This window comes from Pseudomonas rubra (assembly GCF_028656935.1).
Lineage (GTDB): Bacteria > Pseudomonadota > Gammaproteobacteria > Pseudomonadales > Pseudomonadaceae > Aquipseudomonas > Aquipseudomonas rubra.
Genome location: NZ_JAMDGZ010000014.1, coordinates 1 through 56,992, shown reverse-complemented (window position 1 = coordinate 56,992; position 56,992 = coordinate 1). Strand labels below are relative to the sequence as shown.

Below are 56,992 nucleotides of genomic sequence, written 5' to 3'. Positions count from 1 at the left end.
GGTTTCACTGGAGTGTTTGCGACATATCTATTCGTACAGAGCCTAATGCGAAATTCGGCGGGACCTTTGCTCTGCCGGGAGCGACGAAGCAATTCGGCTTGTTCTTCGTCGCTCAACTCAATCCGAGCAGCAGGTCGGCCAGTTTTCATATCGCTGCTCCAGCGCATTTTTGATGCTGAAAGCCCAGACCAATATATGAGTGTTACTTGCGAAACACCACACCAGACCATCGCCTCAGTTGCGCGGCGTTGCCACCGGCCCGCTGCGCGACCAATCCAGTAGCAGGCTGTAGGCCACCGCCAGCAAAGTCGGGCCAATGAACAGGCCGATAAAGCCAAAGGCCAGCAGACCACCAAACACCCCAAGCAGGACGATCACCAGCGGCAAGTTGCCGCCACGGCTGATCAAGTAGGGTTTGAGTACGTTGTCGACGCCACTGATGATGAAGGTCCCCCAGAGACCAAGGAACACCGCCATGCCGTACTCGCCCTGCCAGGCCAGCCAGGCGGTGGCCGGTATCCAGGCCAGTGGCGGGCCCATGGGGATCAGGCTGAGCATGAAGGTGACTATCCCCAGCACCAGTGCTCCCGGCACACCGGCAATCAGGAAGCCGATCAGTGCCAGCACAGCTTGCGCCGCCGCCGTGCCGATCACCCCGTTGACCACCCGTTGCACGGTGCCGGCCACCAGTTCCAGGTAATACTCGCCACGCTCACCCACCAGCCGGTCCAGCAAACGCAGGACAAACGCCGCAAGCCTCGGCCCGTCGCGGTAGAAGAAGAACACGAAGACCAGGCTCAGGGTCAGCTCAAGAATGCCGCTGCCGATCTGCGCGCTGCGCGCCAGCAGCCAGTTGCCGACCTGGCCCAGGTAAGGCTTGATCGTCATCAGCAAGGCCGCACCCTGCTGATCGATGGTGTCCCACATGCCCACCAGGCGTTCACCCACGAACGGCACGCCGCCCAGCCAGCCCGGTGCATCGGGCAGGCCGTCGACCTGCACGTCACGCACGAACGCCGTGGCGTCGCGGATGTGATCAGCCAGGTTGAAGCCCAGCCACACCAACGGCAATGCCACCAGCAAGATCCACAAGCTGGTCAGCAAGCCTGCGGCCAGGGTTTCGCGACCGCCGAGCAAGCGGGTCAACAGGCGCATCAGTGGCCAGCTGGCATAGGCCAGGATGGCGCCCCACAACAGCGCCGAAATGAACGGTGCCATCACCCACAGGCCGGCACCCAGCAGCGCCAGCAAGATGATCTGCACCAACAGGCGGTCGTTATTGGCCATCATGCTTCTCGATCAACGAATCAGTTCGACGTGGAAACCGTCAGTCTTGGCCTCGCCCACATCCAGCCGCGACGAACGCACCCCAGCCGTGACCAGTTGCTCGCGCCAGGCCTCGGCCTGGTCACCGCTCAGGGTCACGCGTAAGGTGCTGTCCAAGTTCAGGCTGCGGCCCAGCAACGTGACCCAGGCCGCTTGTGGCTCACCCAGATCAGGGTAGTCGAGCTTTCCGGTGTCACGCAGTTCGCGCAGCACCGTGGCCGGGGTTGGCAGCACTTCACCCAGGGGGGCGTCGGCAACAAATTCCTCTACGTGAAGGTAGGCGCGTTTGTTGCCGCGGGTGATGCTGTAGAGAGCCACCAGCGTGTTGCTCTGCTCCGCGGAGCGGCGCAGCAGAATGAAGGCTTGTTGATCGTCCGCGCCACCGAGGCGGGAATTCTTGAATACCTCGTTGGCCCACAGGCTGTTCTCCCCACAGTCGCGGGCCTGGCACCAGAACAGCGGATAACCACCGTCCTTCTGCAGGGCTTCCCGGGCGGCGGCGAAGGCGTCGTTGGCAGTACGCTCGGGCGGCAGCTCATAGGTAACCGAACTGACCCGACCGCGGCTATCTATCTTGCCTTCGGCGCGCAACTGGTTACTGATCTTGCGTAAGCTGCCCAACGGATAGATGCGTTCCTGTAGCGCTGCCGGGCGCTGATCGACCACTTTGGCGTCAAGCGGTACTGGCAGCCCCTCGGCCAGCAACGGTGCACTGGCGAGGACGCCGAGCCCGACCAGCGCGGCCTGGATAAAAGGTTTGAGCCTCATAGGCACGCCACCGAACACGGAGCTTCAAGGTGGTCAACGGATGTGGCAGTGTCTTGCTGGTTCATGGTTGTCTCCCTGTTCAACCCGCCAAGCCTCGACAGTTGCCCGCCACAAGTCAAGAAATGCCAAAGAAGCGATTGAAACAGTCTGCAACAAGGGTTGCACCCGCATCGTCATTCAGATGCAGGTGATGCCCGCCCGGCAGTTGCTCACAGGCAAAGGGGAGTTGCTCCAGCAGCTCGCCGTGACGCGCCAGCATGCCATCCGCAGCCACCACCAGTTTCGCCGGGCAGGCGATGCGCTGCACGAAGCTCATGGCCTGGTCTTGATTGAGACGGGTGGGCGATGGCAAGGTCAGGCGGCTGTCGCTGCGCCAGCTAAAGCCTCCAGGCACTGGCATCAACCCGCGCTGGGCCAGCAGCTCGGCAGCCTCACGGCTGACCGCAACCATACCCTTGATGCGTGCCTCGATGGCCTGCTCAAGGGTCGAGTGCACCGCCTTGCGTTTGCTGTCCAGGCGCAACTGCGCCTGCAGGGCCATGCTCATGCGCTCGGCGGCATCCTGCGGGCCACTGGTAGGCGGGATCACCCCGTCAATCAAGGCCAGGTGGCTGATCCGCTCGGGCATCGCGCCGGCCAGCAGCACCGAGATGATCGCACCCAACGAGTGCCCGAGCAGGGCAAAACGCGTCCAGCCCATCTGCTCGGCGACCCGCAGTACATCGTGGACGTAATCGGCCAGGGCATAGCTGGCGCCGGCCGGACGATGCTCGGAGTGACCATGGCCGGCCAGGTCCAGGGCCAGAATACGCAAGCCCTTTAATTGCGGCGCCAGGCGGGCAAAACTGTTGGCGTTGTCGAGCCAGCCGTGCAAGGCGATGACCGGCAGGCCATCGGCGGGGCCGAACAGGTGCGCGGCCAGTTCGATATGCCCAAGGTTCAGGCGGATTTCTTCTATTTCGCTACTCATGCCGGGGTGTCCTGCCAGCGATCGAACAGGCCCTTGATCAGGCTCGCGGTGTCGGTGGGGTGCTCCAATGGGAACATGTGCCCGCCCGGCAAACTGTGGTACTCGCCCCGGGGCATGCCGCGCACGGCCAAGGCATGATGGCGCTTGACCACCCGGCTGTGGCTGCCCCTGACCATGGCCAGGGGCAGCTTCAACTGCCTGGCCGGGCTTGGGCTGGTATGCGGCAAGCTGCGGTAGATGCTGATTTCGGTGGCCGGGTCAAAGCGCAGGCGCAAACCGCTCTCGTCTGCTTGCAGGCCATGTTCAAGGTAGGCATCCAGGCACTCCGGGTCAAAATGCCGGAACAGGCTCTTGCCGGTAAAGTAGGCCCGGGCGCTGTCGCGGTCGGCAAAGGCTTCGCGCCGCCCCAGGGTGCGCCCGGCCGGGGTGATGCGATCGATGAAGCCCATGCGCTTGGCCGCCTGGATCAGCCACTGGTCGACCCGGGTCAGCACCGGCGAATCGAGCATCACCACGCCACGGTAATACTGCGGGCAGCGCAACGCCGCATGCAGGTGCAACACCCCGCCCAAAGAATGACCGACACCCCAGACCGGGCCCGGTTGCTGCTGCAGGTGATGAATCAGCTCATCAACCAGGCTCTGCCAGTTGTCATTGACCGGAAAGCGCGGATCGTGGGCGTGCTGAGGCAGGTGAGTCACCTGGTAGTCTGGCGCCAGCGCAGCGAAGAGCTTGCCGTAGGTGGCCGAAGGAAAACCATTGGCATGGGCGAAAAAGATCTGCTGCGACATGGCCGCCAATCCGAAAGCGAGGGATGGCTCATTGTCGGCAACCCTAGCCACGGCAGCAATGTCCGGAAAAGCCATCGGCAACGGCAATCAGGTCAATACTCGCCAAAACTGGCCATCGAGCGCCGCAGGCAGGCCTGCATATAGGCCAGTTGCTGCTCCAGGGCCTCGCGGGCGCGGCGTTTGTCTTCGGCATCGAGGTCCAGCCGGCGCAGGGCCAGGCAACTGGTCTGCAGCAGGTGGGATGTGCGGATGCAGGCCTGGCGCAGCTGTTCCAGCTCGTACTGGCCTTCGAACTTGCGCAACAGATAGTCAAGCTTGGCGTCGGCGCTGTCCTGCAGCAGGCGGTACTCGGCAAAATCCAGCGCCTGGTGCCGTTGTACCTTGTCCAGCGCTGGCCGCACGTCGGCCGAGTACACCAGATCCAGATGTCTACCACTCATTGTCGAATTCCCTGGGACACCCTGCCCCGCAACCTGATCGCACGCTATCAAGGCAGGCAGTGCCCGACAACTGGTAAAAATATCAGGTCGATCAGCGGCTCGGTGCATCCTGGCCGAGGGGAATCACGGCGATGGTCAGGCGCGAAATGCAACTGGCCTTGCCCTCCTCGCCGCTCAGGCGAATATCCCAGACGTGGGTGCTGCGGCCGATGTGCACGGCTTTGGCCGTTGCCGTCACCCGCCCGCTGCGGATACCACGCAAGTGGTTGGCATTGATTTCCAGGCCTACACAATAGAATTTCTGCAGGTCGATGCACAGGCAGCTGGCCATGGAACCGACGGTTTCAGCCAACACCACCGAAGCGCCGCCATGCAGCAGGCCGTAAGGCTGATGGGTACGGTGATCAACCACCATGCTGGCGCTGAGCGAATCGTCGCTGAAGGATTCAAAGCGGATATCCAGCACCTCGCCGATGGTGTTCTTCTGCAGGGCGTTGAGGTGCTCGATATCCGGTTGGGTATGCCACAGGCTCATTGACTCGATCCTTGTTGTCATTGTTGTTAAGGGTGACTCATGGGTGATGCAGGTTACGCAGGGTCATCAGCCCAGCCAGCGGCCAGTCGCCTTCGAGCTGCGCCAGGCTGGCGGTGCTCATAGATGCCGGATGCTTACCACCCTCCAGCAGGCTGACCAGGTTACCCACCAGCGGTTGGTGGCTGACCAGAAGCACTTGCTCCAAGCCCAATTTGTCCAGCTCGGCGATGACCATTTGCGAGTCGCTGTCAGGGGTCAACCACGACACGGTCTGCACCGGCTTGGTGAAACCGAGGGCCTCATGGACCAGCGCGGCCGTCTGCTGGGCGCGCACGTAGGGGCTGGCAAGAATCACCTGCAGCGGTTGGCCAAGCAGCACCGCCGCGCTGCGCAGTACTTGCTCGCGCCCGTGGGCGGTGAGCCGGCGCTCGGCGTCGGTGTTGGCTCGCTGCTCGGCCTCACCGTGGCGCAAAACCCAGAGCTTCACAGCTTCGGCTCTTCGTCGCGCACCGGGTGTGGTGCAGGCGGCACGCTGTGGGCGGCTTCGCCTTCCGGCGCGCGCGGGGTTGGCCAGTCGGCGAACGGCCAGGGCTTCTGGTCGCTGTGGAAGCTGCCAAAACGGCCGATCTGGGCCAGAAACTGGCTCAGGCTATCGCCGAAACTCATCAGGCTGGCGCTCGGCGCACCATAGATCAATCGGTACACAAGCTGCACCAGCACCAGGCCGCCCAGCAGCAGTTCGGCCAGTTGCCAGACCACCAGGAACACCAGCATCCACAACACGCGCAAAACGATCGATTCGCGCTGGGTCTGCTTCGGGGATTCGTTCATGTCCTGCTCCTGCTTAGTTGAAACCGCTGGTGGAGATAAAGTCGACATCGGTTTTCGGCTCGCCGCGCATCAACAGCTCGATTACCTGGGTCAGGGTCCGGCCTTCGAACAGAATCGCGTGAAGCCCGGCCACCAGAGGCATGTACACCTGCACCTCCTGGGCTTTGACCTTGAGCACCTTGAGGGTGTTCACCCCTTCGGCCACTTCGCCCAGGCGGCTGACCGCCTCCTCCAGGCTCAGGCCCTGACCAAGGGCATGGCCGACCTGGTAATTGCGGCTCTTGGGCGAGGAGCAGGTGACGATCAGGTCGCCGACCCCGGCCAGGCCCAGGAACGTCATCGGGTTGGCTCCTTGGCTTACGGCAAAGCGGGTCATCTCGGCCAAAGCACGAGTGATCAGCATGCTCTTGGTGTTCTCGCCCATCCCCAAGGCCACGGCCATGCCGGCGATGATCGCGTAGACGTTCTTCAGTGCCCCGCCCAGCTCGACGCCAAAGCGGTCGCTGCTGGCGTACACGCGAAAGGTGCGCCCGTGCAGTACCGCCTGGACGCGCTGGCACAATGCTTCGTCTTCACTGGCGACCACGGTGGCGGTCAGCGCGTGCTCGGCCACCTCGCGGGCAAGGTTGGGGCCCGACAGCACGCCGATGCGCGCCTGAGGGGCAATTTCTTCGAGGATCTGGCTCATCAGCTTGAAGCTTTGCGCCTCGATGCCCTTGGTCAGGCTGACCAGCATCTTGCCGCCGAGCAGTTGCGCATGCTCGGCCAGCACACTGCGCAGGGCACTGGAAGGCAGCGCGACGAAGATCAGCTCACTGGACTGCAGGGTTGCCAGCAGGTCATTGACCGGCTCGACCCCGGCATGCAGTTTGATGCCCTTGAGGTAGCGCGGGTTTTCGCGGTTGGTGCGCATGGCTTCGGCCTGCTCGGGGTCGCGCATCCATTGCCGCACCCGGACACCGTTTTCCGCCAGCAGATTCGCCACGGCGGTGCCGAAACTTCCGCCTCCCAGAACTGCAACAGGCTGCTGTTCAGTCATATCCAATCCGTTAAAACCAATTTAAGTGGCGACCTGCGCATTATACGGAGCGCCAGTGCCAGAGCCAGTGGCAGATGACCGAATCAGCCTTGGGAACTGTCGCGGCGTGACTGGAAAATGCTCACCACTCGGTTAACATGCCCGACTTGAACCTGTTACCAAGGCCGCACCGTGTCTTTTGGCCCGCGCCCCAAACGCCCTTTATTACTGCTGACGGCCCTGCTCAGCGGCCCCGGCCTGGCTGACGACCTGTTTGTCGACAGCCAGGCCCTGCCGCAAGTGCTCACCGCCACCCGGCTCAAGCAATCACCCGCTGCCGTGCCGGGCAGCATGACCGTGCTCGACAACGAACTGATTCGCTCCAGCGGCGCCCGCGACATTCCCGAACTGCTGCGTCTGGTGCCGGGAATGATGATCGGCTATGGCGCCGGCAACCAGCCGACGGTCAACTACCACGGCAGCAACGTCAACGACGCACGGCGCATGCAGGTGCTGGTCGACGGCCGCTCGGTGTACCGAGCGGGCCTGGCCACCGTGGACTGGAGCGATATTCCGCTGGCCATGGAGGACATCGAGCGCATCGAGGTGTTTCGCGGCCCCAACACCGTCAGCTACGGCGCCAACGCACTGATGGCAGTGGTCAACATCCTCACCCGCAGCCCGGCCGACAGCCATGGCACACGCCTGAAGGTCACCCGGGGCCAGCGTGGCATCAATGACTGGTACGCAAGCCAGGGGCTGGGCTGGGACGGCGGCGACCTGCGCCTGTCGCTGTCGGGCATGCAGGACGATGGCTTCGACGAGAACCACCGGGGCCAGGACTACCGTGACAGCCGCCGCCTCAACCGCCTGGGCCTGAGCGCCAGCCACACCCTGGCCAACAATCAGAGCCTGGAATGGCAGTTCTCGGCCAAGGAAGGCAGCGATCAGCGGCCTTACACCTATAAACCGGTATTCCCCTACGTCACTGCCGCCGGCAACAACGCCGACGTCAACGCCAAGGACTACGCCGGCTCGCTGCGCTGGAACATCGATTTCAATCCCGAGCACAGCCTTTATGTACAAGGCTCGGCCCAGCACTGGGAGCGCGAACAGGAATGGCGCGCCTGCGACGCTGCGCTGTCGTTCAGCCCGCAGTTGACCCAGCTGTGGCGCCTGAATCCTAACTACGCAGAACAGGTGGCGCGCAACATCACCTCGCCCTTGCCCGCCGGCAACAGCGAGGAGCGCGCCCTGGCCGAGCAGGTCCAGCAGCAATGGCGCAATGGTGGATCGCAACAGGTCTGCGGCGACATTGACCAAAGCACCCGGGAAACCCGTTACGACATTGAAGTGCAGGACACCCTGAGCCTGGCCGACAACCTGCGCCTGGTCAGCGGCGCCAACTTACGCTACGACCGTGCCGACTCCCAGACCTATTTCAATGGCAGCCTGGACGACAGCACCTGGCGCCTGTTCGGCCACCTGGAATGGCGCGCCAGCGAGCACTGGATCCTGCAGGGCGGAGCCATGTATGAAGATGCCCGCCTGTCAGGCAACTCGCTGACCCCACGGGTCGCAGTCAACTACCTGATCACCCCGCGCCATGGTTTGCGTGCGGTGTACTCGGAAGCTGTGCGCTCGCCGGACATGTTCGAGAACAACGTCAACTGGAGTTACCGGGTCAACAACCTGGAGCCTGGCGCCTTTGGCCAACGCAATGCCGAGTACTTCGTCAAGACCCGCGGCCCGGGTGATCTGGAACAGGAACGTATGCGCTCGCGGGAACTGGGCTATAACGGTTATTTCGCTGATGCCGAGCTGAGCGTCGACTTCAAGCTGTTCTACGACGAAATCACCGGCATGATCAGCGAGCCACTGCGCAACAACCAGTACATTGCCAGCAACAGCAACAAGGCCCGCTTCAGCGGCAGCGAAGCACAACTGGACTGGCGCCTGACTCCGGCCGATCGCCTGCGCCTGACCTACGCCTACGTCGATGCCTGGGCCAGCAACCCGGCTGACCGCCGCCTGAGCGCGACCAACAGTGGCTCGGCCGGCTGGCTGCGCGAGTGGGGCGACGGCTGGTCCAGTACACTCTTCTATTATGGTGACGACGCGCTCAACCAATACCGTTTCGAACGCCTCGACCTGCGCGTGGCCAAACGCCTGCGCTGGAACCGTACCAGCCTGGATCTGGCCGGCATGCTCCAGCAGCGCCTGGATGATGAACCGACGACCATCTACGACAACCGTTATGACAGCCGCCATGTGCTGTCTTTCAGTGCAGAGCTTGCGTTCTGATGCGTCGCCTGCGGCACTGGCTGCTGCTGGTCTGCCTGTGGCCCCTGGGCCCCCTGTCGGCCAGTGAGATCCTGCTCACCGGCAGCCAGGACAACCCCGGCGTGCGCAGCTTCGTCGACGCCTTGCGCGAACAGCGCACGGCTGACCAGGTGCGTTTCATCCCTGTGGCCGAGCTGCCACGCCCGAGCCAGATCAAGGCCGCCACCCGCCTGATCCTGCTCGACAGCGCCAGCCTGGAGTGGCGCCTGAGCGAAACGGCCGGGCCAGCGGCGCTGGCCCTGCGCGTCAGTCGGGTCCAGGTCCAGCAACGCCTGGGCAACTTGCGCCCGGCCTACCTGAGCCTGCTCTGGAGCGACCCGCCGCTGGCGCGCCAGCTGCGCCTGACCCACTACCTGCTACCGCAGGCCCGTCGGGTCGGCGTGCTGTACACCGAGCACAGCCAGTTTCTCCTCGATGAACTGCGCGCGGCGGCGCGACCGCTGGGTCTGGAGATCGTCACCGAGGCCTGGCCCGACCTGCGCGACAGCCGCCCACTGCAAACACTGCTGCAAAACAGTGATGTGCTGCTAGGCATCGACGACCCGCAGCTGTACAACTCGAAAACAGCAAAGAACGTACTGCTCAGCAGCTATGGCCGGCAGATGGCACTGATCGGCCCAAATGCCGGGTTCGTCAAGGCCGGCGCCCTGGCCAGCACCCTGAGCGATCAGGACGACTGGCTGGCGGTGCTTGGGCAACTGCTCGACCAGCAGCCCAGCCGCTGGCCGCGTACGCTCTACCCGGCGCAGTTCAGCGTACTCGGCAACCAGCAGGTGGCCCGTGCCCTAGGCATCGAAGCGATTGACCCGTCCGCCGCCGCCATCGCCCTGGCCGAAGGAGAAAGCACACCATGAGACGGCGCCTGAGCTGGGACATCCATACCCGTACGCAAATCATCAGCCTTGGCCCGGCGCTGCTGCTGACCCTGTTGCTGATCAGCTTTTTTACCTTCGTGCGGATCCAGGACTTGCGCCAGGAGCTCAACCACACCGGCCAGCTGATCGCCAACCAACTGGCTCCGGCCTCCGAGTACGGGGTGATCGCCGGCAACAACGAAGTGCTCGAAAGCCTGATGCGCGCCACCCTGAGCATCCCCCACGTACGCTTTCTCGAGGTTCAGGACAGCAGCAACCACATCCTGGTCTACGTCGAGCAGCCGGACGAAAGCAACAATCGCGCGCAACAGGTCGAAGTATTCCAGGCCCCAATCCGCCTGCAGCAGATCCGTCTGGACAACGACTTCCTGCACGGCAACGCCCCCACCCGCAGTATCGGTGACGACTATCTGGGACGGGTAATCGTCGGCATGTCGGATGACGCCTTCAGCGAGCGGCAACAGGAGATCGTGGTCAAGGCCGGGATCCTTGCTCTGTTCGCCCTGCTGTTCACCTTCATCCTCGCCCGACGCCTGGCACTGAGTCTGGCCAAGCCGATCAGCGACATGGGCCATGCGGTGAAGGCCATCCAGCAGGGCGATTTCAACGCGCCGTTGCCGGTGGTCGACGACAGCGAGCTAGGCCACCTGGCACGGCACATCAACAACCTGGCCAGTGCCCTGAGCAAAGCCAGTCACGAGCAACAGCAAGCCATGTCGCAGTTGATCCAGACCCGGGAAGAGGCGGAACAGGCGAACAAGGCCAAATCCGACTTCCTGGCGATGATGAGCCATGAGCTGCGCACACCGATGAACGGCGTGCTGGGAATGCTGCAACTTCTTGAAACAACCTCGCTGAGCGAAGAACAGGCCGAATACACCGCCGTGGCCAGTGAATCCACCGGGCACCTGCTCAAAGTGATCAATGACATTCTCGATTTCTCGCGTATCGAGCGCACCACGGTGGAGCTTGAGCACATTGACTTCAACCTCGGCGATCTGATCGGCAGTTGCGTGCAGTCGTTCCTGCACCTGGCCCAACAGCGTGAGCTGGACCTGCAACTGCGCCTGCCGCCGGGTATCGAGCACCTGCAGGTGGTCGGCGACCCGACACGGATTCGCCAGGTGCTGCTCAACCTGATCGGCAACGCCCTGAAGTTCACCGAACGCGGCAGTGTGCAGGTCGAACCGCGCTGGCAAGTGCTCGACCGCCAGCTGATCTGGTTCACCTGCGCGGTGCGCGATACCGGCATCGGCATCGACAGCACGCGCCTAGAGATGATGTTCGTCGCCTTCCAGCAAGCCGACAGTTCGATTTCCCGCCGCTATGGTGGGACCGGCCTGGGCTTGTCGATTGCCCGCACCCTGACCGAACGGATGGGCGGTACCCTGCGCGGGGAAAGCCATGAAGGCCAGGGCTCGACCTTTACCCTGGAGATGCCCCTGGCCCTGTCGACCCTGCAGACCCCACGCCTGCCTGGCGGCTTGACCCGGGTCGAGGATGACGGCCAGGGCCGGCGCATTCTGCTGGTTGAGGACAACCCGGTGAACCAGACCGTCATTGAAGCCATGCTGCGCAGCCTGGGTTTTGAGGTATGCGTGGCGGTCGATGGCGCTCAGGCCGTGGCCCAGGCCGGACGCCAGCGCTTTGCCGCCGCCCTGATGGACTGCCGCCTGCCGATCATCGATGGCTATGAAGCCACCCGGCGCATCCGCCAACTGCCGCAAGCGGCGACGATGCCGATCATCGCCTTGACCGCCAATGCCTTACAGGGTGATCGCGAGCGCTGCTTGAACGCGGGCATGAACGACTACCTGGCCAAGCCGTTCAAACGCACTGATCTGCAGCAAATTCTGCAACGCTGGCTGCCCGGTCAGTCAGCTGCGACTGGCGATAAATGCTAAATTGCGGCAGTCTAAGAGACTGGACAAGCGCCGCGAAGGGCTTGAAAATAAAATTTCAGTGCACAAGTGTACTTCTTTGTCCCGTGCGCTGTGACTTTCACTACAACGCAATAGTCTATGTGTAGGCTGCCGGCTCAAACCTGTGGGTTTTGAGACGGCCGGGAAGATTTGCCCCCTGCCGCACGGGGACTATTGAGGAGCTCGCATGACCAAACAAAACGCCTTTACTCGGGAAGACCTGCTGCGCTGCAGTCGCGGTGAGCTGTTCGGCCCAGGTAACGCGCAACTGCCCGCCCCGAACATGCTGATGGTTGATCGCATCACCCATATCAGCGAAGAGGGTGGCAAGTACGGCAAAGGTGAATTGGTCGCCGAGCTGGATATCACCCCGGACCTGTGGTTCTTCGCCTGCCACTTCGAAGGCGATCCGGTAATGCCGGGCTGCCTGGGCCTGGATGCCATGTGGCAGCTGGTCGGCTTCTTCCTGGGCTGGCAAGGCCTGCCAGGCCGTGGCCGGGCCCTGGGTTCGGGTGAAGTGAAATTTTTCGGTCAGGTCTTGCCGACCGCCAAGAAAGTCACCTACAACATTCATATCAAGCGCGTCCTCAAGGGCAAGCTGAACATGGCCATCGCCGATGGCTCGGTGACTGTCGACGGTCGCGAAATCTACACCGCCGAAGGCCTCCGGGTCGGCGTATTCACCTCCACTGACAACTTCTAAGGGTTATCCGCATGCGCCGCGTCGTTATCACTGGTCTGGGCATCGTTTCGTGCCTGGGCAATGACAAAGAGACCGTCTCCGCCAACCTGCGTGCAAGCCGCCCTGGCATCCGATTCAACCCGGAATATGCCGAAATGGGTCTGCGTAGCCAGGTTTCCGGCTCCATCGACCTCAACCTCGAAGAACTGATCGATCGCAAGATCTACCGTTTCGTTGGTCACGCCGCCGCCTACGCCTACCTGGCGATGGCCGACGCGATCAAGGACTCGGGCCTGACCGAAGAGCAAGTTTCCAACCCGCGTACCGGCCTGATCGCCGGTTCCGGTGGCGCCTCGACCCTGAACCAGATGGAAGCGCTGGACATCCTGCGCGAGAAGGGCGTCAAGCGCGTTGGCCCGTACCGCGTCACCCGGACCATGAGCAGCACCGTCTCGGCGTGCCTGGCTACCCCGTTCAAGATCAAGGGTCTGAACTACTCCATCGCCTCGGCCTGCGCCACCAGTGCACATTGCATCGGTACCGCGATGGAACAGATCCAGATGGGCAAGCAGGACATCGTCTTCGCCGGTGGTGGTGAAGAAGAGCACTGGAGCCAGTCGTTCCTGTTCGACGCCATGGGCGCCCTGTCCAGCAAGCGCAACGACACGCCGGAAAAAGCTTCCCGCGCCTACGACGCTGACCGTGACGGCTTCGTCATCGCCGGCGGTGGTGGCATGGTCGTGGTTGAAGAGCTCGAACACGCCCTGGCCCGTGGCGCCAAGATCTATGCCGAAATCGTTGGCTACGGTGCAACGTCCGACGGCTACGACATGGTTGCACCAAGCGGCGAAGGCGCCATCCGCTGCATGCAGATGGCCATGTCCACCGTCGACACCCCGATCGACTACCTGAACACCCACGGCACCTCGACTCCGGTCGGTGACGTTGCAGAAATGAAAGGTGTGCGTGAAGTGTTCGCCGGCAAGGCCCCAGCCATCAGCTCGACCAAGAGCCTGTCGGGTCACTCCCTGGGCGCCGCTGGCGTTCACGAAGCGATCTACTGCATGCTGATGATGGAAGGCAACTTCATTGCCGGCTCCGCCAACATCGACGAGCTGGACCCGGAAGTGGCCGACCTGCCGGTGCTGACCAAGACCCAGGAAAACGCCAAGATCGATACCGTGATGAGCAACAGCTTCGGTTTCGGCGGCACCAATGCCACCCTGGTGCTCAAGCGCTGGGCAGGCAAGTAAGGGCTAGCCCCTTACCCTGAAAACGCCCCGACTTGTCGGGGCGTTTTTTTAGCATCGCGGGGCAAGCCCGCTCCCACATTTATTTATTGTGGGAGCGGGCTTGCCCCGCGATGACTTACACCGAAAACCGCCCAACCAGGCCATTGAGCTCAATCGCCAGCTGCGACAACGCCTGGCTCGCCGCGTTGGTCTGATTGGCCCCCGCCGAGGTCTGCATGGCCAGGTCACGGATGTTGGTCAGGTTGCGGTCCACCTCCCGGGCCACTTGCGCCTGCTGCTCCGAGGCACTGGCAATCACCAGGTTGCGCTCATTGATCAGGCTGATCGCCGCAGCAATCTCCTCCAGCGCCGCGCCGGCTGCATGAGCCCCTTCCAGGGTGCCGCGCGCCCGCTCATTGGTGTGCTGCATGCCCTCGACCGCACGATGGGTACCCTGCTGGATGCCGTCGATCATCTGCTCGATTTCACGGGTTGACTGCTGAGTGCGATGGGCCAAGGCCCGCACCTCGTCAGCAACCACAGCAAAACCGCGCCCGGCATCACCAGCGCGGGCCGCCTCGATCGCGGCGTTGAGGGCCAACAGATTGGTCTGCTCGGCAATCGCGCCAATCACATCCAGCACCTTGGTAATGCCATGAACCTGCTGGGCCAGTTGCCCCACTTCTTCAGCGTTGGCGGTAACACCCGCCGCCAGGTCTTCGATCGACGTCACGGTGAGGCGCACCTGCTCACGCCCCTGACGGGCGATGCGGTCCGATTCCTGAGAGGCCTCGGAAGTGGCCACGGCATTGCTCGCCACCTCCTCCACCGCCGCGGTCATCTGGTTGACCGCGGTCGCTGCCTGCTCGATTTCCTGGCTTTGCTGCATCAGCCCACGGGTAGCGTCTTCAGTCACCGCGCTGAGCTCTTCGGAGGCCGAGGCCAACTGGCTGGAAGAGTCGGAGATACGCCCGATGGTCTCGCGCAGGCTCTGCTGCATTTGCTTCATCGCTGCGAGCAAGCGGGCCGGCTCGTCCTTGCCCTGCACCGTGATCTGCGGGGTCAGGTCGCCGGTGGCCACTACCTCGGCAACTTGTAGCGATTGCGTCAGCGGCCGGACGATACTGCGGGTCAAGGTCAGGGCCAGCACCACCGTCAGCACCACGGCGGCAATCAGCAGGCCAATCACCCAGACCCGCGCCTGCTTGTAGACGGCTTCGGCAAGATCGGTAGCCGTGTTGGCATGCTGGTTGTTGAGTGCAATCAGCTCATTGAGACTGGCAGTCATCTGGTCCGCCAGCTGGTTCATGTCGCCATTGACCAGGGTCACGGCCTCTTCGAGCCGATGCGCGGAAGACAATTCCACCACCTGAGCCTGCAGCTTGAGGTAGCGTTGCTCCAACCCAAGGTAGCGGTCGAACAGGGTTTGCTCTTCGGGCAGTACGATCAGGGCCTGATACTTCTGCTGGGCCTTGCCCAGGCCGGCCTTGATCTCTTCGATACGCGACTTGTTCTGCTCAAGCGCCGCAGCGTCACGATTGACCAGCAAGCGCAGGGTCAAGGCGCGAATGCGCAACATGTCCTGGGTCATCTGCCCGACCGAAATGACGCTGGGCAACCAGTTGCTGTCGACCTGCTCGGACTGCTGGCGCATGCTGGTCATCTGCATCAGGGCAAAAGCGCCCAAGGCAAACACCAGCGCCGCCACCAGGCCGAAACCCAGGCCAGCCCTGGGCGCGATATTCATGCTTCTCAAGCTCATTTTCTGGCTCCCTCCAAAAGCGCTGCAACAGCGCGCAGCAGTCCTTGCTTCTAGACGGTATCGGCCCGGCGAAAATTTGCGTAAGACAAAAACGTGATATCAAAAGGCCTTGTGATCGCGACGCCAGTGACGCAAGGGCTCAATGCACGGTAAAGCGCTGCTCGGCAAGCAGGCGGTCGCCCTGAAAGACCATGAAATGCCACTGCCCGGGCACCACTTCATGGTGCTCGGTGAACTCGTAGGCCATCACATCCTGGGCGGCCCCCGGTACCAGTTTCTGTACCACTTCGAACTTGTCATGGCGCTTGCCATCGGGGGTGATCACCCCTGGCGTGAGGTACAGCAGGGTCAACGGGGTGTCTTCGGCGACCTTGCCTTCCAGGCGGTAGCGCAGGCCAAACTTGCTGCCCAGTCGTGCCGGAATGTCATCGGTGGGGTGCAGTGTCTGGTTGCTCTGGGTCAGTACTCGCTCACCGGGCTGAAAGTTCTCGTGGCGAGTTTCGAACAACCCGTACTCCACCGGGCCTGCTACGCGAACCTCGGCACTGGCCAGGCCACTGACCAGCAACAGCCCGCACAGGGCGCTGAAACGATGTGAAAACATGGTGCACTCCATCAGGTTGATGGCGGCAGGCTATGACGCAGGCATGACAAGCTGATGACAGTGCTGTCACGGGCGCACCTTGGGTAGCACGGCCAGGAAGTTGTCGCGGGCGACCTTCTGCGCGATATCGGCCGGCAAGGCATCAAGAAACACATCGAAACCCTGCATCTGCTCACCCAGGCTGGCGAAGCGCCCAACCACATCGGAGCCGAGCATGAAGCGCTCAGGGAAGCGCTTCACCAGTTCCAGCCACTGCGCCCTGGGTTTGCCCTGATCGTCCAGCAGGTAAGGCCGCAGGACGCTCCAGGACAGGTCCACGTACAGATTGGGGTAGTCTTCCAGCAGCCGTGACAGCGTCGGCAGCAGAAAGTCGAGCCGGGTCTGGTGGCGATGGATTTCCATGCTGGTGCCGGCATGAGCCCAGATGAAGCGGGTGTGCGGGTGGTTGCGCAAGGGCTCTTCGATCTCCGCCAGGTACAACGGGTTACGCTCGCGCTTTGAGGTGATATTGGAGTGAATCAGCACCGGCAGGTCCTGTTCGGCGGCCAGGTGATAGATACGGGTCATGGCCTCGTTGTTGGCCCGTGGCGTGTCGCCGCTGGTCAGTGCGGTGAGGTCGTCATGGCGGGTGAACACTTCACCAATGCCCTGCCATAGACCCGGATACAGCTCGAGCATGCGCTCGATGTGCGCTACGGCATTCTTGTCCACCGGGTTGAAGCCACTGAGAAACGGATGAAAGCGTTGGCGCTGCGCGGGGCCGAGCTTCTCCAGCGCCGCCGCGACATAGATATCGGTGGCGCTGTACCAGTAGGCATCGGCATCGTCGCCTGCGTAGTAACGCGGGCGCTTGGGCTCATCCTCATGCCACTTCTTGGCCACGGGAATACCGGAAATCATCGACTGGTCGATACGCGCCGCATCCATGGCTTTGATCAGTGCATCCATGCCGGCGGTTTCCTGAAAGAAATCCACATAATGCAAGTGGGCGTCGCTGTAGCGATACTCACGCGCCTGCGCCGCCGGCAGCGACAGCGTCATCAACAGCACCCAGGCCAGATACCTGACAATCATCATGCGTTCCTTGTTGGCTGCTTCAGACAAGGTAGACCGACCTCAACAGGTTGCAGTTCAGCAGGTTATGCTAGAAGAACCTTCCCCCAGGCCTGGAGCACACCGTGAGCCGTCCCTTGGTCATCCGCCCTCGCGCCGAATCGGTCGAAGGCCAACCCATCCTGCGCCCCCTGCCTTCGGCCCAGTGTCGCAGCGTCGGGCCCTTCGTGTTCTTCGATCACATGCTCGAAACCGATTACCCGGCCGGGCGCGGCATGAACATTCGCCAGCACCCGCACATCGGCCTGTCCACCCTCACCTACCTGTTCGAAGGCGAAATCCAGCACAAGGACAGCCTGGGTTCGGACCAGAGGGTCAAGGCCGGTGAAGTCAGCTGGATGACCGCTGGCAGCGCCATTGCCCATGTCGAGCGCACCCCGTCTGACGTGCTGGCAGAGCGCTCGCGCCTGCATGGCCTGCAGGTGTGGCTGGCCTCTCCAAAAGCCCAGGAGCAAGGACCGGGGCACTACAGCCACCACCCAGCGGCGAGCTTGCCGGTCAGTGACAACCTCGGGGTCAGCATTCGCATGATTGCCGGCAACGGTTTTTGCCTGCAATCGCCGGTACCGGTGCTATCACCGACCCTGTATGCACTGGTGCAGATGCAGGCTGCCACCACCCTGACGGTGCCCACCGAGCATATCGAGCGTGCGCTGTATGTGCTCGATGGAGAAGTCAGTCTGAACGATGAGACCGTCGAGCCGTGCAGCCTGGTGCTGTTGCCGCCCGGCGAAGAGATGAGCCTGTATGCCGACAGCGAGAGCCAGCTGGTGCTGTTTGGCGGTGCGCCGTTGGATGGGCCGCGGCGAATGAACTGGAATTTCGTTGCCAGTGATCCGGCCCTGATCGAACAGGCACGAGCACGCTGGGCGGCCGGGGACTGGCCGACGGTGCCGGGGGAAAGTGAAAGGATCGAATTGCCTTGATTGCTTTATCGCGGGGCAAGCCCTCTCCCACCAGGCGGTGTGGGAGCGGGCTTGCCCCGCGATGGATTCAGCGCTGGAACACTTCTTCGAGCAAGTTGAACATCGCCCGGAACGCGCGCTTGGACGTGCGTGCGTCGTACTTCATCTTGCCGGGGATGTTGGCCGCGGTGTCGGTAAACGAGTGCACCGCACCGCCATAGCTGATCAGTTGCCAATCGACCTTGGCCGCATCCATCTCAGCCTCGAAGGCCGGCAGTTGCTCCTTGGGTACGAACGGATCGGCTGCGCCATGCAGCACTAGCATCGAGGCTCTTGTCCTGCCTACCTGGGCCGGCGACGACGTGTCGAGGGTGCCATGGAACGAGACTGCCGCTTGCAAGCGCTCATCCACACGCGCCAACTCCAGTGCGCAGCAACCACCAAAACAGAAACCGAATGCTGCAAGCTTGCCAGGCTCCAGCGGCGCCCGGGCCTGCCCCAACAATTGATCCAGGGCTTCTTTCATTCGCTTGCGCAACAACTCCCGGTCATTCTTCAGCGGGGTCATTGCCGCACCGGCTTCATCCATGTTCGACGGACGCAGTGTCTGGCCATAGATATCAGCCAGCAACACCACATACCCCTGGGCGGCAACCTCACGGGCGATGCGTTCAGCGCCCTCGCCCACCCCCATCCAGTTCGGCGCCATCAGCAGCCCGGGCTGCTCGCGGGCACCCTGGGTATAGAACAAGCGGCTCTCATAGGCTTTGCCGGCAACATGATAGACCAGCGATTCGACGGTAACCTTGCTCATGCACTCCTCCTTGCACCATGAAAAAAGCCCGCCGAGGCGGGCTTTCCTGCAACTACTTAAGCCGATAATTCGACCAGTAGCTTGTTCAAGCGACGAACGTACGCCGCCGGGTCCTTGAGGCTATCGCCTGCGGCCAGCGCGGCCTGGTCGAAGAGGATGTGCGAGAAGTCGGCGAAACGGTCTTCGCTCTGCTCGTTGTCCAGCTTCTCGATCAGCGGGTGACCGGGGTTGAACTCGAAGATCGGCTTGGAGTCCGGCACCTTTTGCCCACTGGCTTCGAGGATTTGGCGCATCTGCAGGCCAAGGTCCTGCTCACCGATGGCCAGGATTGCCGGCGAATCGGTCAGGCGGTGGGAAACCCGCACTTCGCTGACGCTTTCGCCCAGAGCGGCTTTGAGACGCTCGACCAGGCCTTCTTTGTCCTTGGCGACTTCTTCCTGGGCCTTCTTGTCCTCGTCGGAGTCCAGCTTGCCCAAGTCCAGGTCACCGCGAGCAACGTCGACAAAGCTCTTGCCGTCGAACTCGCTCAGGTAGCTCATCAGCCACTCGTCGATGCGGTCGGTGAGCAGCAGCACTTCGATGCCTTTCTTGCGGAAGACTTCCAGGTGCGGGCTGTTCTTGACCTGCGCGTAGGATTCGCCGGTGAGGAAGTAGATCTTGTCCTGACCTTCCTTGGCGCGCGCCAGGTAGTCGGCCAGGGCAACGCTCTGTTCACCGCTTTCGTCATGGGTGGAGGCAAAACGCAGTAAACCTGCGATCTTTTCCTTGTTGGCGAAGTCTTCAGCCGGGCCTTCTTTCATCACCTGGCCGAAGTTCTTCCAGAAGCCCTTGTACTGCTCAGGGTCGTTCTTGGCCAGCTTCTCGAGCATGTCCAGCACGCGCTTGGTCAGGGCCGACTTCATCGAATCGATGATCGGGTCTTTCTGCAGGATTTCGCGCGAGACGTTCAGCGACAGGTCGTTGGAATCGACCACGCCCTTAATGAAGCGCAGGTACAGCGGCAGGAAGGACTCGGCCTGGTCCATGATGAACACGCGCTGCACATACAGCTTCAGGCCACGCGGCGCTTCACGCTGGTACAGGTCGAACGGGGCACGGGCCGGCACGTACAGCAGCGAGTTGTACTCCAGCTTGCCTTCGACCTTGTTGTGGCTCCAGGCCAGCGGGTTCTCGAAGTCATGACCGATGTGCTTGTAGAACTCCTGGTATTCCTCGTCCTTGATCTCGGTACGCGGACGGGTCCACAGGGCGCTGGCGCGGTTGACGGTTTCCCATTCTTCGGCTGGCTTCTCTTCGCCTTCGGCGGCTTCGGCCTGCTTTGGCAGCTCGATCGGCAAGGCGATGTGATCGGAGTACTTCTTGACGATGTTGCGCAGGCGCCAGCCGTCGGCGAACTCTTCTTCACCTTTTTTCAGGTGCAGGACGATGCGGGTACCGCGCTCGGGCTTGTCGATGGTGGCGACGTCGAAGTCACCCTCGCCCTTGGACGACCAGTGCACGCCTTCGGCAGCTGGCTGGCCGGCGCGACGGCTGAACACGTCGACCTTGTCGGCGACGATAAAGGCCGAATAGAAGCCCACGCCGAACTGACCGATCAGGTGCGAATCCCTTTTCTGGTCGCCGGTGAGGTTCTTCATGAAGTCGGCGGTGCCGGACTTGGCGATGGTGCCCAGGTGCGCAATCACCTCGTCGCGGTTCATGCCGATACCGTTGTCTTCGAGGGTGACGGTGTTGGCGTCCTTGTCGAAGCTCAGGCGGATTTTCAGCTCCGCGCCGCCTTCGAGCAGCTCGGGCTTGGCCAGGGCCTCGAAGCGCAGTTTATCGACCGCGTCGGAGGCGTTGGAAATCAATTCGCGCAGGAAGATTTCCTTGTTCGAGTACAAGGAATGGATCATGAGGTGCAGCAGTTGCTTCACCTCGGTCTGGAAGCCCAGGGTTTCTTTTTGAGTCTCCACACTCATGCTTCAACACTCCGATCTGATGACAGTTGTCGTTAGGCAGGCCTGTGGCCTGCTTTTACGGCGGGATGCACAACAGATGGGGGTGGCTGGGGCTATTTCAAGGGCGAGGTCATTTCTTCGATCTTGAAATGCGCCCGCGCCGTGGCAATCGGCTCGTCAGGGTTGCCCTGCCAGGCCGTGATCGCCACATTGGTCACCCGCCGCCCCTGGCGCCACAACTGGCACTGGGCATAGGTATCGCGATAGTGACCGGCGCGCAGGTAGTCGATGGAAAAGTCGATGATTTTCGGAATCGCCGCGCTTTCACTGAAAATCAGCAGGTACAGCGCCGCCGACAGCTCCATGAAACCTGCAATCACCCCGCCGTGGATCGCCGGCAGCAACGGATTGCCGATGTTGTCCTGGGTGGCCGGCAGGCAAAACAACAGGTCGTCGCCCTGGCGACTGCACTGGATACCAATCAATCCGGCATAAGGAATCAGCTCCAGCAGTGGCTGGTAATTGCCCTCGGCGTGCGCCTGACGCAGCTGACGATGGATTTCTGGCGCGATCATTGTTCGCCCCCCTTGAGCTTGTTGGCAAAATTAAGCCCCCCCTTGATGCCCTTGCCCAGGCGCATGAAGGTGCCCACCACCTGGGCAATCGGCTGCTCGGGATCGTCCTGATAGGCCACACCGCGAGTGAAAATCACATCGCGCGAGACGCGGTAGCAATAGGCGTGGCCAAAGATATCCTTGCCCGCCTCCGCCGGGTGCATGTAGTCGATGCGCAGATCCAGGGTCGGGCAAACCTCGAACTCAGGCAGTGCACAGAGGGTGGCCATGCCGCAAGTGGTGTCCATCAACGTGGTCACCGCCCCGCCATGGACCGCACCGGTCTGTGGGTTGCCGACGATTCTTGTCGAATACGGCAGCACCAGGGTCATACCCTGGGCGTCGGCGTGATGCACACGCATCTGGAGAACCTGGCAATGGCGCAATGCCGAGAGAAAGCGCTCGGCCATTGCCTGCAAAGAAGTGTCGGTCATTTGAAAAACTCTCAGGCCGTTGAGAACATGCACACCGATCGGCAAATGTCCATATAGAACCATTTGTTATATATCTGTATGGTGCGCGGAACTTCTACCGGTTACTTGAGCTCGAAGGAACAAGTAACTTATTCCACAAGGAGAAACACCCCATGCGTAAACCTTTTGCTTTTGCCGTTATGCTCGCCGCTGCTCTGGGTCTGGCCGCTTGCGATAAAGCCAGCGAGAACAAAGCCCAAGAAGCTCAGCAACATTCCGAGAACGCCCAAGAGAAGATGGGTGAGGCTCAGGATAAAGTGAACGAGGCAGCGAAAGAAAACGCCGAAGCCGCCAAAGATCAGGCCGAAGCGCAACAAAAAGCCGCTGAAGAAGCCGCTCCTGCTGCTCCTGCTGCCCCGGTCACTCCTGCCGAGCCTGCCAAGTAAGCACGCTTGCTGGAATAAAAAAACCCGACACTGTCGGGTTTTTTTATGCCTGCTGAAACTGAATTAAACGATTCAGTCGTGCCGGTTCAGGCCAGATTCTCTTTAGCCGGTTCCACTGTCGGCGCTTCGGTCGGAGTAAAGACCATTACCTCGAGAACATCGGAATGAAATTCACGGCGGTACAACACCAGCACCACCCCGGTACTCATCAACATGAACAACCAAGGGCTGATAAACCAGCAGAGCATGGCCATGCCAAAGTAATACGAGCGCAGCCCTAAGTTGAACTGGTTGGCCGCCAGTGAAATAACCTTGGCAGCTCTAAGGGCAAAGGCCTTGCGCTCAAGTTCACTGACATGGCGCTCACCGATCATCGGCGCCGAGCCCACCAGTACGGCGGCGAAGTTGTATTGGCGCATGCACCAGCTAAAGGTAAAGAAGGCATAGACGAAGACCATTGCCAGGCACAGCAACTTGATTTCCGACATGCCCTGGGACGCCTGCTGTACCAGCGGCAGGTCCGCCAGCAACGACATGGCGCGGTCCGATGCACCGAGCACAGTAAGAATGCCGGCAAGAATGATCAGGGTACTGGAGGCAAAGAACGACGCATTGCGCTCCAGGTTGCCAATCACGCTGGCATCGGCGATACGGTTATCACGCATCAGCATGCGGCGCATCCAGTCTTCCCGGTACAGGTGCAGCACGCTGGCCAGGCACGCGGTATCACGGCCCTTCCAGGTCGCATAACGGGTGTATCCGCCCCAGCACACGGCAAACCAGCAGGCGGCCAGCAGGTGAATCAGATTGCTTTGAATAAAGCTCATGCAAGGTCCTGATTGAAGTTTCGAGCACAATAAAACCCATTGACCGGCTTTCGACGCTTAGCCGCAGAAAAAACACGCCCTGGCCACAGAGTCGAGTAGGAGGCGGCTTCACAGCCGCCGCCGTTTGCTAAGCACAATCAATTACAGGGCCTTGACACGCACATCCCAGGCAAATTTTGAGCGGCCAGAAGCGGAAGCTCAATCGGCGCCCGGATTTCCAGCTCGCCCGAACTATCAGTCAGCGGGGCCCACTCTCCCATCGTCAACCGCGATGCGGCCTTCATAATCCAGCTATCCACATTGGCATCACCGGAACCTTGGATCATCGTTACCTGAGGCTTACCGCTGTCTGACTTGAAGAGATAGGACAACGTCACCTTCTTCGCTTCGCCCGTTGCATTTACTGCCTCGAACACCTCCCGAACAGCCAGAAGGCGTTTCTGCCGATTGACGAGACTCTCAAGCCAGATCAGCTGAAAACGCTTCGCCTGCAGCTCATTGAGCGGTTGCCCTTGTTTGCGCAAACGGCTCATCGCCCTCCAGGTATCATCGCCACAGAACTCTGTCGACTCCAGATACACTGACAACGCGCCAGGTAGATCCTGCGGGCCACCTTTACCCTCCTCCATCAGTCGCCCCAGCGACAGCGCAGCCGTGTTTCCCGCGAGACGGTAGAGTTTGCGCGCCTTGGTGTAATCCACGGGCTCGCCTTCACCGAGCTCAGCCATCTGCCCCAATTGAATATTATTGGCAGGGTCCAGTTTGGCGGACTCGGCGAACAGCGCCCGGGCCTTGCGGAAATCTTGATCGACGCCGTATCCCCCTATCTGATAAAGCTTGCCCAGAATGGCTTTGCATTTGGCATTTCCATCATTGGCATAGCGTTCGATGTAACGCAGCTTATCGCGATGAAGAGGCTTTTCGTCTGTGATCACCATGCATCTTACGCCAGTGACGAAGGAGTCAAAATCGGGAGGTCGGGTTGAGCTCTGGCAGCCGGCGATTGCGACTACAAGTACCAAGAGTGACAGGGGTCTGAACATGGCTTCCATGCATCCGTGAAAACAAAAAAGAGGCATTATGCCATCAATCAGGTGACGGAACTGCGGGCGGCGATGAGTACTCATGCCATGTGAGATGCAACTAGAAGAACGGGACTTGAACCTACTAGCTTGCACTGGATTTCAGCGCATTTGCGCAGAATCGAGTAGGGGGCGGCTTCACAACCGCCGTCCTCTCACACTACCGTACGTACGGTTCCACGACGACTACGCACATGGATGTTCACATCGTCGGCATAGCGCACGATTGGGCTTAGGCAGTCGCTGCACCCTCACCCTGCTACGCCGCCTGATCCGCTTCCTGTTCTTCGGGCCAGTATTGTGCCTCGGGCTTCCTTCAGGTTCGCATTCACCCGCTTGGCCACCACAACCAAACGAGTTGCACTTGCGCGCAACGTGCCATGCCTGGCGCACAACGAAAATGCCCCGCATCCTTTCGGACACGGGGCTCAGAATCTGCCGTGACGTTCACCCTGTTGGCTTGTGGCCGGTGCCCGTCACATGGCCAACTCTCAGGCCAGCACTTCGCGTGGCTTGCCCAGCATGCGGTCACACAGTACCGCAAGGCCCAGGGTAACCACCGAAGGCACCAGCCAGGCCAGGCCCTGCTCGCTCAGTGGCAGGTGAGCCAAAAATTCTGGCAGCTTGCCGGCCAACGCCGTGCCCTTGATGGCATCGACCATGCCGAACAGCAGCGACACCAGCATCACTGGCCCCAGGATGCGGACCTGGGAATGCCACAGCTCCTTGCAGAAGCTCAGGCCCACGACCACGATGCACGGCGGGTAGATGGCGGTGAGCACCGGGATCGAGAACAGGATCAGCTTGGTCAGGCCCAAGTTGGAGATCAGCAGCGAGAACGCGGCAAGAATCACCACCAGGGTACGGTACGACAGCGGCAGCACCTGACTGAAGTACTCGGCGCAGGCGCAGGTCAGACCAACTGCGGTGACCAGGCAGGCCAGGGCGATCAGCACAGCGAGGAAGCCGCTGCCCAACGAGCCGAAGGTGTGCTGGACGTAGGCATGCAACACCGCTGCGCCGTTGCTGGCACCGGCGGCAATTTCATGGCTGCCGGCCCCCAGGCGGAACAGGCTGATGTACACCAGGGCCAGGCCGACACCGGCGATCAGGCCGGCGATGATCGCGTAACGGGTGATCAGCTGTGGCGATTCGACGCCGCGCGAACGAATGGCGTTGACGATGACGATACCGAACACCAGTGCGCCAAGGGTATCCATGGTCAGGTAACCATTGATGAAGCCCTGGGAAAACGGTGCAGCGACATAGGCAGGTTGTGCTTCACCAATACCGCCGGCTGGCAGCATGAACGCGGCGATGCCGAGCGCGGCCAGGGCAATGATCTTCAGCGGCGCAAGGAAGCGGCCGACGGTGTCGAGCAGCTTGCCCGGGTACATGGACACCGCCAGTACCACCAGGAAGTACACCAGGCTGTAGATGAACAGCGCCATCGGGCTTTCACCGGTCAACGGTGCAACACCAACCTCGAAGGATACGGTGGCGGTACGCGGGGTGGCGAACAGCGGCCCTACCGAGAGGTAGCACACCGCCGCCAGCAGGCCGCCGGCAACCTTGCCGATAGGACTGCTAAGGGCATCCATGCCGCCGCCGACCTTGGCCAGGGCGACAACTGTGATGACCGGCAGGCCAACAGCAGTGATCAGGAAGCCCAGCGCCGCCATCCATACATGCGGACCGGATTGCAGGCCGACGATAGGTGGGAAAATGATATTGCCCGCGCCGACGAACAAAGCGAACGTCATAAAACCAAGTGCCAGGATGTCCTGGCCTTTTAAAACTTTCATTAAGGAAATACCACACTGCTGAAATCGGGATTTAGAGAGGGATTTCCCCTTGGGTGAGGGAAATGCTGCCTGGCTGGATGAGCCAGACCCGTTTAGCGTGTCGTTCCCTTTTGGGGAGCGGGCACAAAATGAGTGCATAGGTTAACGAATTTGACACAGAAACGCACTGTTGCAGGGCCGCTTGTCCGATGTGCGAATGTACATGTCGTCTGGTTGACCGCATATTTGCCCCGCGGTGCTATCAGCAGACAACAAAAAGGCCACCCGAAGGTGGCCTCTTTGCTTACCGGGCAGTGATTACTTCTTCACTTCCCAGCCAGTCAGCTCGGCCAGGGCCTTGCCGATGTCTGCCAGCGAACGCACGGTTTTCACACCAGCGTCTTGCAGCGCAGCGAATTTCTCGTCTGCTGTGCCTTTGCCGCCAGAGATGATGGCGCCAGCGTGGCCCATACGCTTGCCCGCAGGAGCGGTAACACCAGCGATGTAGGAAACCACAGGCTTGGTGACGTTGGCCTTGATGTAGGCAGCGGCTTCTTCTTCAGCCGAACCGCCGATCTCGCCGATCATGACGATCGCTTCGGTCTGCGGGTCTTCCTGGAACAGCTTCAGAATGTCGATGAAGTTGGAGCCCGGGATCGGGTCGCCACCGATACCGACGCAGGTGGACTGACCGAAACCGGCGTCAGTGGTCTGCTTGACCGCTTCGTAGGTCAGGGTGCCGGAACGCGAAACGATACCGACCTTGCCTGGCAAGTGGATGTGACCTGGCATGATGCCGATCTTGCACTCGCCCGGAGTGATGACGCCTGGGCAGTTAGGGCCGATCAGGGTAACACCCAGCTCGTCGCACTTGACCTTGGCATCGAGCATGTCCAGGGTAGGAATGCCTTCGGTGATGCAGACGATCAGCTTGATGCCGCCGAAGGCCGCTTCCAGGATCGAGTCTTTGCAGAAAGGAGCCGGTACGTAGATGACCGACGCGTCAGCGCCGGTGGCTTCTACGGCTTCTTTCACAGTGTTGAACACTGGCAGGCCCAGGTGAGTGGAGCCACCTTTGCCTGGGGTCACGCCGCCAACCATCTTGGTGCCGTAGGCGATGGCTTGTTCGGAGTGGAAAGTACCTTGCGAGCCGGTGAAGCCCTGGCAAATAACTTTGGTGTCTTTATTGATCAGGACGCTCATTATTTGCCCTCCGCAGCTTTGACAACTTGTTGAGCAGCGTCGGTCAGGCTGGTTGCAGCAATGATGTTCAAACCGCTTTCTGCCAGTACTTTAGCACCCAGTTCAGCGTTGTTACCTTCCAGGCGAACAACAACCGGCACTTTCACGCCGACTTCTTTCACTGCACCGATGATGCCTTCGGCAATCATGTCGCAACGAACGATGCCGCCGAAGATGTTGACCAGAACGGCCGCGACATTGCTGTCGGACAGGATGATCTTGAAGGCTTCGGTCACGCGCTCTTTGGTAGCACCACCACCTACGTCGAGGAAGTTGGCTGGCTTGCCGCCGTGCAGGTTGACGATGTCCATGGTACCCATGGCCAGGCCGGCACCGTTGACCATGCAACCGATGTTGCCTTCCAGGGCTACGTAGTTCAGCTCGAAGCTGGCAGCGTGCGCTTCACGAGGATCGTCCTGGGACGGGTCGTGGAAGGTTTTCAGCTTAGGCTGACGGTACATGGCGTTAGCGTCGATGTTGATCTTGGCATCGAGGCAGTGCAGGTCGCCGTCGGCCTTGATGACCAGCGGGTTTACTTCCAGCAGGGCCAGGTCGTGTTCTTTGAACAGCTTGGCCAGGCCGACGAAAATCTTGGCGAACTGAGCAACTTGCTTGCCTTCCAGACCCAGCTGGAATGCCAGTTCACGACCCTGGAATGGCTGAGCGCCAACCAGTGGATCGATAGTAGCCTTGATGATCTTCTCAGGAGTCTCGTGAGCGACTTTCTCGATGTCCACGCCACCTTCGGTGGACGCCATGAACACGATACGACGGCTCGAACGGTCGACTACAGCGCCCAGGTACAGCTCTTTGGCGATGTCAGTGCAGGATTCGACCAGGATCTTGGTCACTGGCTGACCGTTGGCGTCAGTCTGGTAGGTTACCAGACGCTTGCCCAACCATTGCGCAGCGAACGCCTTGGCGTCTTCCTTGCTGCGAACCAGCTTGACGCCGCCCGCTTTACCGCGACCACCGGCGTGGACCTGGGCTTTGACAACCCACTCGGTACCGCCGATCTTGTCGCACGCTTCTGCGGCAGCTTCAGGGGTGTCGACTGCGAAACCCTTGGAAACTGGCAGGCCGTATTCAGCGAACAGCTGCTTACCCTGATACTCGTGAAGATTCATGCTTTTTACCGTCTTCGTTAGGTACTGCGCTTCGGCGCTGCGCTCCATGGGAGTGCCGCGCCACCTGTGACCACTTGCCCCCGGTATGCTCCGGGAGTTCGAGTCCGGCGGACTTTCCGCGGTGAGTCATGCACGCAAGACTCACGACGGGCCACCCGCCGTGGTTTCTTATTGTTTAACGCTTCTTACGGTTGGCAACGTGAATGGCACCGCCATTCACCGCCAGCGCGGCTTCATGCAGCGCTTCGGACAGGGTCGGATGGGAGAAAACCATCATGCCCAGGTCTTCGGCGCTGGAACCGAATTCCATTGCGATTGCACCCTGCTGTACCAGTTCGGCAGCCGATGGGCCAATCACGTGTACACCCAGAACGCGGTCGGTCTTGGCATCGGCGATGACCTTGACGAAACCACCGGTGTCGTTGGCAGCCATCGCACGGCCGCTGGCCGCGAACGGGAAGGTGCCCACGTTAACCTCAACGCCTTCGGCCTTCAAGGTTTGTTCGGTTTTACCGACCCACGCGATTTCCGGGTGGGTGTAGATAACCGACGGGATCAGGTCGTAGTTCATCTGGGCTTTGTGGCCCTTGATGCGCTCGACGACCATGATGCCCTCTTCCGAGGCCTTGTGTGCCAGCATCATGCCACGAACCACGTCACCGATGGCGAAAACGCCCGGTACGCTGGTCGCGCAATGATCGTCAACGAAGACAAAACCACGCTCGTCGATGGTCACGCCGCTGTCGGCAGCCAGCAGGTCGGTGGTCACTGGGCGACGACCGACGGCCACGATCAGCTTGTCGAAGGTGATCTTCTGTTCGCCGTTGGCATCGGTGTAGGTCACTTCGACTTCAGCGCCATTGACCTTGGAACCGGTCACACGGGCGCCCAGTTTGATGTCCAGACCTTGCTTGGTCAGGGTTTTCAGGGCTTCCTTGGAGACAGCGGCGTCAGCGGCCATCAGGAAGGTGTCCAGGGCTTCCAGAACGGTGACTTCAGCACCCAGGCGAGCCCAGACCGAACCCAGCTCCAGACCGATCACACCGGCACCAATGACGCCCAGGCGCTTAGGTACGGCCTGGAATTCCAGGGCGCCGGTGGAGTCGACGATGACGTTCTGGTCGACCGGAGCCGGTGGAATGTCGATCGGACGCGAACCCGAAGCCAGGATGACGTTCTCGGCTTCGATGATTTCGGTGGTGCCGTCAGCCTTGGTGACTTCGACTTTCTTGCCAGCCAGCAGCTTGCCGTGACCCTGGATCGAAGTGACGCCGTTGGCCTTGAACAGGGTGGCAACACCGCCGGTCAGGTTCTTGACGATGCCAGCCTTGCGGCCAACCATCGCAGCGACGTCCATCTTGACTTCGCCAGTGGAGATGCCGTGGACGTTGAAGCTCTCTTTGGCTTCCTTGTATTTCCAGGAGCTGTCCAGCAGTGCCTTGGAAGGAATGCAACCCACGTTCAGGCAGGTACCGCCGAGGGCCAGCTTGCCCTCGCCATCGGTGTACTTCTCGATACAGGCAGTGCTCAGACCAAGTTGCGCAGCCTTGATAGCAGCTACGTAGCCGCCAGGACCTGCGCCAATCACTACCACGTCGAATTTCTGGGTCATAAAAGATTCCTTATAAGCGTCAAGCTTCAAGCTTCAAGCCGCAAGAACTGCAGCTTCGACTTGAAGCTTGCAGCTTGCGGCTTGCAACTGTATGTCAGATGTCCAGCAGCAGACGAGCCGGGTCTTCCAGCAGGTTCTTGATGGTCACCAGGAAGGTCACGGCTTCTTTACCGTCGATCAGACGGTGGTCGTAGGACAGCGCCAGGTACATCATCGGACGAATCACGACCTGACCGTTAACAGCCATAGGACGCTGGATGATGTTGTGCATGCCCAGGATCGCGGCCTGCGGCGGGTTGACGATCGGGGTCGACATCATCGAACCAAAGGTACCACCGTTGGTGATGGTGAAGGTACCGCCGGTCATTTCGTCGATCGACAGCTTGCCGTCACGGGCCTTCTTGCCGAAGGTGGCGATGCCGTTCTCGATTTCCGCCAGGCTCATTTGCTCAGCGTTGCGCAGTACCGGTACCACCAGGCCACGGTCGCTGGAAACGGCAACGCCGACGTCCGCATAACCGTGGTAGACGATGTCGGAACCGTCGATCGAGGCGTTGACTGCCGGGAAGCGTTTCAGCGCTTCGGTGGCCGCCTTGACGAAGAACGACATGAAGCCCAGGCGTACGCCGTTGTGGGTCTTCTCGAACAGGTCCTTGTACTTTGAACGCAGGGCCATGACTTCGGTCATGTCGACTTCGTTGAAGGTGGTCAGCATGGCCATGTTCGACTGTGCTTCTACCAGGCGCTTGGCCACAGTGGCACGCACGCGGGTCATCGGCACGCGCTTCTCGGTACGGTCGCCAGCGGCGACAACCGGGGCAGCAGCGGCAGCGGCTGGCTTGGCAGCTGGAGCAGCAGCCGGAGCGGATTTCTTCGCTTCGATGGCAGCAACAGCGTCTTCCTTGGTGATGCGACCGTCTTTGCCGGTGCCCTTGATGCTGCTCAGGGCGATGCCGTTTTCTTCGGCCAGCTTACGGGCAGCAGGCGCGGCGATAGCGTCTTCGGCCTCAGCGCTGGCGGCGGCAGGAGCGGCGGCAGCGGCAGCGGCAGCGGCAGCGGCAGGTGCAGCAGCGGCAACGCCGCCTTCCACGATCGAACCCAGGACTTCGTCGGACAGGACGGTCTCGCCCTCGCCCTTGACGATTGCGCCCAGCACGCCATCAGCGGTCGCCAGTACTTCCAGGACGACCTTGTCGGTCTCGATGTCGACGATCAGTTCGTCACGCTTGACGGCTTCGCCCGGTTGCTTGTGCCAGGTGGCAACGGTGCCATCGGCAACCGATTCCGGGAAAGTAGGGGCTTTGATCTCGATAGCCATTATCAGTGGTTCCTTAAATTCGGTTTCTGGTGCGCGATGGCATTAAACGGTGAAGGCATCTTGCAGCAGTTTTTCCTGCTGCTCGGCGTGCATCGAAGCGTAACCACAAGCAGGTGCTGCCGAAGCATCACGACCGGCGTACTCGAGGACCAGGTCCTTGTTGTGACGGGTCAGGATACGACGCATGTGGTGTTGGCTGCTGTACCAGGCGCCCTGGTTCATCGGTTCTTCCTGGCACCACACCACATCCTTGAGATTGGTGTATGGAGCAAGGATCTCGACCAGGTCGTCCTCAGGGAACGGATACAGCTGCTCGATACGCACGATGGCGATATCTTCGCGGCCTTCGGCACGGCGTTTTTCCAGCAGATCGTAGTAGACCTTGCCGCTGCACAGGACCAGGCGCGTGACGTTCTTCGGATCGAGGGTATCGATTTCCGGGATCACGGTCTGGAACGAGCCTTCGGCCAAATCTTCCAGGGTCGAGATGGCCAGCTTGTGGCGCAGCAGCGACTTTGGCGTCAGCACGATCAGCGGCTTGCGCAGCGGACGGATGACCTGACGACGCAGCAGGTGGTAGATCTGAGCCGGCGTGGTCGGTACGCAGACCTGGACGTTGTGCTCAGCGCACAGCTGCAGGTAACGCTCCAGACGCGCCGAGGAGTGCTCAGGCCCCTGCCCTTCATAACCGTGTGGCAGCAGCATGGTCAGACCGCACAGACGGCCCCACTTGTGCTCGCCGCTGGTGATGAACTGGTCGACAACCACCTGGGCACCGTTGGCGAAGTCACCGAACTGGGCTTCCCAGATCACCAGCGCGTTTGGCGTGGTGGTCGAGTAGCCGTATTCGAATGCCAAAACCGCTTCTTCGGACAGGAACGAATCGTACAGGTCGAAACGTGGCTGGCCTTCATAGAGGTTCTGCAACGGGATGTAGGTGCTTGCATCCTTCTGGTTGTGCAACACCGCGTGGCGGTGCGAGAAGGTGCCGCGGCCGATATCCTGACCGGTCATGCGAATCGGGTGACCTTCGAACGCCAGGGTCGCGTAGGCCATGGTTTCGGCATAGCCCCAGTTGATCGGCAAGCCACCGGCCTGCATCTTCTGGCGATCTTCGTAGATCTTCGAAACCTGACGCTGAACCACGAAGCCTTCCGGCAGTTCCAGCAGCTTGGCCGACAGCTCCTGCAGGGTCTTGAGGTCGAAGCGGGTGTCGTGACGCGCGGTCCAGGCATGGCCCAGGTACGGACGCCAGTCAACGAACAGCTCTTTGTTCGGCTCTTTGACCAGGCTTTTTACTACGTGCAGGCCGTTGTCCAGCGCATTGCGGTACTCGTCGACCTTGGCCTGGACGCGTTCGGCGTCAAGGCGACCCGCCTGGGTCAGGGCTTCGGCGTACAGCTCGCGAGTAGTGCGCTGCTTGGCGATCTGCTGATACATCAGCGGCTGGGTGCCGTTCGGCTCGTCAGCCTCGTTGTGGCCGCGACGACGGTAGCAGACCAGGTCGATGACCACGTCACGCTTGAACTGCATGCGGTAGTCGACCGCCAGCTGGGTCACGAACAGCACGGCTTCCGGATCATCACCGTTGACGTGCAGGATCGGCGCCTGAATCATCTTGGCGACGTCGGTGGCGTACTCGGTGGAGCGCGAGTCCAGCGGGTTGCTGATGGTGAAACCAACCTGGTTGTTGATCACGATGTGCACGGTACCGCCGGTCTTGAAACCGCGGGTCTGCGACATCTGGAAGGTTTCCATGACCACGCCTTGACCGGCGAACGCCGCGTCACCGTGGAGGGAGATCGGCAATACCTTGTCGCCAACGGTGTCGTTGCGGCGGTCCTGACGGGCACGTACCGAACCTTCAACCACTGGCGAGACGATTTCCAGGTGCGAAGGGTTGAACGCCATAGCCAGGTGAACTTCGCCACCGGCGGTCATCACGTTGGACGAGAAGCCCTGGTGGTATTTCACGTCACCGGAGCCCAGCTCGACCTTCTTCTTGCCTTCGAACTCGTCGAACAGCTCGCGCGGGTTCTTGCCAAAGGTGTTGACCAGGACGTTCAGGCGACCACGGTGGGCCATGCCGATGACAACTTCCTTGGTGCCGTAGGAACCGGAACGTTGAATCAGCTCGTCCAGCATCGGAATCAGGCTCTCGCCGCCTTCCAGGCCGAAACGCTTGGTACCCGGGTATTTGGTACCCAGGTATTTTTCCAGACCCTCGGCGGCGGTGACGCGCTCGAGCAGGTGGCTCTGAATATCCGCAGAGAAGACTGGACGCCCACGCACGCTCTCCAGACGCTGCTGGAACCAGCTGCGCTGCTCGGAGTCGACGATGTGGGTAAATTCGGCGCCAATGGTGCGGCAATATGTCTGCTGCAAAGCGTCGAAGATTTCGCGTAGGCTCGCTTCCTCTTTGCCGATGAACAGGTCGCCGGCACGGAAGGTCGTATCAAGATCGGCATTGGTCAAGCCGTAATGATTGATCGACAGGTCTACTGGCGCAGGGCGCTGCCACAACCCCAGGGGGTCGAGCTTCGCGGCTTGGTGGCCGCGCATACGGTAGGCCTGGATCAGTCGCAGCACTTCAACCTGCTTCTTCTCGTGTTCACTGCTCACGCTCCCGGCGGAAACCGGTTGGGCGCGGCGCTGGTTCTTTGCCAGCAGTACGAAATGGTCGCGGATCGTCGAGTGCGATACATCGGTAGCGGTGCTGCCTTCGGCGGGCAACTTCTGGAAGTAAGTGCGCCACTCTTCTGGCACAGCGTTAGGGTCGTGCAGGTAGAGCTCGTAGAGCTCTTCCACATATGCAGCGTTACCACCTGAAAGGTGGGCGCTATCCCACATGCGCTGCATCACGCTTTCTTGCATGCTTGGTCACCCTCGGTTAGGGGACGGATCGGCAAGAACCACAGCACGCCTGGGCAAGTCCTGATGCAGCGACCCAACCAAGCCACCAAGGATCCTACAGATTTTCCGGGTACCAGCCCGGAAGCCCCTGCTGGTCTCATATCTTCATAGGTAAAAGCTTGGGCTTTGTGGGCCCGAGCTCTGGTTTCACCTGGGTGCGGGCAAGAGCCCGCACCTGGGCGTACTACGGGTACAACACTTTTAAAATCAGGTACCGCTTTGCAGCAGCATGTTACGTACGTGACCGATGGCCTTGGTCGGATTCAGACCTTTAGGGCAAACGTTCACGCAGTTCATGATGCCGCGGCAACGGAACACGCTGAACGGGTCATCCAGCGAAGCCAGACGCTCCTGGGTCTTGGTGTCACGGCTGTCGGCCAGGAAACGATAGGCCTGCAGCAGTGCAGCTGGACCGAGGAACTTGTCCGGGTTCCACCAGAACGACGGGCAGGAAGTCGAGCAGCAAGCGCACAGGATGCACTCGTACAGACCGTCCAGCTTCTCGCGCTCTTCCGGCGACTGCAGACGCTCGATGGCCGGAGCCGGCGTATCGTTCTGCAGGAAAGGCTTCACCTTCTCGTACTGCTTGTAGAAGATGCTCATATCGACGACCAGGTCACGAATCACTGGCAGGCCAGGCAGCGGACGCACAATCAGCTTGTTGCGCTTGACCACCGCCGACAGCGGGGTGATGCACGCCAGGCCGTTCTTGCCGTTGATGTTCATGCCATCGGAACCGCAAACACCTTCACGGCAGGAGCGACGGTAGGAGAAACCTTCGTCCTGCTCCTTGATCAGTGCCAGGACATCGAGAACCATGAGGTCTTTGCCGCCGGTATCGACCTGGAACACCTGCATCTTGGGTGCCGAGTCGGTATCGGGGTTGTAACGATAAACTTCGACTTGCAACATTGTGGCCACCCTTAGTAAGTCCGGACTTTAGGCTCGAACGCCGGAACGGTTTTCGGCGCGAAGTTGACGGCGCGCTTGGCGACGCGCTTCTCACCCGGGAAGTACAGGGTGTGGCACAGCCAGTTTTCGTCGTCACGGTCTTCGAAGTCTTCACGGGCGTGGGCACCGCGGGACTCTTTGCGGACTTCTGCAGCGATTGCAGTGGCTTCGGCGACTTCCAGCAGGTTCTGCAGCTCCAGCGCTTCGATACGCGCGGTGTTGAAGGCCTGGGACTTGTCGTTGATCTTGACGTTGGCGATACGCTCGCGCAGGTCAGCCAGTTGCTCGATACCCTTCTGCATGTATTCGCCAGTACGGAATACACCGAAGTAGTTCTGCATGCAGCTTTGCAGCTCGCGACGCAGGGTAGCCACGTCTTCACCGGTATTGCGCTCATTGAGCTTGTTCAGACGGCTCAGGGCAACTTCGATGTCGGTGTCGCTGGCGTCCAGGTATTCGATACCGTCGCTCAGCGCTTTTTCCAGGTGCAGGCCGGCAGCACGGCCGAAGACCACCAAGTCGAGCAGCGAGTTGCCGCCCAGGCGGTTGGCACCGTGAACCGATACGCATGCCACTTCGCCGACTGCGAACAGACCCGGAATGATGTGGTCAACGCCGTCGGCATCCTGGGTCATCGCCTGACCATGAATGTTGGTGGCTACGCCGCCCATCATGTAGTGGCAGGTCGGAACAACCGGCACCGGCGCGACAACAGGGTCAACGTGAGCGAAGGTCTTGGACAGTTCACAGATGCCCGGCAGGCGGCTGTGCAGCACTTCTTCACCCAGGTGGTCAAGCTTGAGCATCACGTGGTCGCCGTTAGGGCCACAACCGTTACCGGCGATGATCTCTTTAACCATGGAACGGGCCACAACGTCACGACCGGCAAGGTCTTTGGCGTTAGGCGCGTAACGTTCCATGAAACGCTCGCCGTGCTTGTTGATCAGGTAACCACCTTCACCACGGCAACCTTCGGTAACCAGTACACCGGCGCCGGCGATGCCGGTCGGGTGGAACTGCCACATTTCGATGTCCTGGACCGGAACGCCTGCACGCAGCGCCATGCCAATACCGTCACCGGTGTTGATCAGGGCGTTGGTGGTGGAGGAGTAGATACGGCCAGCACCGCCAGTAGCCAATACTGTGGCCTTGGCTTTGATGTACATGGTTTCGCCGGTTTCGATGCAGATCGCGATCACACCGACGAAAGCGCCTTCCTTGTTCTTCACCAGATCAACGGCGTAGTACTCGTTGAGGAAGGTGGTGCCTGCTTTCAGGTTGCCCTGGTACAGGGTGTGCAGCAGCGCGTGACCGGTACGGTCGGAAGCGGCGCAGGTACGGGCGGCCTGGCCACCTTTACCGAAATCCTTGGACTGGCCACCGAACGGACGCTGGTAGATGCGACCTTGCTCGGTACGGGAGAACGGCAGACCCATGTGGTCCAGTTCGAACACCGCAGCCGGGCCTTCCTGACACATGTATTCGATAGCGTCCTGGTCACCGATATAGTCGGAGCCTTTGACGGTATCGTACATGTGCCAGCGCCAGTCATCGTTCGGGTCGGCCGAAGCGATGGCGCAGGTGATGCCACCCTGGGCCGATACAGTGTGCGAACGGGTCGGGAAGACCTTGGTGATCACGGCAGTCTTGTGACCACCCTGAGCCAGCTGCAGCGCAGCGCGCATGCCGGCACCACCACCACCAACGATGATGGCGTCGAATGAAATCGTAGGAATGTTAGCCATGAATCAGATACCCCAGAGAATCTGCACACCCCAGACGAAGTACGCGAACATCGCGACACCACATACCGCCTGGAACAGGAAACGTACGGCAGTCGCCGACTTGCCCAGCGCCATCGGCGTCAGGTAGTCGGTGGCAATGGTCCACATGCCGACCCAGGCGTGAGCGCCCAGGGCCACAAGGGCCAGCAGACTGAAGATACGCATCGCGTTGTTGGAGAACAGAGCGTGCCACTGGGCAAACTCGATGCCCGGGTGCGCGACCAGGTATCCGATCAGGAAAATGAAATAAGCCGCGAGAACGACCGCAGAAACGCGCTGCGCCATCCAGTCATAGAGGCCCGAACGCGAAAGGTTCGTGACGTTGGTTACCATATCCAAACTCCTGCCAGAACGATCACCACCACGGAGACGGCGATGATAATTTTCGAGCCCAGTCGGCCGCCTTCCAGCGTTTCACCGATGCCCATGTCCATGATCAAGTGGCGCACACCGGCTACCAAGTGATACAGCAAGGCGGACAGGAGGCCCCATGCCACGAATTTGGCCAGCGGACTGGTCAAGCATGCCTTCACCTCGGCGAAACCTTCCTCCGAACCCAGGGATTTGCCCAATGCATAAAGCATGATGCCAAGGCCCAGGAAGAGGATGATGCCGGATACACGGTGAAGAAATGACGTAACGCCGGTAATGGGGAGTTTGATGGTCCTTAGGTCTAGGTTTACAGGTCGTTGGCTTTTCACGGCTTTTTTCACACTGAAGAGCCCCTAGCAAGCAGGGCAAAGTTGTTGGTAAGTGTACTGGTCAGGTACCCACCACCCAGGGAGTGACGACCCCAGCAACACGGGCTTGCAAGCCCCTGGCGGTCGGGGGCCGATTATAGACAGTTAGGCTACTAATGACAACGCAGACACCTAGCCCAAATAGCGCATTGCCTTTAGTGATCAAAAGGCGTAAACGGGCGGTAATTTCGAGGAAAAACAGCGCCTAGAGCCCTTTACAACCGTGCTTTAGGCAAATTGACATTCGAATTTATCTCACTATAGTGGTGCGGGCCCTGCGTGGGGGGTCTGTCTGATGATTTCAAGCATTAATAGGAGGCCACATGGCTGACAAAAAAGCGCAGTTGGTCATCGAGGGCGCAGCCCCCGTCGAGCTGCCCATTTTAACCGGCACCGTTGGTCCCGATGTTATCGACGTTAGAGGGTTGGGGGCCACGGGTCACTTCACTTTCGACCCTGGTTTCATGGCGACCGCATCTTGCGAGTCGAAGATCACTTATATCGACGGCGACAAGGGTATCCTGCTGCACCGCGGCTACCCGATCGAACAGCTGGCCGAAAAATCCGACTACCTCGAGACCTGCTACCTGCTGCTCAACGGCGAACTGCCGAATGCCGAGCAGAAGGCCCAGTTCGTCAGCACCGTGAAGAATCACACCATGGTGCACGAGCAGCTGAAGTCGTTCTTCAACGGCTTTCGCCGCGACGCCCACCCGATGGCCGTCATGTGCGGCGTAGTGGGCGCCCTGTCGGCGTTCTACCACGACTCGCTGGACATCAATAACCCGCAGCATCGCGAAATCTCCGCGGTCCGCCTGGTCGCCAAGATGCCGACCCTGGCAGCGATGGTGTACAAGTACTCCATGGGTCAACCCATGATGTACCCGCGCAACGACCTGTCGTACGCGGAAAACTTCCTGCACATGATGTTCAACACCCCGTGCGAGATCAAACCGATCAGCCCGGTGCTGGCCAAGGCGATGGACAAGATCTTCATCCTTCACGCCGACCACGAACAGAACGCATCGACCTCCACCGTTCGCCTGGCAGGCTCCTCGGGCGCCAACCCGTTTGCCTGTATCGCTGCCGGTATCGCTGCACTGTGGGGCCCTGCCCACGGCGGCGCCAACGAAGCCGTGTTGACCATGCTCGATGAAATCGGCGATGTCTCGAACATCGACACATTCATCGCCAAGGCCAAGGACAAGAACGATCCGTTCAAGCTGATGGGCTTCGGCCACCGCGTCTACAAGAACCGCGACCCGCGCGCCACCGTGATGAAGCAGACCTGCGACGAAGTCCTGCGCGAGCTGGGCATCAAGAACGACCCGCAGTTGGAACTGGCCATGCGCCTGGAAGAGATCGCCCTCACCGATCCTTACTTCATCGAGCGCTCGCTGTACCCGAACGTCGACTTCTACTCGGGGATCATCCTCAAGGCGATCGGCATTCCAACCAGCATGTTCACCGTGATCTTCGCCCTGGCGCGGACCGTCGGCTGGATTTCGCACTGGAAGGAAATGCTCTCCAGCCCTTACAAGATCGGCCGCCCTCGCCAGCTGTACACCGGCTACGAGTCGCGCGATATCGTCAAGCTGGAAGACCGCAAGTAAGCCTTACGGCCAAAAACGAAAAAGGCTGCCTTCGGGCAGCCTTTTTTATTGGGATTGTGGGAGCGGGCTTGCCCCGCGATCATCCAACAGTTGACCAACAACCCCAACCTGCAAACAACTGTACTTACGGCTTCTCGGCTCTCGCCTTCAACGCCTTCAAGGTATTGAACGGCGCATCCACGACAAACTTGTTCGCCACCATCGACGGCACACTACCGCCTGGCTCGGTATGCACCTGGTAGGTCACCTCGGTGCCGCCGTCCTTGGGTTGCAGCTTCCAGAAGCCGTCAACCTTGGCTACCCGGACAAAGCCCTTCTCTTCAGGCAGGTACTTGGGTACGCCTTCGAGCTTGCGGGTCAGGCTGCCATCGGCGGCCACGTTGGTGGTGACGTGCATGACCGAATCACGCGCAGTGACTGGCCACGGGGTATTGAACTGGGTGTAAGTCCAGCTCTGATCACCTTCGGTCTTGAGCAGCTTTTGCGACTTGCACTCATGAATCCAGGAGCAGGCACCCACGATATCCTCCTGCAGCGCCCTGACCTTGGCCAGCGGCGCCTTGATGAAGGTCACGCCGCGATAAGCCTTGTAGTCGGAACCGGGAATCGCGCTGAGCTCGATCTTGATCCCTTCTTCGTTCTTGGCTTCCTTCCATTCTTCGGCGAAGGCCAGCGGTACCAACACCGCACTCAGGCCGAAAACCAGTGCCATTTGCTTTAACGATCCCATGCTCTTGTTCCTTATTGTCAAAGACCCGCGTTTCAAGCTGCCGTCATTTGCTCCAACCACCCCAGGATCCTGATCGCCTCATCGCGGTCGTTGCCGCAGATGTCCGCCTCTGCCTTGAATCCACCACACACCGACGGACGCTCGGGCTTGCCGAACAAGCCACAGAGATTGGCCAACGACAGGTGCAGGCAACGCTCACCGGCAGGCTTGCCCTTGGGCATTCCCGGTATCGGCGAGCTGATGGAGGGCGCGATACAGCAGGCGCCACAACCTTCACGGCAATTCATGACAACAGAACCCTCAAAGCAACAAATGATGAATGAACCCGGATAGTAACCGCTTAAACAGGTGTTTGAAATTGCTGGCAGGATGAAATACCAGGCACAGAACGATGACCGAACAGTCAGTTCAACCCTACTGCTTGAACTCGAATTCGATGGCGGCACCCTCGACATCCTTGCGGCTCTCGTTGCGCAGCTGCAGCTGCATTTCATTGCTTATCAGCCGGCCATTGAGCTGGAACGGACTGTCGGAGGGCGGCTTTTCACCAAACAGGTAAGGCAACAAGGGCTTGGGCAACGGCACCTGCTCCTGGGAGTCAGGCTTCATGTCCTTGACCAGGCTTGATGGCAAGCTCAGGTCGAGCTTGGCCTTGGGCAATGGTGCTGGCGCCGCCTTGGCATTTTTGCGTGCGCTGCGCTGGGTCGCTTTGGTGGCTGCCTTTTTGCGCACCGGCGGTGTATTCGCTTGCTTGGGCTTGGCAGCAGGTTTGGCGCTTTTCGTTGCAGGGGCTTTGCCGGCTGGCGCGGCTTCGGCCTGCGCACTCGAAGTGCAGGCCAGGCCACCGAGCAAACACAGGGACAACCCGATACAACGCAACGCTTTCATAGGCACCGACGATCATCCCTAAAAGGGCTTATGGTCCCCGTTCCCGACACGACTGGCAAGTCTAGAAAAACGCGCCCGCGGCAGACTCCTGGCACAGTTGGCTGGCCAACATGCCCAGGGTCATCACCGCCCGCTCCGCTTCACGGTTCCAGGGGATGCCACAGTTCAGGCGGATGCAGTGGTTGAACTGCTCGGTGTTACTGAAGATCAGCCCGGGCGCGATACTGATGCCCTGCTGCAATGCGCGCACATGCAACTCCTGGGTGTTGACCCGCCCCGGCAAGCTGACCCAGAGGATGAACCCGCCGGTTGGCCGGGTCATCTGCGTGCCATCGGGGAAGTGTTGCTGCACTGCCAACTGGTAGGCACTGAGATTTTTCCGGTATTCCTGACGGATGTAGCGCAGATGACGGTCGTAACCGCCATTTTCCAGGTACGACGCCACCCCCATCTGCGTCACACTGCAGGCTGAGTGGGTGGTAAAGGTCTGCAAACGCTGGATTTCCGCCTGGTACTTGCCGGCGACCATCCAACCGATCCGCACACCGGGCGACAGGGTCTTGGAAAAGCTCGAACAATAAATTACTCGCCCCAGTCGATCGAAGGCCTTGAGCGCCTTGGTCTTGCCCTGCTCGAACATCAGTTCGCCATAGATGTCGTCTTCGATGATCTGGATGTCAAAATCCGACGCCAGGCGCAACAACTGCTTTTGCCGATCTTCCGGAATGGTGCCGCCCAGCGGGTTGCTCAGGCGTGCGGTCAGCACCAGGGCCTTGATCGACCACTGGTTGGCCGCCAGTTGCAGGGCTTCAAGGCTGATACCAGTGGACGGATCACTGGGAATTTCGATCACTTTCAAGCCAAGCAGGTCGGCCAGTTGCAGCAAGCCATAGTAGGTCGGCGACTCGGCGGCGATCAGATCGCCCGGCCGGGTCAGCACCCGCAGCGACATCTGCAGCGCATCGACGCAGCCATGGGTGACCACCACTTCACTGGGGTCGACGACCACGCCGGCATCGCGCATACGAATCGCGATCTGCCGACGCAGTGGCTCGAAGCCCGGGCTGAACATGTAACTGAAGGCCCGCGGGCTATGAAAGCGAGTCACCTTGGCCAACTGCTGATGCAATGCCCGCACCGGCAGGTAGTCCACATGGGGCACCGCTGCGCCGAAGGGGAACACCCCATCGCGCCGGGCCTCGGTCAAAACCTGCTGGATAATACTGCTGCGCGTTACCAGCCCGGGGCGCTCGACCCGGGCGATATCAGGCGTCTGTGCGGTCAGCGCCGGTGTCTGGTGCACGTAGTAGCCGGACTGCGGCCGTGCACGGATCAGCCCTTGGTCTTCAAGGTTGGCATAGGCCTGTAGCACGGTTGCATGGCTGACATTGAGCTGCGAACTCATCTTGCGCACCGACGGCACTCGCTCACCTGGTTGATACACACCACGGCGAATATCTTCGGCCAGCTGCTGGGCAATGCGCTGGTAGAGCAACAGGTTGGTCATGATCAGTCTCGAAACGCAGGCAATGTAGTTGTTTTTGTACGGCTCTATTTCAAGCAAGAATACCGGAACAGTTGCAAAGTGTACTGGGACAGATTGCAGAATAGTCGACAATACAGTTGCGTGACAAAGGCTGCGACAGGCCATTTGTCACAAGCAGACAACCGTCCATAAAAAAACCCGGAGCTGTGCAGTCTCCGGGTTTCTTCATCTATGGCTCAGCGTGCGGCGCCAAGCTTGCCTTTTTCGTCCGAGAAGACGATCTCGACTCGGCGGTTTTGCGCCCTACCCCGCTCCGAGGCGTTGGCCTCGACCGGATACTGGTCACCATAGCCTTCAACCTGGATGCGTTTTTCATCGACACCCAGATCGATCAGCAGGTCCGCCACTGCCTGCGCCCGGTCCCGGGACAGCTTGAGGTTGTCTTCCGGCGTGCCCGTGCTGTCGGTATAACCCTCGATTCGCACGACCCGCTTGGGGTTAAGCTGGAGGAACTGCACCAACTTGAGCACGGTGCGGCTGGCAGAGTTTTTCAGCTCCGCATGCCCGGTATCGAACAGCACGTCGCCCAGGGTCATGACCAGGCCACGGTCGCTCTGCTCGGTGGCCAGGCTGACGATCTGCGCTTCCAGCCACTTGCCCTGCTGCTGCACACTGGCAAGCTTGGCCTCGCGCAAGGCCAACTGCAGGCGCTGACGCTCAAGCTCGAGCTTGGCCAGCCGTTCCTGATTGAGCACCAGGTTACTGTGCTCGCGGGCAATGTCACTGTAGCGCTGACTCAGATAGGCGTAATGGCGCACGTCGGCACCAGTGCCCAGGTAGCTGGACAGTCGCTCGGCCCGGGCCAGGGATTCACCGGCACGAATCACATCACGCGGCGCGCTGCGCAGCACGTCAGAGTCATCCTTGACCGCCTCGAACTTGGCCGTGGCCTCATCCAGCGCCGTCTCGCTGCGCTGGCTGGCGCAGCCCTGCAGGCCGGCCACAGCGATCAACAACAGTGCCGCCAAAGGTTTGATCGAACTCACCGCTGCTCTCCCAACTGTTTACGCAGGCGATTGACCCGCGACTGCAGCAAGTCCAGCTGCTCCTTGCTTTTGACCGTCAGCACCCGCGCCTCGGCCAAGCGCGCATCCAGCTCAGCCTGCTCGGCGCGCATGCGCGCATCGCGGAAGGATTCGCTGGCCATGTTGGTGCGAGCCCGGGCCAGCTTGTCTTCAGCCAGCTTCAGCTCTGCCACTTCGTCAGTGGCACCCACCGCCCTGGCCTGCTCAAGTGCCTGCTCGGACAGGCGCAGCTGTTCATTGGGGGCCGGATCATTGGCGCACCCGGCCAGAGCCAGCAACGCCAGAACGGCGAATAATGAATGAGTTCTCACACAATCTTCCTACTGTTTAGGGGCATCCAGCGGCGCTTGCATCTGCGCTTTCCAGCGCTCGACATTACGCTGCAGTACCGCTTGGGACACGCCGGAGGCCGGCAATTCTGTCAGCTTTTTTGCCAGTTGTCCGCGCAACCAGGCGTCATTGCACGCGGAATTATGCGACAACGCCAGGTACAGCCCCGGACGATCGAGTGGCAAGCCACGGGCAATCAACTCATTGCTCATACCCAGGGTCTGGGCCATGGCCATGCCGGCGTAGCGGCCAGCCAACACGTAATCGACCTGGCCGAGCAGCAATTTCTGGAAGGCCTGGGTCAGATTTTGCGCGGGAGCAAGCTTCAACTGACTCTTGGCGTAAGCGTTAAATTCTGGGGTCATGCGCGCCTTTTCCGACACGCTACCCTGATGTTCATGCAAGTCGGCCAGGGTGTTATAGACCAGCGGCGAATCGTGCCGGGTCCAGACCACGTATTCGTTGCTCAGCAGCGAGGGGTGAACAAAGTCGACCGTGGTCAGCTCGGCCACCGCGAAGGGTGAATCGATCAGCAAATCGACGCGCCCGCTGCGCACTTCTTCCAGCGCCTGGCTACGGCTGCCGCTGTCGAGCACTTCAACCTTCAGGCCCAACTCGCCGGCAACCTGCTTGAACAGGTCGACGTTGGCGCCCATCAGGTGCCTGGGGTCTTGCGGATCGCGCCAGGAGTAAGGCGGGGCATCTGGACTGCCGGTGGCTACCAGCCGCTCACACTTGCCGACTGCCCAGGCTTGCAACGGCATCAGTACCGCAGCGAACACCAGCGCCGTGTTAATCCGGCCACGCCATCCCATGCAACGACTCCCCAACTTTTTACCCTGAATGAAAAAGCCCGATCTGCCGGGCTGTGCAAGGCGGGCCTGCACAGCCCGGGCGGACCGGGCTCTTTTATAAGTGAAGCGACTGGATTAAACCAGCTTCTCCAGCTCAGGGATGGCTTCGAACAGGTCAGCCACCAGGCCATAGTCGGCCACCTGGAAGATCGGCGCTTCTTCGTCCTTGTTGATCGCAACGATCACTTTGGAGTCTTTCATGCCGGCCAGGTGCTGGATCGCGCCGGAAATACCGACGGCGATGTACAGCTGAGGCGCAACGATCTTGCCGGTCTGACCGACCTGCATGTCGTTGGGTACGAAACCTGCGTCGACCGCAGCGCGCGAGGCGCCAACGGCAGCGCCGAGCTTGTCGGCCAGGGCGTACAGGTGCTTGAAGTTGTCACCGTTCTGCATGCCGCGGCCGCCGGAAACGACGATCTTGGCAGCGGTCAGCTCAGGACGGTCGGATTTGGCCAGCTCTTCGCCAACGAACGCCGATTTACCCGCATCGTGAGCAGCAGCGACGGCTTCAACGGCAGCCGAACCACCCTCGGCGGCAACGGCGTCAAAGCCGGTGGCACGCACGGTGATGACCTTGACGGCAGCGTTGGATTGCACAGTGGCAATGGCGTTACCGGCGTAGATCGGACGCTTGAAGGTGTCGGCCGATTCAACCGAGATGATCTCGGAGATCTGGTCGACGTCCAGCAGCGCGGCAACGCGCGGCAGGATGTTCTTGCCGTTGGAGGTGGCAGGTGCCAGCACGTGGCTGTAGCCTTTAAGAGCAGCTACCAGCGGAGCGACGTTCTCTGGCAGTTGGTGAGCGTAGGCGGCGTTGTCGGCAGCCAGCACCTTGGCCACGCCAGCAATCTTGGCAGCAGCTTCAGCGACGCCACCGACGTTTGCGCCTGCGACCAGCACATGGATGTCGCCACCGATCTTGGCGGCAGCAGCAACAGTGTTCAGGGTGGCCGGGGCAACGGCACCGTTTTCGTGTTCAGCGATAACCAGGATAGTCATTTAGATTACCTTCGCCTCGTTCTTCAGTTTCTCGACCAGTTCAGCAACCGACTTGACCTTGATACCGGCGCTGCGAGCAGCTGGCGCTTCGACTTTCAGGGTCTTGTTGGTGGAGGCAGTGGAAACGCCCAGCGCGTCGGGAGTAACGGTCTCCAACGGCTTCTTCTTGGCCTTCATGATGTTCGGCAGCGACGCGTAGCGTGGCTCGTTCAGGCGCAGGTCGGTGGTGACGATGGCAGGCAGGTTCAGTGCAACGGTCTGCAGGCCGCCGTCGATTTCGCGGGTGACGTTGACCTTGTCACCTGCCACTTCGACCTTGGAAGCGAAAGTGCCCTGGGCGTAGCCGCTCAGCGCAGCCAGCATCTGGCCAGTCTGGTTGTTGTCGCTGTCGATGGCTTGCTTGCCAAGGATCACCAACTGAGGCTGCTCTTTGTCGACCACTGCCTTGAGCAGCTTGGCCACAGCCAGCGAAGTCAGCTCTTCAGCAGATTCGACCAGGATGGCACGGTCGGCACCCAGTGCCAGGGCAGTACGCAATTGCTCCTGAGCAGTGGCCGGGCCGACGGTAACGACGACGATTTCGCTCGCAACGCCCTTCTCTTTCAGGCGTACGGCTTCTTCTACGGCGATTTCGCAGAAGGGGTTCATGGACATCTTGACGTTAGCAAGGTCTACGCCGGAGTTGTCCGCCTTGACGCGAACCTTGACGTTATAGTCGACCACTCGTTTGACAGCTACAAGAACCTTCATGGATTCCTCGTTACTCTCCGGTGAAAAGAATGTCGCCTGGGGCAAACCCGGCGATTGCGCGTGGGTACAAGGGCACCTCTAAAAACGATCACAGGGGGGCAAATTTAACCCTGACCCAGCAGTCTCGATTCGGCCTGTCAGTTGCAAAACCCGTGGGTCATAATTTGTCGTGGCGTGTAAACTCCACTACAAAGCGGGTTGTGGCGTAACTGCCCTGCTTTTCGCCTGGTTTTTAGGGGTGCTCCTGCATCCGACGGTCAGCCTACGGCGAGCGCAAAACCGCTCGTATCTTGACCGTAACGCCCAATCCGGTCAATACGGCAAACCGGTCAGCTTCACACCGCGCTTCTTTGATTTTACTGGCCTGCGGCAAATTCAAACAAACGTTTGTATTGGACCCCGCGAGTGGTGTAGATATAATGCGCGGCCAAGAGAAAGCGGTGTAGTCCGTCATCACTCGAGCTACAGCCCGAGCGTCTGAAAAATGACCGCCTGACACCCGCCAATAAAGAAAAACCGATGAGCCTTGAGTAGGAGAGAACCTGTGGAACGCGAATACATGGAATTCGACGTGGTCATTGTCGGCGCTGGCCCGGCTGGCCTGTCCGCCGCCTGCCGACTGAAGCAGAAGGCCGCCGAAGCCGGTAACGAAATCAGCGTCTGCGTGGTCGAGAAAGGCTCGGAAGTCGGCGCCCACATCCTCTCCGGTGCGGTGTTCGAACCGCGCGCCCTGAACGAACTGTTCCCGGACTGGAAAGAGCTCGGCGCCCCGCTCAACACCGAAGTCAAACGCGACGACATCTACGTGCTCAAGGATGCTGGCAGCTCGATCAAGGTCCCTGACCTGTTCGTGCCCAAGACCATGCACAACCAAGGCAACTACATCATCTCCCTGGGCAACCTGTGCCGCTGGCTGGCCCAGCAGGCCGAGAACCTGGGCGTGGAGATCTACCCAGGCTTCGCGGCCCAGGAAGCGCTGTTCGATGAAAACGGTGTAGTCCGCGGGATCATCACGGGCGACCTGGGTGTCGACCGTGAAGGCAACCCCAAGGAAGGCCTGTACACCCCGGGCATGGAGCTGCGTGGCAAGTACACCCTGTTCGCCGAAGGCTGCCGTGGCCATATCGGCAAGCAGTTGATCAAGCGCTTCAACCTCGACAGCGAATCCGACGTCCAGCACTACGGCATTGGCCTGAAAGAAATCTGGGAAATCGACCCGTCCAAGCACGAGCAAGGCCTGGTGGTGCACACCGCCGGCTGGCCGCTGGACGTGATGAGCGCCGAGAACACCGGGGGCTCGTTCCTTTATCACCTGGAAAACAACCAGGTGGTGGTCGGCCTGATCGTTGACCTGTCCTACAGCAACGCTTACCTGTCGCCGTTCGACGAGTTCCAGCGCCTCAAGCACCACCCGGTGATCAGCAAGTACCTCGACGGCGGCAAGCGCATCAGCTACGGCGCCCGCGCCATCTGCAAAGGCGGCCTGAACTCGCTGCCGAAGATGGTCTTCAACGGCGGCGCGCTGATCGGTTGCGACCTCGGCACCCTGAACTTCGCCAAGATCAAGGGCAGCCACACCGCGATGAAGTCCGGCATGCTCGCTGCCGAAGCGGTGGCCGATGCCCTGCTGGCCGGTAGCGAAGGCGGCGACCAACTCAACAGCTATGTCGACGCGTTCAAGGCCAGCTGGCTGCACGAAGAACTGTTCGCCAGCCGTAACTTCGGCCCGGCCATGCACAAGTTCGGGCCGATGTTCGGTGCGGCATTCAACTACGTTGACCAGAACTGGTTCGGCGGCAAGCTGCCGTTCACCCTGCACGACACCAAGCCGGACTATGCCTGCCTGAAGCTTGCAGCCGACTCGAAAAAAATCGACTATCCAAAACCCGATGGCAAGCTGAGCTTCGACAAACTGAGCTCGGTGTTCCTCTCCAGCACCAACCATGAAGAAGAGCAACCGTGCCACCTCAAGCTCACCGACCCGAGCATCCCGATCGGCAGCAACCTACCGCTGTACGACGAGCCCGCCCAGCGCTACTGCCCGGCAGGCGTGTACGAAGTGGTGACACAAGAGGACGGCAACAAACGCTTCCAGATCAACGCCCAGAACTGTGTGCACTGCAAGACCTGTGACATCAAGGACCCTGCGCAGAACATCACCTGGGTCACCCCGGAAGGTGCAGGCGGCCCGACTTATCCGAATATGTAAGGTCAGCCCAGCGCTAAACAAAAGCCCCCAGGCCTATCCGGCCTGGGGGCTTTTTTACTCGTGATCAGGCTGTCCTGACTTCTTCGAACAGCTCCGGGTGTCGATCCAGCAGCTTGAGTAATTTGACCAAGGCCACAGGAGGCTTGGTCTTGCCGTTTTCGTAACGGGAAAATGCATTAACCCCACCGCCGAATATTTCCGCGGCTTCGCGCTGATCAAGCGCCAGTTTCTTGCGCACTGCGGCAATGAATTGCGGATCGACCGTCGCCGCATTGACCTGCCGATTGAACGCCAGCATGGCTGCACTGACGCGCCGGGACTCCAGGTCGCCGAGCACCCTTTCGTCACAGGCCGGGCAAAAATCTCCAGTGACGTCGGTCACCCGTGTTGTCTCACCCTTGTAGGTATACGGCAGGTCACGAATACCACTCACCAACTCGGCCGCGCCACAAACCGGACATTTCATCCTCACAACTCCTTGAAGGAAACGATGAGCACATCATCGATTACCGTCAGTTTCAGGTAGACCCGCCCGAAGCAGGTGCTGGGTCGGTAAACGTCTTGCCAGATACGATGATCTGCCTGCGTGGTCATGCTCTTGTGAAAATCCCTGCTGTCCAGGGCATGAACCACCTCAAGCATCAGATCGAAATCCAGACCCAACGCTGCAGCATCCGCAAGCGCAGAGCCTGTCGAGCGAACCCGACCGGCCTCAAGCAGCGCCCTGACTTTTGAAAGCCTGCAATGAGGCGTGCCTTTCTCCATGAGCAAATTAACCTATTGGGTTTAATTTGGCAAATGGGTTAATCCACTTGCCATGCTATGGAGTCTGCCCGATCAACGCCTCGTCAGTGGGAAACGATTGTCACGGCGGATGAACTCAGCAACGCACCACCTCATCCTCGAAAGCCGTCGCCTCCCGCGCACCGAAATACATCGCCGTCAGTAAGCCAACCGCCCCCATGATCAGACAGAAGCCCACGCATACCCACGGGCTCCAGGGCATCAGGGCAATCAGCAGCAACGGGGTGGTGCTCGCCCACAAGGCGTAGGCAATGTTGTAGGTAAAGGAAATGCCCGACACGCGGATCTGCGCCGGGAACAGTCCGACCATCACCGATGGCACCACGCCCACTACCCCACAGCCCAGACCTGCAATGGCATAGGCCAGCCCGGTCCAGCCCCAGCCAGCCACCAGGCTGGCGTAAAGGCCGGCAATGCCCAAGGGCAGCAGCACGCTGTAGATCATTAGCGCCCGCCAGGCACCGATACGGTCGACCAGCAAGCCTGCCAACACACAGCCGATGTTGAGAAAGACGATGCCCATGCTGCTCAGGGCGAAGGTGTGCCCGGCGCTCATGCCGAACCGCTGCTGCATCACCGTCGGTGTGATGACCACCAGCACCACCACCGCCGAGGTCAGCACGCAGGTGAGCAAGGCGGCGGGCATCAATGCGCGGCGGTGTTCGCGCAACACGGTACGCAAGGGAAAGGCCGGCGGCTGATTGCGTTGCTCGCGCAAGGCGAGGAACACCGGCGTCTCGCTCAACCAGCGGCGCAGCCACACACCGATCACGCCAAACACCCCGCCGAGCAGAAACGGATAGCGCCAGGCGTAGTCGAGGATCTCCTGCGGGCTGTAAAGCTGCGCAAGCGCCGTAGCCGTCAAGGCACCGAGCAGGTAGCCGAACGTCAGCCCCGCCTGCAGGAAACCCAGGGCGTAACCGCGCCGCCCAAGCGGCGCGTGTTCGGCGACGAACGTCCAGGCGCTTGGCACCTCGCCCCCTACCGCTGCACCCTGGAGGATGCGCAAGGCCAAGAGGATCAGCGGTGCCGCGTAGCCGATCTCGGCGTAGGTGGGCATCACCCCGATCAGCAGGCACGGCAAGGCCATCATCAGGATGCTCAGGCTGAACACCCGCTTGCGCCCCAGGTGGTCGGCAAAATGCGCCATCAGGATGCCGCCCAGGGGCCGCGCCAGGTAACCGGTGACGAAAATGCCGAAACTCTGCAGCAAGCGCAGCCATTCAGGCATCTGTGGCGGAAAGAACAGTTGGCTCAGGGTCAGGGCGAAGAACACGAAGATGATGAAATCGTAGATCTCCAGTGCCCCGCCCAGCGCCGCCAGGCTCAGGGTTTTGTGGTCGCTGCGCGACAGTTGCAGAGGGCGCGCAGGGTCGGTGGCCGTCATAGAGGTATCCGCAAATGATCGGGTGCCCGCGCGACGAGCGCGCCAAGGCCAACGCACGAGCATAGCAAAAGCCACCCGGCCACACCCAGCACGGTTTCAGGACGGGCGGCAAAACGCCGTCTGGGTGAAGTCCATGCGCCGTGGGGTGTAATGCGGCTTGACCGCACGCTCAGGGATACCTGGCAAGTGCCCAAGTACATAAGGCGAATCGATGATGCTCATGAACGACTGGATGGTCTCGTTATCCGGGACCTTGGGCAGGCTGACATTCACCGCTCGACGCTGGTTGTCGGGAATGGCGGGAATCTTCAGATGTTGCGATTCGTAGAGCAAGGCATGCTGGATCAGCGGGTTGACCCGGCAGAAACGCTCCAGATCGACACCGGCATGGCTGGCCAGGTCGATATTGCCCAACAGCAAGTTGAACGGTAGCAGCGCGCTCTGCACCAGGCGCTGCAGGTCTTCGAAGCTTTCGACCGGGGCGATGCGGTAATAGCCCATGGCATTGAGCATCCGTTCCAGTTGCAGTAGCTGCATCGGGTGCTCGTCGGCAATCAGAATCCGCAGCGATTTGTTCGGCATCGTCTATGACCAAGGCTGACAGCGTTAGAGACGTTCCTTGACCATACTGCGCCAGATCATCAATTGCAGGCTGTTGGCGGGCACTTCGCCAGATGAAGGGTCTTTAATGATAGTTGTCGGGAAATCGACATAAATCAAGCGCCACCACGACGAATTTTTCACACACCCTGTGCCTATTGCGACTCCCATTCGCGCAGGCGCAACCGGCAATGTTTCATGGCATTGACAATATGCTTCTCTACCAGGCTGCGGGAAATGCCCAGGCGCTCGGCGATCTGTGGGTGGGACAGGCCGTCGAGCTTGCGCAGCAGGAAACTTTCGCGACAGGGCTGGCTGAGCTCGGCGAGCGCCCGCTGCATCAGCTCCAAACGCTGGTTCAGGTCCATGCTCTGGGACAGTGCCGGGGAAAAGAAACGCTCGTCGCTGTCGAGCACTTCCAAGGGTTCGGCCTGGCGTAACAGGCCACGCCGATGGCCATCGATCACCAGGTTCAGCGCGGTACGGTAGAGAAAAGCCCGCGGGTGCTCGATGTCATTGCCGCTGCTGCGCTCCAGCACGCGAATATAGGCATCGTGGGCGACGTCTTCGGCTGCCTGCCGGTTACCCAGGCGAGCACAGAGAAAACTCACCAGTTCGCGATAGTAGTTTTCCAACACAACACCTGGCCGCGACATCTGCGGGGTTTCCCTGATTCGTGGTTGAGCGGATCTGAATGATGGCAGTATGCAATAATACAAATTATAATTATTCTCAGCAAGATCAGACCTTGATCGCGGTAAATTCCACGGCACCCACCTCGTATACCTGGGAGCCTCCCGTGTCTGCCGCACCTGCTCGGCAGTGAGTCGTCACGGGCCACTCCATCTGGCTGGAACCCTGCATGAAACGCTCATCGAACACTCGTCGCCTGCTGCTCTGCGGCCTTGGCCTGCTCAGCCTGGGCGCCCTGCTCGCCTGGAAAACCCTGCCCGCCGGTGGCGATTCGATGAGTACCGTCAGCGTCACTCGTGGCGATATCGAAAGCAGCGTCACCGCCCTGGGCACCTTGCAGCCTCGGCGCTATGTGGATGTCGGCGCCCAAGCGTCCGGGCAGATCCGCAAACTGCACGTCGAGGTCGGCGATCAGGTCAAGGAAGGACAACTGCTGGTTGAGATCGACCCTTCCACGCAACAGGCAAAACTTGATGCCGGGCGCTTTTCAATCGACAACCTCATGGCCCAGCTTGCTGAACAGCAAGCCCAGTACCAGTTGGCGCAACAACAGTACAAACGTCAAAGCAACCTTGCCGCAGGCGGTGCGACGCGCGAGGAGGACGTGCAAAGCGCCCAGGCCCAACTCAAGGTCACCCAGGCACGGATCGACATGTACCGGGCACAGATCCGTCAGGCCCAGGCGAGCCTGCGCAGTGACGAAGCCGAGCTGGGTTACACGCGTATTTATGCGCCCATGTCCGGCACCGTGGTTGCCGTCGATGCCCGTGAAGGCCAGACCCTCAATGCCCAGCAGCAAACGCCGCTGATCCTGCGTATCGCCAAGTTGTCGCCGATGACGGTCTGGGCACAGGTTTCGGAGGCCGACATCGGCCAGGTCACGCCCGGCATGAACGCCTACTTCACCACCCTGGCAGGCGGCAAGCGGCGCTGGACCAGTAACGTGCGCCAGATTCTGCCAGTACCTCCCAAACCCCTCGACCAGGCCAGCCAGGGCGGCGGCAGCCCGGCCAGTGCCAGTGGCACTGGGGCCAGCAGCAAGGTGGTGCTGTATACCGTGCTGCTGGACGTCGACAACCCGGACAACGCGCTGATGGCCGAGATGACCACCCAGGTGTTTTTTGTCGCCGGACGCGCCAGCCAGGTACTGACTGTGCCGGTGGCAGCGCTGGACGAAGATGCCAGCAGCCAGGACCTGCGCATAGCCCAGGTGCTCGACAGCAACGGCAAGGTCAACCAGCGCCAGGTGCGTACCGGCCTGAGCGACCGCTTGCGGGTGCAGGTGCTCGACGGCTTGGCCGAGGGCGAGCGCCTATTGATCGGCGCACCTGCCGCAAACGGGGGTTGAATGTCCACGCCCCTGATTGAACTGCGCGATATCCGCAAATCCTATGGCGGCCTCGACACCCCCAAGGTCGAGGTGGTACGCGGTATCAGCCTGGCCATTCACCCCGGTGAGTTCGTTGCTATTGTCGGTGCCTCCGGCTCCGGCAAGTCGACGCTGATGAACATCCTCGGCTGCCTGGACCGCCCCACCTCAGGGGCCTATTACTTCGCTGGCAAGGACGTTGCCGAACTCGACAGCGACGAGTTGGCCTGGCTGCGCCGCGAGGCCTTCGGTTTCGTATTCCAGGGCTATCACCTGATCGCCTCGGGCTCGGCCCAGGAAAACGTCGAAATGCCAGCCATCTATGCCGGCACCCCTGCCGCCGAACGCCATGCCCGCGCCGCCGCCCTGCTCGACCGTCTGGGCCTGGCCAGCCGCACCGGCAACCGCCCTCATCAGTTGTCCGGCGGCCAGCAGCAACGGGTGTCGATTGCTCGCGCCCTGATGAACGGCGGGCATATCATCCTCGCCGACGAACCCACCGGGGCACTGGACAGCCAGAGCGGCGCCGAGGTCATGGCCTTGCTCGATGAGCTGGCCAGCCAGGGCCATGTGGTGATCCTCATCACCCACGACCGTGAAGTCGCAGCGCGGGCCAACCGGGTCATCGAGATTCGCGACGGCCTGGTGCTCAGCGATTCGGCCGCGCATCAGCCCGGCACACCTGCGCCGACACCCGGCCTGCAGGCCGAAGACCTGCGCCAACGCCTGAACATGGGCGCAACCGCCAGCGGCGCCTGGAAAGGCGAACTGGTCGAGGCCCTGCAAGCAGCCTGGCGCATCATGTGGATCAACCGCTTTCGCACCGCCCTGACCTTGCTTGGCATCGTCATTGGCGTGGCCTCGGTGGTGGTCATGCTGGCAGTCGGCGAAGGCAGCAAGCGCCAGGTCATGGCGCAGATGGCCGCCTTCGGCTCGAACATCCTCTATTTGAGCGGCAGTGCACCCACCTTGCGCGAACCTGCCGGAGTCATCACCCTCGATGACGTCGCCGCAGTCTCAAGCCTGCCCCAGGTGAAGTTGATCATGCCGGTGATCGGCAATAGCCTGATGGTGCGCTATGGCAACAACAACCAGCAGTTCTATGTCGGCGGCAACAACACCCATTTCTCCGAAATTTTCAACTGGCCGGTAGTCGAGGGCAGCTTCTTCACCGAAGCCGATGAACGCAGCGCGGCAGCGGTGGCCGTCATCGGGCAGAAAGTACGCGAGAAGCTGTTTGGCGCCAACAACAACCCCATCGGCCAGTACATCCTGGTTGAGAACGTCCCTTTCCAGGTGGTCGGCCTGCTCGCCGGCAAAGGCGCCAGTTCCGGCGACCAAGACAGCGACGAGCGTATCGTGGTGCCCTACACCGCCGCCGCCATCCGTCTATTCGGCAGCCGCGACCCGGAGTATGTGACCATCGCCGCTGCCGACTCGCGACGCGTGGCCGATGCCGAGGCAGCCATCGACCGGCTGATGCGCAAGCTGCACCATGGCAAACACGATTATGAACTGACCAACGATGCAGCGCTGATCCAGGCCGAAGCGCGCACTCAGAACACCCTGTCGCTGATGCTCGGCTCAATCGCTGCGATTTCGTTGCTGGTCGGCGGTATCGGGGTGATGAACATCATGTTGATGACCGTGCGCGAACGTACCCGCGAGATTGGTATTCGCATGGCCACCGGTGCCCGCCAGCGCGACATCCTGCGCCAGTTCCTCAGTGAAGCAGTGCTGCTGTCGATGGTCGGCGGCGTCACCGGTATTGCCGTGGCCTTGTTGATCGGCGGCGTCCTGCTGCTGGCCGACATCGCTGTCGCCTTCTCCCTGCCTGCCGTGCTTGGCGCATTTGCCTGCGCCGTGGTCACCGGGGTGGTGTTCGGCTTCATGCCGGCCCGCAAAGCCGCCCGCCTAGACCCGGTCAAAGCCCTTACCAGCGAATAAGCCATGAACCTGCCTTGCCATCTCAGCTTGTTGTCCATCGGTGTCTTGCTTGCCGCCTGCAGCTCGACTACCCCCGCCCCTCCGAGCGGCCTGCTGGCGCCACCCCAGTGGCAAGGGCCTGCCACCACCATTGCGCTGCCCCAGGAGAACTGGTGGCAGCAATTCTCCAGCCCCAACCTGGACCGTTTGATCGAGCAGGCCCGGCGCAACAGCTTCGACCTTGGCGCAGCTGCGGCGCGTGTGCGTCAGGCCCAGGCCTCTGCGGTAATCGCCGGCGCGCCGTTGTTGCCCGAGCTCAAGTTCGGCCTGGATGCCAGCCGTCAACGCCTGCTGCATGGCAACGGTTTCGATCAGCTCGATGCCAGCAGCCGCGAGCGCACCAGCACCTCGTTCGCAACCCGCTTGAGTGCTAGCTATGAAGTGGATTTCTGGGGGGGCAAAGTCGCCGCACGCGACAGCGCCTTGTTCAGCCTGGATGCTAGCCGCTTCGATCGCCAGACCGTCGAGCTGACCCTGCTCAGCGGCGTCGCCAACAGCTACCTGCAAGGCCTGGCCCTGAGCGAGCAAGTGCGTATCGCAAGACTCAACCTGAGCAATGCCGAAGACGTCTTGCAATTGGTTGAAACCCGCTATCAATCCGGCTCCGCCACAGCCCTGGAACTGGCCCAGCAACGCAGCCTGGTGGCGGGCCAGCAGCGCCAGGTGCCGTTGTTCGAACAGCAATTGCGCGAAGCACGGATCACCCTGGCCACCCTGCTCGGTGAGCCGGTGCAGGCCTTGCCCGCCTTCGACGAGCCGCTCACCGGGCTGAACTGGCCGGCCATTGGTAGCGGCGTGCCGAGCGACCTGCTTAGCCGCCGCCCGGACATTGCCAGCGCCGAAGCCCGACTGGCTGCGGCTCAGGCCGATGTCCAAGTGGCCCGGGCGGCCATGCTGCCAAGCCTGACCCTCGGCGCCGACCTGGGCTCTGGCGCCGATACTTTCGCGCAAATTCTGCGCAGCCCTTACTACACCTTGAGTGCCGGCCTCGCCGCGCCCATTTTCAACAACGGCCGCCTGCGCGCCGAACGCGACAAGGCCCGTGCCGAGCAGCAAGAGCTGCTGGAAAACTATCGCGGCAGCATTGTCGCCGGGTTTGCCGATGTCGAGAAGGCGCTCAATGGCATCAGTGGCGTCGACCAGCAGCGCCAGGCCCAGGACCAGGAAGTGGTGCAGGCGCGCATCGCCTTTGATTTATCCGAGCGCCGCTACCAGGCCGGTGCCGAAACCCTGCTGACGGTCCTGGAAACCCAGCGCACCCTGTATCAGGCTCAAGACCAGCAGGTGCAACTGCGCCTGGCCCGGTTGCAGGGCAGCGTGGCCTTGTACAAGGCATTGGGTGGCGGTTGGCAGGTGGCTGCTGAGCAATAGCTCCACTCATCTCAAGCACCAAGGCTCACAACCCCGCTCTCACAGGCCATGGCACGTTGCAACAACTGTGGGAGCCGGCTTGCCGGCGATGCGCCGCGCGGGCGGCGCTCG

54 protein-coding genes and 1 pseudogene (1 of these 55 cut by a window edge) are annotated in these 56,992 nt (G+C 60.8%); 13 read left to right on the top strand and 42 right to left on the bottom strand.

Annotated elements, in window-relative coordinates; all coding sequences use genetic code 11:
• A pseudogene (locus tag M5G17_RS06865) lies at positions 1-46 on the top strand (IS5 family transposase); it begins 784 nt to the left of the window's first position.
• Positions 47-234: 188 nt separating this feature from the next.
• On the opposite strand, the gene M5G17_RS06860 reads toward M5G17_RS06865, so the two are convergent.
• The 9 genes from M5G17_RS06860 to M5G17_RS06820 form a co-directional block, all read right to left on the bottom strand.
• Positions 235-1,287 (bottom strand): AI-2E family transporter, encoded by a 1,053-nt coding sequence (locus M5G17_RS06860; RefSeq protein WP_273892231.1) that lies wholly within the window; start codon positions 1,285-1,287, stop codon positions 235-237.
• A gap of 12 nt (positions 1,288-1,299) precedes the next feature.
• Positions 1,300-2,094, bottom strand: a complete 795-nt coding sequence (locus M5G17_RS06855) for a DUF4892 domain-containing protein (protein WP_273892230.1) — start codon at positions 2,092-2,094, stop codon at positions 1,300-1,302.
• Between the two features lie 115 nt (positions 2,095-2,209).
• Entirely contained in the window at positions 2,210-3,064 is an 855-nt protein-coding gene (locus M5G17_RS06850; RefSeq protein ID WP_273892229.1) for an alpha/beta hydrolase, read from the bottom strand.
• Positions 3,061-3,855, bottom strand: coding sequence for an alpha/beta fold hydrolase (locus M5G17_RS06845; RefSeq protein ID WP_273892228.1), 795 nt, complete (start codon positions 3,853-3,855; stop codon positions 3,061-3,063). The genes M5G17_RS06850 and M5G17_RS06845 overlap by 4 nt, the downstream gene beginning before the upstream one ends.
• A gap of 92 nt (positions 3,856-3,947) precedes the next feature.
• The gene (locus M5G17_RS06840; protein ID WP_273892227.1) at positions 3,948-4,295 is read right to left on the bottom strand and encodes a hypothetical protein; all 348 of its coding nucleotides are present in this window, start codon (positions 4,293-4,295) and stop codon (positions 3,948-3,950) included.
• A gap of 91 nt (positions 4,296-4,386) precedes the next feature.
• Complete coding sequence (locus M5G17_RS06835; protein ID WP_273892226.1) at positions 4,387-4,830, bottom strand: hotdog fold thioesterase; 444 nt, start codon at positions 4,828-4,830, stop codon at positions 4,387-4,389.
• A 37-nt stretch (positions 4,831-4,867) separates the two neighbouring features.
• Entirely contained in the window at positions 4,868-5,317 is a 450-nt protein-coding gene (gene sixA, locus M5G17_RS06830) for a phosphohistidine phosphatase SixA (RefSeq protein WP_273892225.1), read from the bottom strand.
• Complete coding sequence (locus M5G17_RS06825; protein WP_273892224.1) at positions 5,314-5,661, bottom strand: DUF4389 domain-containing protein; 348 nt, start codon at positions 5,659-5,661, stop codon at positions 5,314-5,316. Before M5G17_RS06825 ends, sixA begins: the two co-directional genes overlap by 4 nt.
• A 13-nt stretch (positions 5,662-5,674) precedes the next feature.
• Complete coding sequence (locus M5G17_RS06820; RefSeq protein WP_273892223.1) at positions 5,675-6,700, bottom strand: NAD(P)H-dependent glycerol-3-phosphate dehydrogenase; 1,026 nt, start codon at positions 6,698-6,700, stop codon at positions 5,675-5,677.
• A gap of 171 nt (positions 6,701-6,871) precedes the next feature.
• On the opposite strand from M5G17_RS06820, the gene M5G17_RS06815 reads away from it, so the two are divergent.
• The 5 genes from M5G17_RS06815 to fabB all read left to right on the top strand — a co-directional run bounded on the left by M5G17_RS06815 (position 6,872) and on the right by fabB (position 13,754).
• Positions 6,872-8,983, top strand: coding sequence for a TonB-dependent receptor plug domain-containing protein (locus tag M5G17_RS06815; RefSeq protein ID WP_273892222.1), 2,112 nt, complete (start codon positions 6,872-6,874; stop codon positions 8,981-8,983).
• Positions 8,983-9,876: an ABC transporter substrate-binding protein gene (locus M5G17_RS06810; protein ID WP_273892221.1), complete on the top strand. Its 894-nt coding sequence runs from the start codon at positions 8,983-8,985 to the stop codon at positions 9,874-9,876. Before M5G17_RS06815 ends, M5G17_RS06810 begins: the two co-directional genes overlap by 1 nt.
• A complete protein-coding gene (locus M5G17_RS06805; protein WP_273892220.1) occupies positions 9,873-11,801 on the top strand; it encodes an ATP-binding protein in 1,929 nt (642 codons plus the stop codon). Before M5G17_RS06810 ends, M5G17_RS06805 begins: the two co-directional genes overlap by 4 nt.
• Positions 11,802-12,006: 205 nt before the next feature.
• Positions 12,007-12,522 (top strand): 3-hydroxyacyl-[acyl-carrier-protein] dehydratase FabA, encoded by a 516-nt coding sequence (gene fabA, locus M5G17_RS06800; protein WP_007899046.1) that lies wholly within the window; start codon positions 12,007-12,009, stop codon positions 12,520-12,522.
• Positions 12,523-12,533: 11 nt separating this feature from the next.
• A complete protein-coding gene (fabB, locus tag M5G17_RS06795; protein WP_130263908.1) occupies positions 12,534-13,754 on the top strand; it encodes a beta-ketoacyl-ACP synthase I in 1,221 nt (406 codons plus the stop codon).
• A 115-nt stretch (positions 13,755-13,869) separates the two neighbouring features.
• On the opposite strand, the gene M5G17_RS06790 is transcribed toward fabB, so the two are convergent.
• The 3 genes from M5G17_RS06790 to M5G17_RS06780 all read right to left on the bottom strand — a co-directional run bounded on the left by M5G17_RS06790 (position 13,870) and on the right by M5G17_RS06780 (position 17,173).
• Complete coding sequence (locus M5G17_RS06790; protein ID WP_273892219.1) at positions 13,870-15,495, bottom strand: methyl-accepting chemotaxis protein; 1,626 nt, start codon at positions 15,493-15,495, stop codon at positions 13,870-13,872.
• Positions 15,496-15,634: 139 nt separating this feature from the next.
• Positions 15,635-16,099: a DUF3859 domain-containing protein gene (locus M5G17_RS06785; RefSeq protein ID WP_273892218.1), complete on the bottom strand. Its 465-nt coding sequence runs from the start codon at positions 16,097-16,099 to the stop codon at positions 15,635-15,637.
• Positions 16,100-16,165: 66 nt separating this feature from the next.
• Complete coding sequence (locus M5G17_RS06780) at positions 16,166-17,173, bottom strand: amidohydrolase family protein (protein ID WP_273892217.1); 1,008 nt, start codon at positions 17,171-17,173, stop codon at positions 16,166-16,168.
• A 104-nt stretch (positions 17,174-17,277) separates the two neighbouring features.
• On the opposite strand from M5G17_RS06780, the gene M5G17_RS06775 reads away from it, so the two are divergent.
• On the top strand, positions 17,278-18,138 hold the full coding sequence (locus M5G17_RS06775; protein WP_273892216.1) for a pirin family protein: 861 nt from the start codon (positions 17,278-17,280) through the stop codon (positions 18,136-18,138).
• 67 nt (positions 18,139-18,205) lie between these two features.
• On the opposite strand, the gene M5G17_RS06770 is transcribed toward M5G17_RS06775, so the two are convergent.
• From M5G17_RS06770 to M5G17_RS06755, 4 genes are all read right to left on the bottom strand, one after another.
• Positions 18,206-18,931: a dienelactone hydrolase family protein gene (locus tag M5G17_RS06770; RefSeq protein ID WP_273892215.1), complete on the bottom strand. Its 726-nt coding sequence runs from the start codon at positions 18,929-18,931 to the stop codon at positions 18,206-18,208.
• Positions 18,932-18,987: 56 nt separating this feature from the next.
• Complete coding sequence (htpG, locus tag M5G17_RS06765; RefSeq protein ID WP_273892214.1) at positions 18,988-20,892, bottom strand: molecular chaperone HtpG; 1,905 nt, start codon at positions 20,890-20,892, stop codon at positions 18,988-18,990.
• A 92-nt stretch (positions 20,893-20,984) separates the two neighbouring features.
• On the bottom strand, positions 20,985-21,446 hold the full coding sequence (locus tag M5G17_RS06760) for a PaaI family thioesterase (protein WP_273892212.1): 462 nt from the start codon (positions 21,444-21,446) through the stop codon (positions 20,985-20,987).
• Positions 21,443-21,919, bottom strand: a complete 477-nt coding sequence (locus tag M5G17_RS06755) for a PaaI family thioesterase (protein WP_273892211.1) — start codon at positions 21,917-21,919, stop codon at positions 21,443-21,445. The genes M5G17_RS06760 and M5G17_RS06755 overlap by 4 nt, the downstream gene beginning before the upstream one ends.
• Positions 21,920-22,071: 152 nt before the next feature.
• Between M5G17_RS06755 and M5G17_RS06750 the strand changes: the two genes are divergently transcribed.
• Positions 22,072-22,344, top strand: a complete 273-nt coding sequence (locus M5G17_RS06750) for a hypothetical protein (RefSeq protein WP_273892210.1) — start codon at positions 22,072-22,074, stop codon at positions 22,342-22,344.
• Positions 22,345-22,430: 86 nt separating this feature from the next.
• Here the strand turns inward: M5G17_RS06750 and M5G17_RS06745 are convergent, their stop codons facing one another.
• The 12 genes from M5G17_RS06745 to sdhC form a co-directional block, all read right to left on the bottom strand.
• Positions 22,431-23,171 carry a DUF599 domain-containing protein gene (locus M5G17_RS06745; protein ID WP_273892209.1) on the bottom strand — a complete coding sequence of 247 codons (741 nt, stop codon included), beginning with the start codon at positions 23,169-23,171 and terminating at the stop codon, positions 22,431-22,433.
• A 137-nt stretch (positions 23,172-23,308) separates the two neighbouring features.
• Positions 23,309-24,109, bottom strand: a complete 801-nt coding sequence (locus M5G17_RS06740) for a tetratricopeptide repeat protein (protein ID WP_273892208.1) — start codon at positions 24,107-24,109, stop codon at positions 23,309-23,311.
• 635 nt (positions 24,110-24,744) lie between these two features.
• The gene (gene brnQ, locus M5G17_RS06735) at positions 24,745-26,058 is read right to left on the bottom strand and encodes a branched-chain amino acid transport system II carrier protein (protein WP_273892207.1); all 1,314 of its coding nucleotides are present in this window, start codon (positions 26,056-26,058) and stop codon (positions 24,745-24,747) included.
• 297 nt (positions 26,059-26,355) lie between these two features.
• On the bottom strand, positions 26,356-27,240 hold the full coding sequence (gene sucD / locus M5G17_RS06730; protein ID WP_273892206.1) for a succinate--CoA ligase subunit alpha: 885 nt from the start codon (positions 27,238-27,240) through the stop codon (positions 26,356-26,358).
• Entirely contained in the window at positions 27,240-28,406 is a 1,167-nt protein-coding gene (gene sucC / locus M5G17_RS06725) for an ADP-forming succinate--CoA ligase subunit beta (RefSeq protein WP_010224674.1), read from the bottom strand. Before sucC ends, sucD begins: the two co-directional genes overlap by 1 nt.
• A gap of 175 nt (positions 28,407-28,581) precedes the next feature.
• Entirely contained in the window at positions 28,582-30,018 is a 1,437-nt protein-coding gene (gene lpdA / locus M5G17_RS06720; protein WP_273892205.1) for a dihydrolipoyl dehydrogenase, read from the bottom strand.
• 94 nt (positions 30,019-30,112) lie between these two features.
• Positions 30,113-31,336, bottom strand: coding sequence for a 2-oxoglutarate dehydrogenase complex dihydrolipoyllysine-residue succinyltransferase (gene odhB, locus M5G17_RS06715; protein ID WP_273892204.1), 1,224 nt, complete (start codon positions 31,334-31,336; stop codon positions 30,113-30,115).
• A 42-nt stretch (positions 31,337-31,378) separates the two neighbouring features.
• Positions 31,379-34,210, bottom strand: a complete 2,832-nt coding sequence (locus tag M5G17_RS06710; RefSeq protein ID WP_273892203.1) for a 2-oxoglutarate dehydrogenase E1 component — start codon at positions 34,208-34,210, stop codon at positions 31,379-31,381.
• A gap of 246 nt (positions 34,211-34,456) precedes the next feature.
• Positions 34,457-35,161 (bottom strand): succinate dehydrogenase iron-sulfur subunit, encoded by a 705-nt coding sequence (locus M5G17_RS06705; protein WP_010224678.1) that lies wholly within the window; start codon positions 35,159-35,161, stop codon positions 34,457-34,459.
• 11 nt (positions 35,162-35,172) lie between these two features.
• A complete protein-coding gene (gene sdhA / locus M5G17_RS06700; RefSeq protein WP_273892202.1) occupies positions 35,173-36,945 on the bottom strand; it encodes a succinate dehydrogenase flavoprotein subunit in 1,773 nt (590 codons plus the stop codon).
• Between the two features lie 3 nt (positions 36,946-36,948).
• Positions 36,949-37,317 carry a succinate dehydrogenase, hydrophobic membrane anchor protein gene (gene sdhD / locus M5G17_RS06695; RefSeq protein ID WP_028945358.1) on the bottom strand — a complete coding sequence of 123 codons (369 nt, stop codon included), beginning with the start codon at positions 37,315-37,317 and terminating at the stop codon, positions 36,949-36,951.
• A complete protein-coding gene (gene sdhC / locus M5G17_RS06690; protein ID WP_174446946.1) occupies positions 37,311-37,697 on the bottom strand; it encodes a succinate dehydrogenase, cytochrome b556 subunit in 387 nt (128 codons plus the stop codon). Before sdhC ends, sdhD begins: the two co-directional genes overlap by 7 nt.
• Positions 37,698-38,047: 350 nt before the next feature.
• On the opposite strand from sdhC, the gene gltA reads away from it, so the two are divergent.
• On the top strand, positions 38,048-39,337 hold the full coding sequence (gltA, locus tag M5G17_RS06685; protein WP_130263893.1) for a citrate synthase: 1,290 nt from the start codon (positions 38,048-38,050) through the stop codon (positions 39,335-39,337).
• A 124-nt stretch (positions 39,338-39,461) separates the two neighbouring features.
• Here the strand turns inward: gltA and M5G17_RS06680 are convergent, their stop codons facing one another.
• The 9 genes from M5G17_RS06680 to M5G17_RS06640 form a co-directional block, all read right to left on the bottom strand.
• Positions 39,462-40,067, bottom strand: a complete 606-nt coding sequence (locus M5G17_RS06680; RefSeq protein ID WP_273892201.1) for an START domain-containing protein — start codon at positions 40,065-40,067, stop codon at positions 39,462-39,464.
• 32 nt (positions 40,068-40,099) lie between these two features.
• The gene (locus M5G17_RS06675) at positions 40,100-40,354 is read right to left on the bottom strand and encodes a YkgJ family cysteine cluster protein (RefSeq protein ID WP_273892200.1); all 255 of its coding nucleotides are present in this window, start codon (positions 40,352-40,354) and stop codon (positions 40,100-40,102) included.
• A gap of 127 nt (positions 40,355-40,481) precedes the next feature.
• Positions 40,482-40,955 (bottom strand): translation initiation factor 2, encoded by a 474-nt coding sequence (locus tag M5G17_RS06670; RefSeq protein ID WP_273892199.1) that lies wholly within the window; start codon positions 40,953-40,955, stop codon positions 40,482-40,484.
• Between the two features lie 61 nt (positions 40,956-41,016).
• Positions 41,017-42,462 (bottom strand): aminotransferase-like domain-containing protein, encoded by a 1,446-nt coding sequence (locus M5G17_RS06665; RefSeq protein WP_273892198.1) that lies wholly within the window; start codon positions 42,460-42,462, stop codon positions 41,017-41,019.
• A 215-nt stretch (positions 42,463-42,677) separates the two neighbouring features.
• Positions 42,678-43,487, bottom strand: a complete 810-nt coding sequence (locus M5G17_RS06660) for an OmpA family protein (protein WP_273892197.1) — start codon at positions 43,485-43,487, stop codon at positions 42,678-42,680.
• Positions 43,484-43,837, bottom strand: coding sequence for a DUF4398 domain-containing protein (locus M5G17_RS06655; protein WP_130263888.1), 354 nt, complete (start codon positions 43,835-43,837; stop codon positions 43,484-43,486). Before M5G17_RS06655 ends, M5G17_RS06660 begins: the two co-directional genes overlap by 4 nt.
• A 9-nt stretch (positions 43,838-43,846) precedes the next feature.
• Positions 43,847-44,671 carry a substrate-binding periplasmic protein gene (locus M5G17_RS06650; RefSeq protein WP_273892196.1) on the bottom strand — a complete coding sequence of 275 codons (825 nt, stop codon included), beginning with the start codon at positions 44,669-44,671 and terminating at the stop codon, positions 43,847-43,849.
• Between the two features lie 114 nt (positions 44,672-44,785).
• Positions 44,786-45,712, bottom strand: a complete 927-nt coding sequence (locus tag M5G17_RS06645) for an electron transfer flavoprotein subunit alpha/FixB family protein (protein WP_273892195.1) — start codon at positions 45,710-45,712, stop codon at positions 44,786-44,788.
• Positions 45,713-46,462 carry an electron transfer flavoprotein subunit beta/FixA family protein gene (locus M5G17_RS06640; protein WP_010224703.1) on the bottom strand — a complete coding sequence of 250 codons (750 nt, stop codon included), beginning with the start codon at positions 46,460-46,462 and terminating at the stop codon, positions 45,713-45,715. It abuts the gene before it with no gap.
• Positions 46,463-47,006: 544 nt separating this feature from the next.
• Here M5G17_RS06640 and M5G17_RS06635 point away from each other — a divergent pair.
• Positions 47,007-48,671: an electron transfer flavoprotein-ubiquinone oxidoreductase gene (locus tag M5G17_RS06635; RefSeq protein WP_273892194.1), complete on the top strand. Its 1,665-nt coding sequence runs from the start codon at positions 47,007-47,009 to the stop codon at positions 48,669-48,671.
• A gap of 64 nt (positions 48,672-48,735) precedes the next feature.
• On the opposite strand, the gene M5G17_RS06630 is transcribed toward M5G17_RS06635, so the two are convergent.
• From M5G17_RS06630 to M5G17_RS06610, 5 genes are all read right to left on the bottom strand, one after another.
• On the bottom strand, positions 48,736-49,137 hold the full coding sequence (locus M5G17_RS06630; protein ID WP_273892193.1) for a type II TA system antitoxin MqsA family protein: 402 nt from the start codon (positions 49,135-49,137) through the stop codon (positions 48,736-48,738).
• Positions 49,138-49,139: 2 nt separating this feature from the next.
• A complete protein-coding gene (locus M5G17_RS06625) occupies positions 49,140-49,436 on the bottom strand; it encodes a type II toxin-antitoxin system MqsR family toxin (RefSeq protein WP_273892192.1) in 297 nt (98 codons plus the stop codon).
• Positions 49,437-49,551: 115 nt separating this feature from the next.
• Entirely contained in the window at positions 49,552-50,862 is a 1,311-nt protein-coding gene (locus M5G17_RS06620; protein WP_273892191.1) for an MFS transporter, read from the bottom strand.
• Between the two features lie 96 nt (positions 50,863-50,958).
• Complete coding sequence (locus tag M5G17_RS06615; protein ID WP_273892190.1) at positions 50,959-51,444, bottom strand: histidine kinase; 486 nt, start codon at positions 51,442-51,444, stop codon at positions 50,959-50,961.
• Between the two features lie 173 nt (positions 51,445-51,617).
• Complete coding sequence (locus M5G17_RS06610; protein ID WP_273892189.1) at positions 51,618-52,097, bottom strand: sigma-70 family RNA polymerase sigma factor; 480 nt, start codon at positions 52,095-52,097, stop codon at positions 51,618-51,620.
• A gap of 227 nt (positions 52,098-52,324) precedes the next feature.
• Here M5G17_RS06610 and M5G17_RS06605 point away from each other — a divergent pair, with 227 nt between their 5' ends.
• The 3 genes from M5G17_RS06605 to M5G17_RS06595 are packed head-to-tail and all read left to right on the top strand — an operon-like array spanning position 52,325 to position 56,881.
• On the top strand, positions 52,325-53,503 hold the full coding sequence (locus M5G17_RS06605; protein ID WP_273892188.1) for an efflux RND transporter periplasmic adaptor subunit: 1,179 nt from the start codon (positions 52,325-52,327) through the stop codon (positions 53,501-53,503).
• Positions 53,504-55,471: a MacB family efflux pump subunit gene (locus tag M5G17_RS06600; protein WP_273892187.1), complete on the top strand. Its 1,968-nt coding sequence runs from the start codon at positions 53,504-53,506 to the stop codon at positions 55,469-55,471.
• Positions 55,472-55,474: 3 nt separating this feature from the next.
• Positions 55,475-56,881: an efflux transporter outer membrane subunit gene (locus M5G17_RS06595; RefSeq protein ID WP_273892186.1), complete on the top strand. Its 1,407-nt coding sequence runs from the start codon at positions 55,475-55,477 to the stop codon at positions 56,879-56,881.
• Positions 56,882-56,992: the final 111 nt, after the last annotated feature.

Excerpts from the sequence above, each read along its gene's own strand:
- M5G17_RS06860 (WP_273892231.1), bottom strand. The coding sequence starts at position 1,287 with ATGGCCAATAACGACCGCCTGTTGGTGCAGATCATCTTGCTGGCGCTG.
- M5G17_RS06855 (WP_273892230.1), bottom strand. The coding sequence starts at position 2,094 with ATGAGGCTCAAACCTTTTATCCAGGCCGCGCTGGTCGGGCTCGGCGTC.
- M5G17_RS06850 (WP_273892229.1), bottom strand. The coding sequence starts at position 3,064 with ATGAGTAGCGAAATAGAAGAAATCCGCCTGAACCTTGGGCATATCGAA.
- M5G17_RS06845 (WP_273892228.1), bottom strand. The coding sequence starts at position 3,855 with ATGTCGCAGCAGATCTTTTTCGCCCATGCCAATGGTTTTCCTTCGGCC.
- M5G17_RS06840 (WP_273892227.1), bottom strand. The coding sequence starts at position 4,295 with ATGAGTGGTAGACATCTGGATCTGGTGTACTCGGCCGACGTGCGGCCA.
- M5G17_RS06835 (WP_273892226.1), bottom strand. The coding sequence starts at position 4,830 with ATGAGCCTGTGGCATACCCAACCGGATATCGAGCACCTCAACGCCCTG.
- M5G17_RS06825 (WP_273892224.1), bottom strand. The coding sequence starts at position 5,661 with ATGAACGAATCCCCGAAGCAGACCCAGCGCGAATCGATCGTTTTGCGC.
- M5G17_RS06820 (WP_273892223.1), bottom strand. The coding sequence starts at position 6,700 with ATGACTGAACAGCAGCCTGTTGCAGTTCTGGGAGGCGGAAGTTTCGGC.
- M5G17_RS06810 (WP_273892221.1), top strand. The coding sequence starts at position 8,983 with ATGCGTCGCCTGCGGCACTGGCTGCTGCTGGTCTGCCTGTGGCCCCTG.
- M5G17_RS06805 (WP_273892220.1), top strand. The coding sequence starts at position 9,873 with ATGAGACGGCGCCTGAGCTGGGACATCCATACCCGTACGCAAATCATC.
- fabA (WP_007899046.1), top strand. The coding sequence starts at position 12,007 with ATGACCAAACAAAACGCCTTTACTCGGGAAGACCTGCTGCGCTGCAGT.
- fabB (WP_130263908.1), top strand. The coding sequence starts at position 12,534 with ATGCGCCGCGTCGTTATCACTGGTCTGGGCATCGTTTCGTGCCTGGGC.
- M5G17_RS06790 (WP_273892219.1), bottom strand. The coding sequence starts at position 15,495 with ATGAGCTTGAGAAGCATGAATATCGCGCCCAGGGCTGGCCTGGGTTTC.
- M5G17_RS06785 (WP_273892218.1), bottom strand. The coding sequence starts at position 16,099 with ATGTTTTCACATCGTTTCAGCGCCCTGTGCGGGCTGTTGCTGGTCAGT.
- M5G17_RS06780 (WP_273892217.1), bottom strand. The coding sequence starts at position 17,173 with ATGATTGTCAGGTATCTGGCCTGGGTGCTGTTGATGACGCTGTCGCTG.
- M5G17_RS06770 (WP_273892215.1), bottom strand. The coding sequence starts at position 18,931 with ATGAGCAAGGTTACCGTCGAATCGCTGGTCTATCATGTTGCCGGCAAA.
- htpG (WP_273892214.1), bottom strand. The coding sequence starts at position 20,892 with ATGAGTGTGGAGACTCAAAAAGAAACCCTGGGCTTCCAGACCGAGGTG.
- M5G17_RS06760 (WP_273892212.1), bottom strand. The coding sequence starts at position 21,446 with ATGATCGCGCCAGAAATCCATCGTCAGCTGCGTCAGGCGCACGCCGAG.
- M5G17_RS06755 (WP_273892211.1), bottom strand. The coding sequence starts at position 21,919 with ATGACCGACACTTCTTTGCAGGCAATGGCCGAGCGCTTTCTCTCGGCA.
- M5G17_RS06750 (WP_273892210.1), top strand. The coding sequence starts at position 22,072 with ATGCGTAAACCTTTTGCTTTTGCCGTTATGCTCGCCGCTGCTCTGGGT.
- M5G17_RS06745 (WP_273892209.1), bottom strand. The coding sequence starts at position 23,171 with ATGAGCTTTATTCAAAGCAATCTGATTCACCTGCTGGCCGCCTGCTGG.
- M5G17_RS06740 (WP_273892208.1), bottom strand. The coding sequence starts at position 24,109 with ATGGTGATCACAGACGAAAAGCCTCTTCATCGCGATAAGCTGCGTTAC.
- brnQ (WP_273892207.1), bottom strand. The coding sequence starts at position 26,058 with ATGAAAGTTTTAAAAGGCCAGGACATCCTGGCACTTGGTTTTATGACG.
- sucD (WP_273892206.1), bottom strand. The coding sequence starts at position 27,240 with ATGAGCGTCCTGATCAATAAAGACACCAAAGTTATTTGCCAGGGCTTC.
- sucC (WP_010224674.1), bottom strand. The coding sequence starts at position 28,406 with ATGAATCTTCACGAGTATCAGGGTAAGCAGCTGTTCGCTGAATACGGC.
- lpdA (WP_273892205.1), bottom strand. The coding sequence starts at position 30,018 with ATGACCCAGAAATTCGACGTGGTAGTGATTGGCGCAGGTCCTGGCGGC.
- odhB (WP_273892204.1), bottom strand. The coding sequence starts at position 31,336 with ATGGCTATCGAGATCAAAGCCCCTACTTTCCCGGAATCGGTTGCCGAT.
- M5G17_RS06710 (WP_273892203.1), bottom strand. The coding sequence starts at position 34,210 with ATGCAAGAAAGCGTGATGCAGCGCATGTGGGATAGCGCCCACCTTTCA.
- M5G17_RS06705 (WP_010224678.1), bottom strand. The coding sequence starts at position 35,161 with ATGTTGCAAGTCGAAGTTTATCGTTACAACCCCGATACCGACTCGGCA.
- sdhA (WP_273892202.1), bottom strand. The coding sequence starts at position 36,945 with ATGGCTAACATTCCTACGATTTCATTCGACGCCATCATCGTTGGTGGT.
- sdhD (WP_028945358.1), bottom strand. The coding sequence starts at position 37,317 with ATGGTAACCAACGTCACGAACCTTTCGCGTTCGGGCCTCTATGACTGG.
- gltA (WP_130263893.1), top strand. The coding sequence starts at position 38,048 with ATGGCTGACAAAAAAGCGCAGTTGGTCATCGAGGGCGCAGCCCCCGTC.
- M5G17_RS06680 (WP_273892201.1), bottom strand. The coding sequence starts at position 40,067 with ATGGGATCGTTAAAGCAAATGGCACTGGTTTTCGGCCTGAGTGCGGTG.
- M5G17_RS06675 (WP_273892200.1), bottom strand. The coding sequence starts at position 40,354 with ATGAATTGCCGTGAAGGTTGTGGCGCCTGCTGTATCGCGCCCTCCATC.
- M5G17_RS06670 (WP_273892199.1), bottom strand. The coding sequence starts at position 40,955 with ATGAAAGCGTTGCGTTGTATCGGGTTGTCCCTGTGTTTGCTCGGTGGC.
- M5G17_RS06665 (WP_273892198.1), bottom strand. The coding sequence starts at position 42,462 with ATGACCAACCTGTTGCTCTACCAGCGCATTGCCCAGCAGCTGGCCGAA.
- M5G17_RS06650 (WP_273892196.1), bottom strand. The coding sequence starts at position 44,671 with ATGGGATGGCGTGGCCGGATTAACACGGCGCTGGTGTTCGCTGCGGTA.
- M5G17_RS06645 (WP_273892195.1), bottom strand. The coding sequence starts at position 45,712 with ATGACTATCCTGGTTATCGCTGAACACGAAAACGGTGCCGTTGCCCCG.
- M5G17_RS06640 (WP_010224703.1), bottom strand. The coding sequence starts at position 46,462 with ATGAAGGTTCTTGTAGCTGTCAAACGAGTGGTCGACTATAACGTCAAG.
- M5G17_RS06630 (WP_273892193.1), bottom strand. The coding sequence starts at position 49,137 with ATGAAATGTCCGGTTTGTGGCGCGGCCGAGTTGGTGAGTGGTATTCGT.
- M5G17_RS06625 (WP_273892192.1), bottom strand. The coding sequence starts at position 49,436 with ATGGAGAAAGGCACGCCTCATTGCAGGCTTTCAAAAGTCAGGGCGCTG.
- M5G17_RS06620 (WP_273892191.1), bottom strand. The coding sequence starts at position 50,862 with ATGACGGCCACCGACCCTGCGCGCCCTCTGCAACTGTCGCGCAGCGAC.
- M5G17_RS06615 (WP_273892190.1), bottom strand. The coding sequence starts at position 51,444 with ATGCCGAACAAATCGCTGCGGATTCTGATTGCCGACGAGCACCCGATG.
- M5G17_RS06605 (WP_273892188.1), top strand. The coding sequence starts at position 52,325 with ATGAAACGCTCATCGAACACTCGTCGCCTGCTGCTCTGCGGCCTTGGC.
- M5G17_RS06600 (WP_273892187.1), top strand. The coding sequence starts at position 53,504 with ATGTCCACGCCCCTGATTGAACTGCGCGATATCCGCAAATCCTATGGC.
- M5G17_RS06595 (WP_273892186.1), top strand. The coding sequence starts at position 55,475 with ATGAACCTGCCTTGCCATCTCAGCTTGTTGTCCATCGGTGTCTTGCTT.